At 72.3% G+C, this 56,970-nt stretch carries 50 protein-coding genes and 1 tRNA gene (2 of these 51 cut by a window edge); 26 read left to right on the forward strand and 25 right to left on the reverse strand.

All coding sequences use genetic code 11. The annotated features are described in order from the left end of the window. From nuoI to IEZ24_RS08140, 7 genes are all read left to right on the forward strand, one after another. Positions 1–258, forward strand: the final stretch of a protein-coding gene (nuoI, locus tag IEZ24_RS08110; protein ID WP_129456151.1) for an NADH-quinone oxidoreductase subunit NuoI. The gene continues 303 nt to the left of window position 1, outside the view; 258 of the gene's 561 nt are visible here — the last part of the coding sequence; the start codon falls outside the window, past its left edge; the stop codon is at positions 256–258. After that, positions 255–1,112, forward strand: coding sequence for an NADH-quinone oxidoreductase subunit J (locus tag IEZ24_RS08115; protein WP_129456152.1), 858 nt, complete (start codon positions 255–257; stop codon positions 1,110–1,112). Before nuoI ends, IEZ24_RS08115 begins: the two co-directional genes overlap by 4 nt. After that, positions 1,109–1,402: an NADH-quinone oxidoreductase subunit NuoK gene (gene nuoK, locus IEZ24_RS08120; protein WP_129456153.1), complete on the forward strand. Its 294-nt coding sequence runs from the start codon at positions 1,109–1,111 to the stop codon at positions 1,400–1,402. Before IEZ24_RS08115 ends, nuoK begins: the two co-directional genes overlap by 4 nt. A 94-nt stretch (positions 1,403–1,496) precedes the next feature. Continuing rightward, entirely contained in the window at positions 1,497–3,407 is a 1,911-nt protein-coding gene (gene nuoL / locus IEZ24_RS08125; RefSeq protein ID WP_129456216.1) for an NADH-quinone oxidoreductase subunit L, read from the forward strand. After that, a complete protein-coding gene (locus IEZ24_RS08130) occupies positions 3,404–4,891 on the forward strand; it encodes an NADH-quinone oxidoreductase subunit M (protein WP_129456154.1) in 1,488 nt (495 codons plus the stop codon). The genes nuoL and IEZ24_RS08130 overlap by 4 nt, the downstream gene beginning before the upstream one ends. Next, positions 4,888–6,480: an NADH-quinone oxidoreductase subunit NuoN gene (nuoN, locus tag IEZ24_RS08135; RefSeq protein ID WP_129456155.1), complete on the forward strand. Its 1,593-nt coding sequence runs from the start codon at positions 4,888–4,890 to the stop codon at positions 6,478–6,480. The genes IEZ24_RS08130 and nuoN overlap by 4 nt, the downstream gene beginning before the upstream one ends. Beyond that, positions 6,477–7,475, forward strand: a complete 999-nt coding sequence (locus tag IEZ24_RS08140; RefSeq protein ID WP_129456156.1) for a polyprenyl synthetase family protein — start codon at positions 6,477–6,479, stop codon at positions 7,473–7,475. The genes nuoN and IEZ24_RS08140 overlap by 4 nt, the downstream gene beginning before the upstream one ends. A 24-nt stretch (positions 7,476–7,499) precedes the next feature. Here IEZ24_RS08140 and IEZ24_RS08145 read toward each other — a convergent pair whose 3' ends face one another. Continuing rightward, the gene (locus IEZ24_RS08145; RefSeq protein WP_129456157.1) at positions 7,500–8,822 is read right to left on the reverse strand and encodes a phospholipase D-like domain-containing protein; all 1,323 of its coding nucleotides are present in this window, start codon (positions 8,820–8,822) and stop codon (positions 7,500–7,502) included. Between the two features lie 257 nt (positions 8,823–9,079). Between IEZ24_RS08145 and IEZ24_RS08150 the strand changes: the two genes are divergently transcribed. Then, positions 9,080–9,859 carry a hypothetical protein gene (locus IEZ24_RS08150; RefSeq protein ID WP_129456158.1) on the forward strand — a complete coding sequence of 260 codons (780 nt, stop codon included), beginning with the start codon at positions 9,080–9,082 and terminating at the stop codon, positions 9,857–9,859. Positions 9,860–10,011: 152 nt separating this feature from the next. Here IEZ24_RS08150 and IEZ24_RS08155 read toward each other — a convergent pair whose 3' ends face one another. From IEZ24_RS08155 to rarD, 3 genes are all read right to left on the reverse strand, one after another. After that, positions 10,012–11,475, reverse strand: a complete 1,464-nt coding sequence (locus IEZ24_RS08155) for an HNH endonuclease signature motif containing protein (protein WP_129456159.1) — start codon at positions 11,473–11,475, stop codon at positions 10,012–10,014. Positions 11,476–11,616: 141 nt separating this feature from the next. Continuing rightward, positions 11,617–12,138 carry a hypothetical protein gene (locus IEZ24_RS08160; protein WP_129456160.1) on the reverse strand — a complete coding sequence of 174 codons (522 nt, stop codon included), beginning with the start codon at positions 12,136–12,138 and terminating at the stop codon, positions 11,617–11,619. Positions 12,139–12,187: 49 nt separating this feature from the next. Further along, a complete protein-coding gene (gene rarD / locus IEZ24_RS08165; RefSeq protein WP_191192832.1) occupies positions 12,188–13,096 on the reverse strand; it encodes an EamA family transporter RarD in 909 nt (302 codons plus the stop codon). Between the two features lie 98 nt (positions 13,097–13,194). Between rarD and IEZ24_RS08170 the strand changes: the two genes are divergently transcribed. Then, the gene (locus IEZ24_RS08170) at positions 13,195–13,605 is read left to right on the forward strand and encodes a hypothetical protein (protein ID WP_129456161.1); all 411 of its coding nucleotides are present in this window, start codon (positions 13,195–13,197) and stop codon (positions 13,603–13,605) included. A gap of 52 nt (positions 13,606–13,657) precedes the next feature. Here IEZ24_RS08170 and IEZ24_RS08175 read toward each other — a convergent pair whose 3' ends face one another. Next, positions 13,658–14,770 (reverse strand): 2-oxoacid:ferredoxin oxidoreductase subunit beta, encoded by a 1,113-nt coding sequence (locus IEZ24_RS08175; RefSeq protein ID WP_129456162.1) that lies wholly within the window; start codon positions 14,768–14,770, stop codon positions 13,658–13,660. Next, positions 14,770–16,695, reverse strand: a complete 1,926-nt coding sequence (locus IEZ24_RS08180) for a 2-oxoacid:acceptor oxidoreductase subunit alpha (protein ID WP_129456163.1) — start codon at positions 16,693–16,695, stop codon at positions 14,770–14,772. The genes IEZ24_RS08175 and IEZ24_RS08180 overlap by 1 nt, the downstream gene beginning before the upstream one ends. A 231-nt stretch (positions 16,696–16,926) precedes the next feature. Here IEZ24_RS08180 and IEZ24_RS08185 point away from each other — a divergent pair, with 231 nt between their 5' ends. From IEZ24_RS08185 to IEZ24_RS08205, 5 genes are all read left to right on the forward strand, one after another. After that, a complete protein-coding gene (locus IEZ24_RS08185; RefSeq protein ID WP_129456164.1) occupies positions 16,927–17,964 on the forward strand; it encodes a sulfate ABC transporter substrate-binding protein in 1,038 nt (345 codons plus the stop codon). A 13-nt stretch (positions 17,965–17,977) separates the two neighbouring features. Further along, the gene (gene cysT, locus IEZ24_RS08190; protein ID WP_129456165.1) at positions 17,978–18,826 is read left to right on the forward strand and encodes a sulfate ABC transporter permease subunit CysT; all 849 of its coding nucleotides are present in this window, start codon (positions 17,978–17,980) and stop codon (positions 18,824–18,826) included. Beyond that, the gene (locus tag IEZ24_RS08195; protein ID WP_242498558.1) at positions 18,819–19,691 is read left to right on the forward strand and encodes a sulfate ABC transporter permease; all 873 of its coding nucleotides are present in this window, start codon (positions 18,819–18,821) and stop codon (positions 19,689–19,691) included. The genes cysT and IEZ24_RS08195 overlap by 8 nt, the downstream gene beginning before the upstream one ends. 10 nt (positions 19,692–19,701) lie before the next feature. Further along, entirely contained in the window at positions 19,702–20,679 is a 978-nt protein-coding gene (locus tag IEZ24_RS08200; RefSeq protein ID WP_129456166.1) for a sulfate/molybdate ABC transporter ATP-binding protein, read from the forward strand. A gap of 73 nt (positions 20,680–20,752) precedes the next feature. After that, positions 20,753–21,397: a cobalamin B12-binding domain-containing protein gene (locus tag IEZ24_RS08205; protein ID WP_165356143.1), complete on the forward strand. Its 645-nt coding sequence runs from the start codon at positions 20,753–20,755 to the stop codon at positions 21,395–21,397. Between the two features lie 212 nt (positions 21,398–21,609). Here IEZ24_RS08205 and IEZ24_RS08210 read toward each other — a convergent pair whose 3' ends face one another. After that, a complete protein-coding gene (locus IEZ24_RS08210; RefSeq protein WP_129456168.1) occupies positions 21,610–22,101 on the reverse strand; it encodes a YajQ family cyclic di-GMP-binding protein in 492 nt (163 codons plus the stop codon). A gap of 95 nt (positions 22,102–22,196) precedes the next feature. On the opposite strand from IEZ24_RS08210, the gene IEZ24_RS08215 reads away from it, so the two are divergent. The 4 genes from IEZ24_RS08215 to IEZ24_RS08230 all read left to right on the forward strand — a co-directional run bounded on the left by IEZ24_RS08215 (position 22,197) and on the right by IEZ24_RS08230 (position 26,161). Next, positions 22,197–22,278 (forward strand) — tRNA-Tyr (locus tag IEZ24_RS08215). Positions 22,279–22,343: 65 nt separating this feature from the next. Then, on the forward strand, positions 22,344–23,588 hold the full coding sequence (locus IEZ24_RS08220; RefSeq protein ID WP_129456169.1) for an AGE family epimerase/isomerase: 1,245 nt from the start codon (positions 22,344–22,346) through the stop codon (positions 23,586–23,588). An 8-nt stretch (positions 23,589–23,596) separates the two neighbouring features. Further along, positions 23,597–24,532: a carbohydrate kinase family protein gene (locus IEZ24_RS08225; protein ID WP_129456170.1), complete on the forward strand. Its 936-nt coding sequence runs from the start codon at positions 23,597–23,599 to the stop codon at positions 24,530–24,532. A 72-nt stretch (positions 24,533–24,604) separates the two neighbouring features. After that, positions 24,605–26,161 carry a hypothetical protein gene (locus IEZ24_RS08230; RefSeq protein WP_165356144.1) on the forward strand — a complete coding sequence of 519 codons (1,557 nt, stop codon included), beginning with the start codon at positions 24,605–24,607 and terminating at the stop codon, positions 26,159–26,161. Here the strand turns inward: IEZ24_RS08230 and IEZ24_RS08235 are convergent, their stop codons facing one another. From IEZ24_RS08235 to IEZ24_RS08290, 12 genes are all read right to left on the reverse strand, one after another. Then, positions 26,162–27,292, reverse strand: a complete 1,131-nt coding sequence (locus IEZ24_RS08235) for a BTAD domain-containing putative transcriptional regulator (protein WP_129456171.1) — start codon at positions 27,290–27,292, stop codon at positions 26,162–26,164. A gap of 11 nt (positions 27,293–27,303) precedes the next feature. Then, positions 27,304–29,685 carry an FHA domain-containing protein gene (locus tag IEZ24_RS08240; protein ID WP_129456172.1) on the reverse strand — a complete coding sequence of 794 codons (2,382 nt, stop codon included), beginning with the start codon at positions 29,683–29,685 and terminating at the stop codon, positions 27,304–27,306. Positions 29,686–29,721: 36 nt separating this feature from the next. After that, positions 29,722–33,804, reverse strand: coding sequence for an FtsK/SpoIIIE domain-containing protein (locus tag IEZ24_RS08245; RefSeq protein ID WP_129456173.1), 4,083 nt, complete (start codon positions 33,802–33,804; stop codon positions 29,722–29,724). After that, the gene (locus IEZ24_RS08250) at positions 33,801–34,484 is read right to left on the reverse strand and encodes a vWA domain-containing protein (protein WP_129456174.1); all 684 of its coding nucleotides are present in this window, start codon (positions 34,482–34,484) and stop codon (positions 33,801–33,803) included. Before IEZ24_RS08250 ends, IEZ24_RS08245 begins: the two co-directional genes overlap by 4 nt. Continuing rightward, the gene (locus tag IEZ24_RS08255) at positions 34,481–35,122 is read right to left on the reverse strand and encodes a hypothetical protein (protein ID WP_129456175.1); all 642 of its coding nucleotides are present in this window, start codon (positions 35,120–35,122) and stop codon (positions 34,481–34,483) included. The genes IEZ24_RS08250 and IEZ24_RS08255 overlap by 4 nt, the downstream gene beginning before the upstream one ends. A gap of 12 nt (positions 35,123–35,134) precedes the next feature. Further along, positions 35,135–35,860, reverse strand: a complete 726-nt coding sequence (locus IEZ24_RS08260; RefSeq protein ID WP_129456176.1) for a hypothetical protein — start codon at positions 35,858–35,860, stop codon at positions 35,135–35,137. Between the two features lie 12 nt (positions 35,861–35,872). Further along, positions 35,873–36,640, reverse strand: coding sequence for a hypothetical protein (locus tag IEZ24_RS08265; RefSeq protein WP_129456177.1), 768 nt, complete (start codon positions 36,638–36,640; stop codon positions 35,873–35,875). Then, a complete protein-coding gene (locus tag IEZ24_RS08270; protein ID WP_129456178.1) occupies positions 36,637–37,683 on the reverse strand; it encodes a hypothetical protein in 1,047 nt (348 codons plus the stop codon). Before IEZ24_RS08270 ends, IEZ24_RS08265 begins: the two co-directional genes overlap by 4 nt. Position 37,684: 1 nt before the next feature. Next, positions 37,685–37,984, reverse strand: coding sequence for a hypothetical protein (locus tag IEZ24_RS08275; protein WP_129456179.1), 300 nt, complete (start codon positions 37,982–37,984; stop codon positions 37,685–37,687). A gap of 1 nt (position 37,985) precedes the next feature. Continuing rightward, on the reverse strand, positions 37,986–38,249 hold the full coding sequence (locus IEZ24_RS08280) for a WXG100 family type VII secretion target (protein WP_129456180.1): 264 nt from the start codon (positions 38,247–38,249) through the stop codon (positions 37,986–37,988). 105 nt (positions 38,250–38,354) lie between these two features. Next, positions 38,355–39,563, reverse strand: a complete 1,209-nt coding sequence (locus IEZ24_RS08285; protein ID WP_129456181.1) for a protein phosphatase 2C domain-containing protein — start codon at positions 39,561–39,563, stop codon at positions 38,355–38,357. After that, entirely contained in the window at positions 39,560–40,237 is a 678-nt protein-coding gene (locus IEZ24_RS08290) for a vWA domain-containing protein (protein WP_129456182.1), read from the reverse strand. Before IEZ24_RS08290 ends, IEZ24_RS08285 begins: the two co-directional genes overlap by 4 nt. Positions 40,238–40,320: 83 nt before the next feature. Here IEZ24_RS08290 and IEZ24_RS08295 point away from each other — a divergent pair, with 83 nt between their 5' ends. Beyond that, positions 40,321–41,616, forward strand: a complete 1,296-nt coding sequence (locus tag IEZ24_RS08295; RefSeq protein WP_129456183.1) for a protein kinase domain-containing protein — start codon at positions 40,321–40,323, stop codon at positions 41,614–41,616. A gap of 5 nt (positions 41,617–41,621) precedes the next feature. Here IEZ24_RS08295 and IEZ24_RS08300 read toward each other — a convergent pair whose 3' ends face one another. Continuing rightward, positions 41,622–42,593: a hypothetical protein gene (locus tag IEZ24_RS08300; protein WP_129456184.1), complete on the reverse strand. Its 972-nt coding sequence runs from the start codon at positions 42,591–42,593 to the stop codon at positions 41,622–41,624. A gap of 125 nt (positions 42,594–42,718) precedes the next feature. On the opposite strand from IEZ24_RS08300, the gene IEZ24_RS08305 reads away from it, so the two are divergent. Genes IEZ24_RS08305 through IEZ24_RS08315 form a run of 3 tightly spaced genes read left to right on the forward strand, consistent with a single transcriptional unit; the run spans position 42,719 to position 46,600 of the window. Then, on the forward strand, positions 42,719–44,248 hold the full coding sequence (locus IEZ24_RS08305) for a hypothetical protein (RefSeq protein ID WP_129456185.1): 1,530 nt from the start codon (positions 42,719–42,721) through the stop codon (positions 44,246–44,248). A 20-nt stretch (positions 44,249–44,268) separates the two neighbouring features. Further along, complete coding sequence (locus tag IEZ24_RS08310) at positions 44,269–45,609, forward strand: MFS transporter (RefSeq protein ID WP_129456186.1); 1,341 nt, start codon at positions 44,269–44,271, stop codon at positions 45,607–45,609. A 52-nt stretch (positions 45,610–45,661) separates the two neighbouring features. Then, the gene (locus tag IEZ24_RS08315; RefSeq protein ID WP_129456187.1) at positions 45,662–46,600 is read left to right on the forward strand and encodes a hypothetical protein; all 939 of its coding nucleotides are present in this window, start codon (positions 45,662–45,664) and stop codon (positions 46,598–46,600) included. A gap of 3 nt (positions 46,601–46,603) precedes the next feature. Here the strand turns inward: IEZ24_RS08315 and IEZ24_RS08320 are convergent, their stop codons facing one another. From IEZ24_RS08320 to IEZ24_RS08340, 5 genes are all read right to left on the reverse strand, one after another. Then, positions 46,604–47,284: a histidine phosphatase family protein gene (locus IEZ24_RS08320; RefSeq protein ID WP_129456188.1), complete on the reverse strand. Its 681-nt coding sequence runs from the start codon at positions 47,282–47,284 to the stop codon at positions 46,604–46,606. A 27-nt stretch (positions 47,285–47,311) separates the two neighbouring features. Beyond that, positions 47,312–48,220, reverse strand: coding sequence for a phosphodiesterase (locus tag IEZ24_RS08325; protein ID WP_129456189.1), 909 nt, complete (start codon positions 48,218–48,220; stop codon positions 47,312–47,314). Positions 48,221–48,284: 64 nt separating this feature from the next. Then, complete coding sequence (locus IEZ24_RS08330; protein ID WP_165356145.1) at positions 48,285–49,424, reverse strand: glycosyltransferase; 1,140 nt, start codon at positions 49,422–49,424, stop codon at positions 48,285–48,287. Positions 49,425–49,487: 63 nt separating this feature from the next. Beyond that, positions 49,488–50,729, reverse strand: a complete 1,242-nt coding sequence (gene fahA, locus IEZ24_RS08335; protein WP_129456190.1) for a fumarylacetoacetase — start codon at positions 50,727–50,729, stop codon at positions 49,488–49,490. After that, complete coding sequence (locus IEZ24_RS08340; RefSeq protein WP_129456191.1) at positions 50,726–51,610, reverse strand: hypothetical protein; 885 nt, start codon at positions 51,608–51,610, stop codon at positions 50,726–50,728. Before IEZ24_RS08340 ends, fahA begins: the two co-directional genes overlap by 4 nt. 64 nt (positions 51,611–51,674) lie before the next feature. Between IEZ24_RS08340 and IEZ24_RS08345 the strand changes: the two genes are divergently transcribed. The 4 genes in view from IEZ24_RS08345 to IEZ24_RS08360 are tightly spaced (at most 52 nt apart) and all read left to right on the forward strand, a layout consistent with a single transcriptional unit that may run on beyond the window. After that, positions 51,675–52,907, forward strand: a complete 1,233-nt coding sequence (locus IEZ24_RS08345; RefSeq protein WP_129456192.1) for a homogentisate 1,2-dioxygenase — start codon at positions 51,675–51,677, stop codon at positions 52,905–52,907. Positions 52,908–52,959: 52 nt separating this feature from the next. Next, positions 52,960–54,399, forward strand: coding sequence for a glucose-6-phosphate dehydrogenase (zwf, locus tag IEZ24_RS08350; RefSeq protein WP_129456193.1), 1,440 nt, complete (start codon positions 52,960–52,962; stop codon positions 54,397–54,399). Beyond that, on the forward strand, positions 54,389–56,224 hold the full coding sequence (locus IEZ24_RS08355; protein WP_129456194.1) for a glycoside hydrolase family 15 protein: 1,836 nt from the start codon (positions 54,389–54,391) through the stop codon (positions 56,222–56,224). The genes zwf and IEZ24_RS08355 overlap by 11 nt, the downstream gene beginning before the upstream one ends. Beyond that, positions 56,221–56,970, forward strand: the 5' portion of a protein-coding gene (locus IEZ24_RS08360; protein WP_129456195.1) for a multidrug effflux MFS transporter. 477 nt of this gene lie beyond the right edge of the window; the window shows 750 of its 1,227 coding nt (coding positions 1–750); it begins with the start codon at positions 56,221–56,223; its stop codon lies off the right edge, out of view. Before IEZ24_RS08355 ends, IEZ24_RS08360 begins: the two co-directional genes overlap by 4 nt.

Raw genomic sequence — 56,970 nt, forward strand, 5'->3', positions numbered from 1 at the left:
AGCCCCGGTGAGCGCTACGGCCGCGTCTACCAGATCAACTACCTGCGCTGCATCCTGTGCGGGCTGTGCATCGAGGCGTGCCCGACGCGCGCGCTGACGATGACCAACGAGTACGAGCTGGCCGACAACAACCGGGCCGACCTGATCTACGAGAAGTCCGACCTGCTGGCCCCGCTGCTGCCCGGCATGGAGCAGCCGCCGCACCCGATGCGCCTCGGCGACGACGAGGGCGACTACTACAGGGGGACCACGCGATGACGTTCTGGATCCTCGCCCCGATCATGGTCGCCGCCGCTCTCGGCATCCTGTTCGTCCGCAAGGCCGTGCACGCCGCGCTGCTGCTGGCCGTGGTGATGATCAGCCTGGCGTTCCTCTACGCCGTGCTCGACGCGCCGTTCCTGTTCGCGGTGCAGATCATCGTCTACACCGGCGCCATCCTCATGTTGTTCCTGTTCGTGATGATGCTGATCGGCGTCGACGCCGCCGACTCGGTCGTGGAGACCATCCGCGGCCAGCGGGTGATGGCGGTCGTCCTCGGCCTGGCCTTCGGCACCGTGCTGGTGCTCGGCATCAGCCAGGTGACCTTCGGGGTCGTCGTCGGCCTCGACGAGGCCAACGCCGGCGGCAACGTGCCGGCCATCGCCAACATCCTGTTCTCCCGCTACGTCTTCGCCTTCGAGGCCACCAGCGCCCTGCTCATCACCGCCGCGCTGGGCGCGATGGTGCTGGCGCACCGCGAGCGCCTCACGCCGAAGGCCGGCCAGGCCGAGCTCGCCGCGCAGCGGATGCGCGACTACGCCGAGCACGGCAAGCACCTCGGGCCGCTGCCCTCGCCGGGCGTCTACGCCCGGCACAACGCGGTCGACACCCCGGCGCTCCTGCCGGACGGCACCGCTGCCGAGTCCTCGGTGTCCCGAGTGCTCGCCGCCCGCGGCACCGTCCGGTCCGCTCCCGCGCTCGCCGACGACATCGACGACGTACGCCGCCAGCTGGCCGGCCTCGAGGGGCACAGCGACCCGGCCGCGATGCCCGAGACCTCCGGCAAGGCCGGCGCGCCCGCCAGCACCGAAGAGGACGTGGACAAGCACGTGGACAAGGACGTGGACAAGTGACCCAGTACATCGTCCTGTCGGCGATCCTCTTCACGATCGGCTGCGTGGGTGTCCTCACCCGCCGCAACGCGATCGTGGTGTTCATGTGCGTCGAGCTGATGCTCAACGCCTGCAACCTGGCGTTCGTCGCCTTCGCCCGCCAGCACGGCAACCTCGACGGCCAGATCACCGCGTTCTTCGTGATGGTGGTCGCCGCCGCGGAGGTCGTGATCGGGCTCGCGATCATCATGACCATCTTCCGCACCCGACGCTCGGCCTCGGTCGACGACGCCAGCCTGCTGAAGTACTGAGGGAGCGCTCGTGAACCTGTTGTCCCACTCGGCGCTGCTCGTCGGCCTGCCCATGGCCGAGGAAGGAGCCCACGCGCCCGTGGTCGCGCCCGACATGGGTGCCGGCGGCGTGTTCGACCTGCTGTGGCTGGTCATCGCGCTGCCCGTGCTCGGCGCTGTCCTGCTGCTCGGCGTGGCTCCGTTCCTCCCGCCGTCGCTGAGGGCGACCGTCGACAAGCACGGCCACCTGCTCGGCACGGCGATGGCCGCGCTCTCCTTCGTGCTCAGCCTGGTGCTGTTCGTGACGCTGCTCGGCCGCGACGCGGAGGAGCGTCAGATCGGCCAGCAGCTGTGGACCTGGTTCGAGACCGGGTCGCTCACCGTCGGCATGGACCTGCTCTACGACCCGCTGGCCGCGCTGTTCCTGCTCCTCATCACCGGCGTCGGCTCGCTGATCCACGTCTACGCCATCGGCTACATGGAGCACGACCCGCGCCGCCGCCGGTTCTTCGGCTACCTCAACCTCTTCGTCGCCGCGATGCTCACGCTGGTCCTCTCGGCGAACTTCGTGGGCCTGTTCCTGGGCTGGGAGGGCGTCGGCCTGGCGTCCTACCTCCTCATCGGGTTCTGGCAGCACAAGCCGTCCGCGGCCGCCGCGGCCAAGAAGGCCTTCGTCATCAACCGCGTCGGTGACATCGGCCTGTCGCTGGCGATCGCGCTGATGTTCGCGACGTTCGGCACCACCGACTTCGGCGCGGTCAGCGAGCTGGCCGGCGAGGCCGACCAGGGCACGCTCAACGCCCTCGGCCTGCTGCTCCTGCTCGGCGCCTGCGGCAAGTCCGCGCAGGTCCCGCTCCAGGCCTGGCTGCTCGACGCGATGGAGGGCCCGACCCCGGTCTCCGCCCTCATCCACGCCGCGACCATGGTCACCGCCGGCGTCTACCTCGTGGTCCGCGCCAACTTCATCTACGAGCTCACCCCCGTGGCGCAGACCGCGGTCGTGGTCGTCGCGACGGTCACGCTCCTGTGGGGTGCGATCCTCGGCTGCGCCAAGGACGACATCAAGAAGGCGCTGGCCGGCTCGACCATGAGCCAGATCGGCTACATGATGCTCGCCGCGGGCCTCGGCCCGGCCGGCTACCCCTACGCGATCTTCCACCTGCTCACCCACGGCTTCTTCAAGGCCAACATGTTCCTGGGAGCCGGCTCGGTGATGCACGGGATGAACGACGACGTCGACATGCGTCACTACGGCGCGCTCCGCAAGGCGATGCCGGTCACGTTCCTGACCTTCGCCATGGGCTACCTCGCGATCATCGGCTTCCCCGGCTTCTCCGGCTTCTGGTCCAAGGACCGGATCATCGAGACCGCGCTCGCCGAGAACCTGCTCGTCGGGATCCTCGCGCTGCTGGGCGCCGGCATCACCGCGTTCTACATGACCCGGCTGATGCTGATGACCTTCTTCACCAGCAAGCGCTGGGAGGAGGACGTCCACCCGCACGAGTCGCCCCGGGTCATGACGGTGCCGCTCATCGTGCTGGCCGCGCTCTCGGTCCTCGGCGGCGTGCTGCTGCTCGGCGACTGGATCAAGACCTGGCTCGAGCCGGTCACCGGCACCGTGGAGCACCACGAGCCCCCGCTGCCGGCGATCGTGATCACCCTGATCATCACCGCGGTCGTCGCGATCGGCGTCGCCGCCGCCTGGTTCCTCGTGGGCAGGCGCGAGATCCCGCGCGAGGCCCCGCGCGACGTGTCCTTCGCGACCCGTGCGGCGCGCGCCGACCTCTACGGCGACGCGATCAACGACGCGGTCGTCGTACGCCCCGGTGCCGGGCTCGTCGGCGGGCTCACCGCCTTCGACCGCCACGGTGTCGACGGTGCCGTCGAGGGTGGCTCGCTCGCCGTCGGCGGCCTGTCCTCCACGCTGCGGCGTGTGCAGAACGGCTTCGTACGCTCCTACGCCCTGTCCCTCCTCGGTGGCGCCCTGCTGGTCGTCCTGGCTCTCCTGGCGGTGAACCTCCGATGATCCTCACCATCCTGATCCTGCTGCCGCTGCTCGGCGCGGTCGTCACGGCCCTCGTGCCCGGCGCGCTCGCGCGGCTGGTCGGCCTCGGCTTCTCCGCGGCGACCCTGGTCGTCGGCGTCGTCGTCGCCACCCGGTACTCCCTGGGCGGGGGCATGCAGCTCACCGAGACCCGTACGTGGATCGAGTCGCTCGGGGTCCACTACGCCCTCGGCGTCGACGGCCTCGGCCTGCTCATGGTGCTGCTCACCGTCGTCCTCGTGCCGATCGTGCTGCTCGCCGGCTGGAACGAGTCCGAGGCCGAGGGCAACAACGGCGCCCGGTCGTTCTTCGCCTGGACTCTCGCGCTCGAGGCCATGTCGCTGGCGGTGTTCACCGCCACCGACGTGCTCCTCTTCTACGTCGTGTTCGAGGCCACGCTCATCCCGGCCTACTTCCTCATCGGCGGCTTCGGCCGGGCCGGTCGGGGACGTGCCGCGACCAAGTTCCTCATCTACCAGCTCGCCGGCGGGCTCATCATGCTCGCCTCGGTGATCGGGCTCTACGTGGTCTCGGCCGACGCCGGCAACCCGAGCTTCCTGATCAGCGACCTCGCGGCGCTCGACATCGACGAGACCACCCAGCGCTGGCTGTTCGTCGGCTTCTTCATCGCCTTCGCGATCAAGGCGCCGATGTTCCCGGTGCACACCTGGCTGGCCGACACCACCGAGAAGGCGACCACCGGCACCTCGGTGCTCCTGGTCTGCATCCTCGACAAGATCGGCACCTTCGGCATGCTGCGGTTCTGCCTCGGCCTGCTGCCGGACGCCTCGCAGTGGGCGACGCCGGTCGTGGTGGTGCTCGCGCTCATCTCGATCATCTACGGCGCGCTCGTGGCCATCGGCCAGGACGACGTGCTGCGCCTGATCGGTCTGACGTCGCTCTCGCACTTCGGCTTCATCGTGCTGGGCATCTTCGTGTTCAGCCCGACGGGCGGCACCGGCGCGATCCTCTACATGGTCAACCACGGCATCGCGACCGCCCTGATGTTCCTGGTGGCGGGTTTCCTGATCCACCGGACGGGGACGGCGTCGATCCGCGAGATGGCCGGCGTGGAGAAGAGCGCCCCGGTGCTGGCGGGCTTCTTCCTGGTCGGCGGCCTCGCGGCGGCCGGCCTGCCCGGCCTGTCGCCGTTCGTCTCGGAGATGCTGGTCATCGTCGCCGCGTTCGACCACCACTGGCTGGTCGGCTCGGTCGCGGTGCTGGCCATCGTGCTGGCGGCGTTCTACGCGCTCTGGATGTACCAGCGCACCATGACCGGCCCGGACCGCCCAGGCGTCGCCCCGGTGGTCGACCTCGACCGGCGTGAGGTCGGCATCCTCGCGCCGCTGCTGCTCGCGCTCGTGCTGTTCGGCTTCTACCCGATGCCGCTGCTCGACGTCATCAACCCGTTCGTCCACGACTCGCTCGCGGCGGTGGGCATCGGCCAGGAGGGTGGTCCCCAGTGACCGAGTTCGTGAAGCCCAGCATCGAGTACTTCGAGCTCTGGCCGCTGCTGGTCGTCTTCGGTGTCGCCTGCCTCGGCGTCGTCGTGGAGGCGTTCCTGCCGCGCACGCTGCGCTACCCCGTCCAGGTGGTCCTCGCCCTCGGCGGCCTCGCCCTCGCGCTCGTCGGCGTGGTGCTGGTCGCGCAGGACGTGCAGACGTACGAGGACGGCGCCGCGCGCGGCATCCTCGCGGTCGGCGGCACGATCGCCGTCGACGGGCCGAGCCTGTTCATCTGGGGCCTGGTCCTCGCGCTGTCCATCGCCGGGGTCCTGCTCTTCGCCGAGCGTCACCTCGACGGCGGGGTCTCGGCCTTCGCCGGCCAGGCCGCCGCGGTGCCCGGCACCGACGCGGAGACCGCGTCCATCGCGGCCAACCGCGAGCACACCGAGGTCTACCCCCTCATGGTGTTCGCGGTCTTCGGCATGATGCTGTTCCCGGCCGCCAACGACCTGCTCACCATGTTCGTCGGCCTCGAGATCCTGTCGCTGCCGCTCTACCTGCTCAGCGGCCTCGCGCGGCGTCGTCGCCTGCTCAGCCAGGAGGCCGCGCTCAAGTACTTCCTGCTCGGCGCGTTCTCGTCCGGTTTCTTCCTCTACGGCGCGGCCCTGCTCTACGGCTTCGCCGGCTCCATGGACTTCGCCGCGATCAACGAGGCCGTGCGCAACGACGTCGGCAGCTCGAGCCTGCTGCTGATCGGCACCGGCCTGATGTCGGTCGGCCTGCTCTTCAAGGTCGGCGCGGTGCCGTTCCAGGCGTGGACCCCCGACGTCTACCAGGGGGCGCCGACCCCGGTCACGGCCTTCATGGCCGCCGGCACGAAGGTCGCCGCCTTCGGCGCGATCATGCGCCTCTACTACGTCGCGCTCGGCGCGGACCGCTGGTCCTGGCAGCCGATGCTGTGGATCATCGCGATCCTGTCGATGTTCGTCGGCGCCGCGCTCGCCATCACCCAGAGCGACATCAAGCGCCTGCTGGCCTACTCCTCGGTGGCGCACACCGGCTTCATCCTCACCGGCGTGCTGGGCGTGCAGGCCTCCGGGCAGCTCGCGACCGGCGAGATCAGCTCGGTGCAGGCGGTGCTGTTCTACCTCGCGACCTACGGCTTCGCGACGATCGGCGCCTTCGCGGTCGTCGGCCTCGTGCGCGACGGCGGTGGCGAGACCACCGCGATCGACCGCTGGGCCGGCCTCGGCAAGGAGTCGCCCGTGGTGGCGGGCGTGTTCGCCTTCTTCCTGCTGGCGATGGCGGGCATCCCGCTCACGTCCGGGTTCGTCGGCAAGCTCGCGGTGTTCTCCGTGGCCCTCGCCGCCGGTGCCTGGCCCGTGGTGGTGGCGGCCGTGCTCGCCAGCATCATCGCCGCGTTCCTCTACATCCGGGTCATCAAGGTCATGTACTTCGACGAGCCCGTCGGGGCCGGCCCGAGCGTGGCGTACCCGTCCGTGCTGACCGCGACGACCATCGCCGTCGGCGTGGCCGTGACCCTCGTCCTCGGCGTGCTGCCGGGGCCGGTGCTCGACCTGGCGGCGGTTGCGGGAGAATTCATCAGGTGACCGACTCTCCCCTCGCACTGCCTGTCGTCGACGCCGCTCTCGAGCAGCGGCTGGTCGAGCGGCTGGCGCGCATCGAGGAGCTGCTCGCCGAGCACTGCCGGGGGCGTGCGGACTTCGTCTCCGAGGCCGCGACCCACCTGATGATGGCCGGCGGCAAGCGGTTCCGGCCGCTGCTGGTGCTGCTGGCCGCCGAGACCGGGCCCGACCCTGACGCCGACGAGGTGCACACCGCTGCCTGCGTCGTCGAGCTCACCCACGTCGCCTCGCTCTACCACGACGACGTCATGGACGAGGCCGACCTGCGGCGCGGTGCGGCCACGGGCAACGCCCGCTGGGGCAACAACGTCGCGATCCTCACCGGCGACTTCCTCTTCGGCCGGTCGTCGGAGCTCACCGCCGACCTCGGCCCGGAGGCCGTACGGATCCAGGCGCAGACCTTCACCCGCCTCGTCGAGGGCCAGATCATGGAGACGGTCCCGCCCGGTCCCGGCGAGGACCCGCTCGCGCACTACCTCGACGTCGTCGCCGGCAAGACCGGCTCGCTGATCGCGACCTCGGCGCGCTACGGCGCGATGTTCAGCGGGGCGCGGCCCGAGGTCGTCGAGGCGCTCAGCGCCTACGGCGAGATCGTCGGGTCGGCGTTCCAGCTCACCGACGACATCCTCGACATCGCATCGGAGTCCGACGCCTCCGGCAAGACGCCCGGCACGGACCTCCGCGAAGGCGTGCCGACCCTCCCGGTCCTGATGGCGCAGGCCTCGACCGACCCGGCCGACGCCCGCCTGCTGTCGCTGCTCGGTCGCCCGCTCACCGACGACGCCGAGCACGCCGAGGCACTCGAGCTGATGCGCGCGCACCCCGCGATGGACCAGGCCCGCGACCACGTGCTCGCCGAGGCCGCTCGCGCCAAGAAGCTCCTCGAGGCCCTCGACCCCGGTCCCGTCCGCGAGGCGCTGGAGTCCTTCGCCGACATCGTGGCCACGCGCACGTCCTGACGCGGGCTCGCCCGCGACGCTGTCTCACACCTGCTCCTGCTGGGGCGCCGGTGCCAGCTCCCTCGAGTGCCGGTCCCAGATGGTGTCGAAGTGCGCGACGTACGCGTCGTGGATCCGGGGCCGCGGGATCATGACCACCAGCTCGTCGTTGAGCAGGGAGACGTCGGACCAGTTCTCGGAGCCCGTCCACACCGCTCGGGTCGCCGAGCCGTCCCAGGTGCCGTCGACCGACATCCACTTCTCGTGGACGAAGTGCTCCCAGCCGGAGTCCTCGAACCCGGTGGCGACGTCTCCGTCGACGTCGAGGGAGGCGCTCCGGATGCGAACGCCGGCGCGGACCAGCGTCTCCACGACGTCCGGCCCGGCGGCGCTCACCAGCGCCTGGACCCGGCATCCGGCGCCGCTCAGCCGGGCGACCCGCCGGGCCAGGTCGAGGCCACGCTGACCGCGCCAGCCGTACATGCTGATGCGGACGACGGTCCGGCCCGCCTCCCCGGTTCCCGGCGGCGCGTCACATGTGACGCCGGTGAGGCGCTCGGCGACGGCATCGGCACCGGGGCTCGCTGACGGTCCCGCCCCGACGCTCGTCGTGACGTCACCGTGCGTCACCCGCACCTCGGGTGCCTCGACGTGGCGGTCCGCGGCGAGCTCGTCGAAGACCCGGCCGTAGTCGACGTACAGCTGCTCGCTGCCGGTGAAGGTGACGAGGTCGTTCCAGTGGACCCCGGCGGCGTAGCCGGTCAGGTTGGCGGACCCCAGCATCACCACGTGCGGCTGACCGCCGGTCGCGGAGAACAGGTAGACCTTCATGTGCTGGTTCCCGCGGTCGCCGAGCCGGCAGCTGGCGTGGCAGACCTTGACGAAGCTCGGCGCCGCTCCCGCTCCGGCCTCGCTGCCGGGGTCGCAGGCGCCGCGGCTCGACAGCGCGTCCGTACCCAGGAGCCGCCGCAGGTCACGGGACGACTCGGAGACGAAGTTGTCGTTGAGGACGACCTGGACGGTGACGTGGCGCTGGGTGCACGCCCGGGCGAGCGCCTCGGCGATGTCAGGCCGGTCGAAGCTGTAGGCCGCCATCCGGATCGTGCCGTGGTGCGGGGTGGCGTCGATGGCTCGGCGGATGTGGTCGGCGATCCGGTTCTGCGCGGCCTTGTCACCGGTCGGGTCGTTGAAGACGACTGCAGCGCTCGGAGGCGTCGCAGTCGGTGCTGCCGGCACGGGCGCGACGCCGCGTGCGGGCAGCGGCGACGAGGCGGCCGGGTCGCCCCCGAGTGCTGCACCCAGCGCGGGCGTTGCCAGCGCCGTCGCCAGCCCCACAGCGATCGCTGCCGCCAGGAGTGAGGTCCGCATCTCGATCACCCGATCCCGTACGGCGGGAACCTCCCGCCTCCTGGATCGACCGTCGCTCCGCCGTGTGTCCCTGCGCCCGAGCCCGGGATCTCAGCCGCTCCGGGAATCGTCGGACAGGCCCGGGAGCGCAGCCTCAGCCAGCGGCCGCCGGCGGGTCGTGCGGGCGCTCGGGTCCTGACGGTCCCGGTCGCGCGTGGGACTGCGGACCCATGTCGCGGTTCGTAGGCGGCGCGAACCGTGTGTGGTCCCCTTGGACGATGGACGACGAGGACTATGCCCGGCAGCTGCATGCGATCCTCACCGCGCCGCCCGATCCGCGGATCTCGCCGGGACACCTCGGCGACGACTGGATCGACCGCGGCGACGGATTCGGCACTGACGTGAAGGTGACGGCGATCGCCGTGGTCCCTGGGGAACATGGCAACCAGCTCGACATCTCCTACGTGCTCGACCTTCCAGACGATGTGGTCGTTCCCCGGGAGGGTTCCCTGCTGCTCCCCCTCGACGCTGAGTGGCGAGAGGTGAGCGGCTACACCGAGCCCGAGGACTACGCGCCTCGCATCGCATCGCGGCTGGTGCGCCACATCCCTGAGCACGTCAGGGCACACGAGCAGTCCCGGGACGACGACCGTGACTTGCCCGCGCGTGCCGAGCAGCACGCCATGCTCCTGGAGGTGCTCGCCCACGAGGGTCAGGTCGATCAGCAGGCCCCGAACCGCTACGTCGTAAGGCGCGAAGGGCGGCAAGATCTCACTGTTCTCGTGACGCCCGACCAGTGGGAACGGGTGATCCGGAGACACGGGCTGCGGCGCACGTGGCTCCTCGAGCACTTCGACGAGTTGTTCGCCTCAACTCCTCCGGAGGAGCGCTTCCTCGTCTTCTGGGAGGGTGACGTCACGACCTCGACGCGGGAGAAGCTGCCTCCCGCCAAGAGGCCGTTCCCCCCGCTGAGCGAGACCCGGCGCCGACTGGCCGAGGCGCGGGCGAGTGGTCGGGACATCGGCTGGTTCGCCTACACGCCCGGGTCGCGCGACTGACCTCCCGCGCGTGCTGGCTCCCCTCGTGTGGACGCGGTGGCAGGAGGGGGGCACCCCCTGGCAGCCGGCGACGCACCTGGTCAGAGCGGCGAGTGGGGCTTGGCGTGCCTGTGACCCCGACCAGTCGGTCTCTGGCGGGGTGTGGGGCGGGGTCATCGTCGGCGTGGTCGCTGGATGCCGGGTGGTGCGGGTGGGTCGAGTGCGGTGGTGCCTGATCTGTCGCGGCGGTAGCGGTGGCCGTGGGGGCTGGTCCACTCGAACACCCCGGGCGCGGTCATCCGGTAGTTCCAGGCCGAATGCGTCTTGAGCCGGTGGTGGAACCGGCACAGGCAGGCGAGGTTGTCCGTGATCGTCGACCCGGGTTGGGGTCTGCCCTCGGCCTCGGCGTGATGGTCGTACGCGGTGATGTGGTCGATGTCGCAGCCGCGGGCCGGTCTCGTGCACCACGGGAACACGCAGGTGCGGTCGCGGAGAATGATTTGCTCACGGATCCGGTCCGGGATCTCGTAGCCCTGGGCGGTGAGCTGGGCGTTGAGGTCGATCACGGGCTTGATCGTCACCGTTGTGCGGCTGTCGGCGCACCACGACCGGACCTGGTCCAGCAGCACGAGACGCTGCCCGTTCTCCATCCGACCCGTGGAGCCGAACACGGTCTGCTCGCCGACCACGGAGGCGTCGAAGTGGGCGTGGATGACGACCTCACGCGCCGCCGGCAGGTCCGGCCGGTCGTCGGTGGAGTCCGCCCGGTCCTGTCTCCGGGTCTCCGGGTGCGGCCCGCTGGCGCGGTCCGTGCCCGGGCCCCCGGTCAGGAGGTCGAGCGCGGTCTGGGTGCGGGCGAGGTCCCCGAGGGCCTTGGCCCGCCGCACGTCGAGCGATTCGGTGGAGCCGAGGGCCTTCCGGACTGCTGCGTGGTGCGCGACGGCGCGGTCGAGGTCGAGGGCGTCGGCGATGTCGAGGTCGGCCTCGAGGTGCAGGGTGCCGGCGTAGTGCACGTCGTCGGTGTCCACGGTGACGTGACGGGGGTCGACGTGCTGCCATCCGTCCTCGGGGTCGGCGGTGGGGTCGGCGGTGGCGAGGTCGTAGCGCTTGATCGTCTCCGCGACGAGCCGGTCGAGCTGCGCAGGACCGATCCGCCCGGCCACGGCGGCGACCTGGGAGTCGACGAACCCCGCCGCCTCAGCCGTCAGCGAAGGAGTCGAGTGGATCGTCGTCTCCGCAACCGCACGGGCCCGCCACGCCGGGACCCGGCCGGCGTGGACTTGCGCCCACAACCGCGGCAGGCGGTGGCGCAGCTCGAGGGCGTGGCCGATGAGCTTCTTCGCCGCCGTCGGGGAGATGCCGAGCACGGTGCCGAGCTCGGCGACACAGAACTCCGCCACCAAGGGAGTCCCTTCGCCGGCGATGGGCTCCTCGTGCTCACACCCCGGCACCGTGAAGGACGCGGCGTCGTGGATCGACTCCGGCGGGTGCAGGTCCGCCCACGCCGCGGCGAGACCGAGCTGGCGGGCGGCCTCGGCGTGCTCGAGGTCGCGGGAGGCCTTGATCGAGGCGAGCAGCTCGGAGGCCGAGAGGTCGTCTGCGACCCCTCTTGCCTGGACTGCCAGTTGCTCGATCATGCGTTCGATTGTAGGGATGGCCACCGACACTGGCCTCGAACGGCGGCGGTCTCGACACACCCGCTCGTCCCTCGCGGGCTACGCGACCCGCGATATGGGTGAGCGGGGCGGCGCTCGCCACTCGATCACCTACGCGGTGCGTCAGCCCCGCGCGACGTACCGGGACCATGGCCAGCCACCGGTCCTGCTCTCAGGGGTGAGGTCGGCGTCGCTCCCGATCTCGGTGATCACCCGTACGCGGACAGCGCCGTAGTCGCCGGCTCGGAAGCAGGCGGCCGGCAACCGAACGGACGCGGTCTCGGCATCGCTGTCCCAGTCGACCCGCAGTCCCGAGCAGTCCTGCCGCCCGCCCTCGGCGAGCAGGCCCGCCCGGTCGCCCGCGGCGCGGTGTGTACCGAAGACCACGACCTGGTCGCGAGCCTGTGTGCCACGAGCCTGGATGCGGACGCCAAGATCGCCCACTGCGACGCGGACGAACGAGACGTCCACGCGGATCGCGCCCTTGCCGTTGGCCACCGTCACCCCGGTGATGTCGAGCCGCCGTCCCTTCAGGCCATCGCCTGCGGGGTCGGACAGGTGGTGGGTGTCGGAGCTGGCAGGCGACGCCGGGAGGAGCAGGGCTGCCGACGCGACGGCCGCGGCGAGGCGCGAGGTGGGACGCATGCCGCGAAGGCTACGGCTGCGACGACCCTGGCGGAGGAGAAGCGGTGGATCAGATCGCGCTGGCCTGCGCGACCAGCCGCAGCTGGCGGCGTCGGTGGTTGACCGCCTCGACGGTGAAGATCACGAGCGCGACCCACACCAGGCCGAAGCCGATCCAGCGGCTCGCGGGCATGTCCTCGCGAAAGACGAGCAGGCCGAGGGCGAACTGGATGGTCGGGGCGAGATACTGCAGGAGGCCCAGGGAGACCATCGACACCCGGATGGCGGCGGCGCCGAAGAGCATCAGGGGCACCGCGGTGATGATGCCGGTCGTGGTGAGCAGCAGCGCGTGCCCGAGACCGTGCGTACCGAAGTTGGACTGGCCCGCCGCCACCAGCCAGCCGATGTACGCCGCGGCGAACGGCGCGATGACCATCGTCTCCAGGGTGATGCTCTCGACCGCACCGACGCCGGCCTGCTTCTTGAGCAGCCCGTAGGTGCCGAACGAGAACGCGAGGACCAACGCCACCCACGGCGGCCGGCCGTAGTCGACGGTGAGCACGACGACCGCGACGAACGCGATGGCCATGGCGATCCACTGCAGGCGCCTCAGCCGCTCGCCGAGGACGAGGACGCCCATGAGCACGGTGACGAGCGGGTTGATGAAGTAGCCCAGCGACGTCTCGACGACGCGGCCGTTGTTGACGCCCCAGATGTAGCCGCCCCAGTTGACCGTGATCACGACGGCCGCGCAGCCGATCAGGAGCAGCCGGCGACGGTCGCGAACCAGCGCGCGGAAGTGGTGCACCCGCCGGGCGAGCACGAGGATCACCGCCATCGTCAGCACCGACCAGACGATGCGGTGCGCGAGGATCTCGATCGCGCCGCCGGGCTCGAGCAGCGTCCAGTAGAGCGGGAAGGTGCCCCACAGGGTGTACGCCGACGCGCCGAAGATCAGTCCACGACGGCTATCTGGCACTCACGGAGTGTAGTTGCGGCTCGTCGCCTACGATGGTGCGGTCTCGGGGTGGGGTACCCCGACGGTCAGACGCCATCGTTCTCGAGGGGGAATCAACCATGCGGACACTCCGCACCGTCCTGGCGGCACTGCTCGCCGCACTGCTCGTCGCCGGCGTGCTCAGCGCGAGCGCGAGCGCCGGGTCGCAGCCCAAGCGGATCATCGACGAGATCCCGCCGGACACCAAGCAGGTCTCCTACAACGCCTTCAAGCTCAAGGGCACCGTCATGGAGCCGCAGCTCGACGGCACGCTGCTGCCCTACGCCAACCAGCAGGTGAAGATCCTCAAGAAGAAGTGCGGCACCTGCAAGTGGAAGACCGTCAAGAAGATCAAGACCAACGACAGCGGCGTCTTCAAGACCCGCATCTACGCCCCCGAGAGGGGTCGCTGGAAGTGGCGCTCGAAGGTCGACCACTCCAACGGCTACGGCAACACCAAGGGCGAGGTCTGGACGCTCTACTTCGACTGACCCACAGCCGGAGCCGACACCTGGACGAGCAGCTGGACGACCAGGCAGACGATCAGATGATCGTCCAGGTGTCGCCACCGCCGATCAGCGCCGCCAGTCGTGCGGCGCGGTCGGCGGTGTCGTCATTTCCGGAGGCGTCGGGAGTGGCCGCGGCCACCTGCTCGCGCGCCTGGTCGTCGTACGTCGGGCGCTCGACCTGGCGGAAGATGCCGATGGGCGAGGTGTTGAGGTAGCCCGAGTCGGTCAGCCGCGAGATGCCGAAGGCGACGGTGGGGTCCTCGTTGTGGGCGTCGTGGACGAGGATGTCCGCGGCTGCCACGTCGGCGGTCGCGACGACCTTCACGCCGCCGGTCTGCTCGTCGCGCACCAGGGCCTTCGCGCCCTCGGCGCCGAAGGTGACCGGCTGGCCGTGCACGAGCGGGATGATCGCGTCGGCCTTGGTGTCGGGCGACTTGATCGCGTCGAAGGCGCCGTCGTTGAAGATCGGGCAGTTCTGGTAGATCTCGACCAGCGACGTGCCCCGGTGGGCGGCGGCCGCAGCGAGCACGGACGTGAGGTGCTTGCGGTCGGAGTCGATCGTGCGCGCCACGAACGACGCCTCGGCACCGAGCGCGAGGGACACCGGGTTGAACGGGTGGTCGAGCGAGCCCATCGGGGTCGACTTGGTGATCTTGCCGGTCTCCGACGTGGGGGAGTACTGGCCCTTGGTGAGCCCGTAGATGCGGTTGTTGAAGAGCAGGATCGTCATGTTGACGTTGCGGCGCAGGGCGTGGATGAGGTGGTTGCCGCCGATCGACAGCGCGTCGCCGTCGCCGGTGACGACCCACACCGACAGGTCCTCGCGGGCCGTGGCGATGCCGGTCGCGATGGACGGCGCGCGACCGTGGATCGAGTGCATGCCGTAGGTGTCGAGGTAGTAGGGGAACCGCGACGAGCAACCGATGCCGGAGACGAAGACGATGTTCTCGCGGCGCAGGCCGAGGTCCGGCAGGAACGACTGCACGGCCTTGAGCACGGCGTAGTCGCCGCACCCGGGGCACCAGCGGACCTCCTGGTCGGAGGTGAAGTCCTTGCCGGTCTGCGGCTGGGCGCCCTCGGGCAGGGTCGGGACGCCCTCGGTGCCGGAACGCAGGCCCGGGAGGCCCAGGTCAGCAGGAATGCTCATCAGATGTGCTCCTTCTGGGTGGGCTCGCCCCACACGCCGAGGTCGATGTCGATCCCCTCGGCCTGTCCGACCAGCTCGCCGATGGCGTGGGCGAGCTCGGTGGCCTTGAGGGGCAGTCCGCGGACGTGGTTGTAGCCGACCGCGTCGACGAGGTACTTCGCGCGCAGCAGCAGGGAGAGCTGGCCGAGGTTCATCTCGGGCACGAGCACCTTGTCGTAGCCCTTGAGGACCTCACCGAGGTTGCTCGGGAACGGGTTGAGGTGGCGCAGGTGCGCCTGCGCGACGTGGTAGCCGGCCTTGCGCACGCGGCGTACGCCGGCGCCGATCGGGCCGTAGGTCGACCCCCAGCCCAGCACGAGGACCTTCGCCTCGCCGGACGGGTCGTCGACCTCCACCAGCGGGATCGAGTCGGCGATCCGGTCGACCTTGGCCTGGCGGGTGCGGACCATGAAGTCGTGGTTGGCCGGGTCGTAGGAGATGTTGCCGTGCCCGTCGCCCTTCTCGAGCCCGCCGATGCGGTGCTCGAGGCCGGGGGTGCCCGGGATCGCCCACGGGCGCGCGAGGGTCTCGTCGTCGCGGAGGTAGGGCCAGAACTCGGCCTCCTCGCCTGAGCCGTGGTTCTTCTCGGTGGCGAAGGCCGGGTCGATGACCGGCAGCTCGTCGACGGTCGGCACCCGCCACGGCTCGGAGCCGTTGGCGAGGTAGCCGTCGGAGAGCAGAAGCACGGGGGTCCGGTAGGTGACCGCGATCCGGGTGGCCTCGACGGCCGCCGCGAAGCAGTCGCCGGGGGACTGGGGCGCGACGATCGGCACCGGCGCCTCGCCGTTGCGGCCGAACATCGCCTGCAGCAGGTCGGCCTGCTCGGTCTTGGTGGGCAGGCCGGTGGAGGGGCCGCCGCGCTGGACGTCGATGACCACGAGCGGGAGCTCGGTCATCACCGCGAGGCCGATCGCCTCGGACTTGAGCGCCACGCCCGGGCCGGAGGTGGACGTCACGCCGAGGTGCCCGGCGTACGACGCGCCGATCGCGGCACCCACGCCGGCGATCTCGTCCTCGGCCTGGAAGGTCGTCACGCCGAAGGACTTGTGCTTCGACAGCTCGTGGAGGATGTCGGAGGCCGGGGTGATCGGGTAGGTCCCGAGGAACACCGGCAGGCCGGACTGCACGCCACCGGCGACGAGGCCGTACGCCAGCGCGAGGTTGCCGGTGATGTTGCGGTAGGTGCCGGGCGGCATGACGGCCGGCTTGATCTCGTACTGGACCGCGAAGGCCTCGGTGGTCTCACCGAAGTTCCAGCCGGCCTTGAAGGCCGTCACGTTGGCGTCGCGGATGTCGGGCACCTTGGCGAAGCGCTTGGCGAGGAACGACGTCGTCGGCTCGGTCGGGCGCCCGTACATCCAGGACAGCAGGCCGAGCGCGAACATGTTCTTGGCGCGGGACGCGTCCTTGCGGGAGAGGCCGAACTCCTTGACCGCCTCGACCGTCATGCCCGTGAGGTCCACGGTGTGGAGGGCGTACTCGGCGAGGGTGTCGTTGTCGAGGGGGTTCTCGGTGTAGCCGGCCTTCGTCAGGTTGCGCGCGGTGAAGTCGTGCGTGTCGACGATGATCGTGGCGCCCTTGTGGAGGTCGCCGAGGTTGGCACGCAACGCGGCCGGGTTCATCGCGACGAGCACGTCGGGGGCGTCGCCCGCGGTGAGGATGTCGTGGTCGGCGAAGTGCACCTGGAACGACGAGACGCCGGGGAGCGTGCCCTGGGGCGCGCGGATCTCGGCGGGGAAGTTGGGCAGGGTCACCAGGTCGTTGCCGAACGCGGCGGTCTCCTGGGTGAACCGGTCACCGGTGAGCTGCATGCCGTCGCCGGAGTCGCCCGCGAACCGGATGATGACGCGGTCGAGCTGCTTGACCTGCTTGGCGGGTTGGGTCACCTCTTGCCCCTGCTTCCTACGTGTCTCGAGAGTCCTCTCCCAACCCCCAACAGTAGCCGCGGGACGGGCGATGCGATCCCGCTCCCCACGTGATGGACGCCTCCTGAGCAGCGTCCACGCGCAGGGCGTGACCCACGACACGCGGGCACTCGACGACCAATGTCACCGAGGTCAATAAAGTCATGTATGTTACTCGACATTGCTCACCGATCGAGAAAGCCGAGATCCCCCATGCAGATCCGTTCACGTGCCGCCCTCGCGGCAGCGCTCGTCTCCGGGCTGGCCCTCACCGCCTGCGCGTCCGGCGGCGCCGCCAGCGGCGACTCCGGCGCGGCCGACACCATCCACATCGTCGGCTTCGCGGTCCCCGAGGCCGCCAACAAGAACATCGCCTCCGAGTTCGTCAAGACGCCCGAGGGCGAGGGGGTGGAGTTCCAGACCTCGTACGGCCCGTCGGGCGACCAGAGCCGCGCGGTCGCCGCCGGCCTCGAGGCCGACTACGTCCACTTCTCCGTGCCGACCGACGTGACCCGGCTGGTCGACGAGGGCCTCGTCGCCGAGGACTGGGACCAGGGCGAGAACAAGGGCGTCGTGTCGCACTCGGTCGTCGTGTTCGGCGTCCGCGACGGCAACCCCAAGAACATCAAGACCTGGGCCGACCTGGTGAAGCCGGGCGTCGAGATCGTCACGCCCAACCCGGCCTCGTCGGGTGCAGCCCGCTGGAACGCGTTGGCCGCCTACGGCCAGGTCATCAGCGACGGTGGCACCGAGGAGGAGGCCACCGACTACGTCGACAAGTTCTTCGAGAACGTGGTCTCCCTGCCGAGCAGCGGTCGTGACGCCACCACCGCGTTCCTCGGCGGCACCGGCGACGTGCTGATGGCGTACGAGAACGAGGCCATCCTCGCCGCGCAGAACGACGAGGGCTTCGAGTACGTCCTCCCGGACACCACGCTGCTCATCGAGAACGCGGGCGCGATCCTCGAGGACGCCTCCGAGCCGTCGCAGGCCTGGCTCGACTTCGTCCTCTCCGACGAGGGCCAGACGCAGTTCGCCCTGACCGGCTTCCGCCCGATCCGCGACGACGTCGACTTCGGCGGCACCGTCGAGGGCGCCGCCGACCCGAGCAACCCGTTCCCGCCGGTCGAGACGCTGCTCACCGTCGACGACGACTTCGGCGGCTGGGACGAGGTCTCGACGAAGTTCTTCGACGAGGACAACGGCCTCATCTTCGAGGCCATCCTCGGCGCCGGTCTCTCCCTCGAGTGAGCTGCCCTCGTCCATGACCTCCACCGAGATCGCAGCGGTCCGACCGGCGAGGGCTCCTCGCCGGTCGGGTCCGCGCTCCACGCTCACGCGGTCGTCGGGGCTCGGGCTCGGCATCGCCATGATCTGGTTCAGCGCGCTGGTCCTGATCCCCCTCATGGCAGTCGTCGTCACGGCCGTCGAGGGCGGCTGGGACGTCTTCTGGGCGACCATCACCAACGGCCAGACCTCCGCCGCCATCCGGCTCACCGTCCTCACCGCCCTCGGCGTCACGGCCGTCAACGTCGTGATGGGCCCGCTCATCGCCTGGGTGCTGGTCCGCGACCGGTTCTGGGGCAAGTCGGTGCTCGAGGTGATGATCGACATCCCCTTCGCGCTGCCGACGATCGTCGCCGGCCTGGTGCTGCTCTCGCTCTACGGCAACGACAGCCCGGTGGGCGTCGACATCGCCAACGAGCGACCGGCGGTCTTCCTCGCGTTCCTGTTCGTCACGCTGCCGTTCGTCGTGCGGATGGTGCAGCCGGTGCTCGAGGAGCTCGACCGCGACGTCGAGGAGGCGGCCGCCTCGCTGGGCGCGAGCCGGATCACCACGTTCCGACGCATCATCCTGCCCAGCCTCGCGCCGGCCATCGCCGCCGGCGCCGCCCTGTCCTTCGCCCGCGGCGTCAGCGAGTACGGCTCGCTGGTGCTGCTGTCGGGCAACCTCCCGTTCAAGACCGAGGTCACCTCCGTGCGCATCCTCAGCAGCATCGAGAACGACAACGTCCCGGCGGCCGCCGCCGTCGCGACGGTGCTGCTGGCCATCTCGCTCGCGGTGATCGTGCTCCTGGACCTGATCCAGAGGCGGGTGGCCGCACGTGGCTGACACGCTGGTGCCCGAGATCGTCGATGCGCCGCCCGCCGAGGAGCGTCGACGCCCGCCGCGGGTCCGCAAGACGCCGGTGACCTACCTGATGCGGTTCGTCGTCACCGCCTACCTGTTCTTCCTGGTCGCGTGGCCGGTATCGCTGGTCGCGACCAACACCTTCGCCAACGGCTTCGACTCGATCCGCTCGCTCGTCGAGGACCCCGACATGGTCGTCGCGCTGCAGCTGAGCGCGTACGTCGCGGTGTGGTCGGTCGTGATCAACACGCTGTTCGGCGTGGGGATCTCGCTGCTGCTCGTGCGCCACGAGTTCCCGGGGAAGCGGCTGCTCAACGCGCTGCTCGACATCCCGCTGTCGGTGTCGCCGATCGTCGTGGGCCTCGCGCTGGTGCTGGTCTACGGCGGCCGCAACGGCTGGTTCGGCCCGTTCCTGCTCGACGCGGGCTTCCAGGTCATCTTCTCCACCCCGGGCATCATCATGGCCACGACGTTCGTGGCGCTGCCGTTGATGATCCGCGAGATCGTGCCGGTGCTCGAGGAGATCGGCACCGAGCAGGAGCAGGCCGCCGAGAGCCTCGGGGCGAGCGGCCTGCAGCGCTTCTGGCGGATCACCCTGCCGTCGATCAAGTGGGGCATCACCTACGGCGTCGTGCTGACGCTGGCGCGATCGCTCGGCGAGTTCGGCGCGGTCAAGGTCGTCTCGGGCAACGTCCTCGGGCAGACGCGTACGGCCACCCTCGCCGTCGAGGAGAAGTACCTCAACTTCGACCAGCAGGGCGCCTACGCGACCGCGTTCCTGCTGGCCATGGTGTCGGTCGCCTGCATCGTCGTCGTCGCCATCATCCGTCCCAAGAACCACCCCTGAGAGGTCAGTCATGAGCATCGAGGTCCGAGGCCTGAACAAGAACTTCGGTGATTTCGTCGCACTCGACGACGTCGACGTCACCATCCCCACCGGCCAGCTGACGGCCCTGCTGGGGCCGAGTGGCGGCGGCAAGTCGACCCTGCTGCGGATCATCGCCGGGCTGGAGAAGGCCGACACCGGCTCGGTCAGCATCGAGGGTGTCGAGGCCACCCACCTGCCCGCGCAGAAGCGCAACGTCGGTTTCGTGTTCCAGCACTACGCGGTCTTCAAGCACATGACCGTCGCCAAGAACGTCGCCTTCGGCCTGGAGATCCGCAAGCGGCCCAAGGACGAGATTGAGCACCGGGTCCGCGAGCTGCTCGAGCTCGTGCACCTCTCGCAGTTCGCCCACCGGCTCCCGTCCCAGCTCTCCGGCGGCCAGCGCCAGCGCATGGCGCTGGCCCGTGCCCTCGCGGTGGAGCCGAGCGTGCTGCTCCTCGACGAGCCGTTCGGCGCCCTCGACGCCAAGGTGCGCAAGGAGCTGCGCGACTGGCTGCGGCGACTGCACGACGACGTGCACGTCACGACGGTCTTCGTCACCCACGACCAGGAGGAGGCCCTCGAGGTCGCCGACGAGATCGTCGTCATCAACGAGGGGCGCGTGGAGCAGGTCGGGACGCCCGACCAGCTCTACGACGAGCCCGCCAACGACTTCGTGATGTCGTTCCTCGGCGAGGTCACCCATCTCGGGGGGCTGGCGCTCCGTCCGCACGACATCGAGCTCGAGTCCTCTCCGTCGCTCGCGGGCAGCGTGGAGGGCACGATCTCCCGCCTGGTCCGGATCGGCTTCGAGGTCCGGCTGACGGTGCTCACCGTCGACGGCGAGGAGGTGTCCGTGGTGGTCACCCGCGCCCACGCCCGCGCCCAGCGGCTCGAGGAGGGCAGGACCGTCTGGCTGACCCCGGCCCCCGGCGCGGCCGTGGTGCCCCGGATGGCGGCGGCCGTCTGAGGCCCCACCCGGCGGGGCGGGAGCAGCGGCCGAATCCTCCCGGGCGGGCCCGCGGGGCACTAGCGTGCGAGGTGTGACCATCACGACCACCACCGACGAGCTGTGGGCAGCCGTCGAGACCTTCGACGCCGAGGCGGCGGAGATCGCCATCGCCCGGCTCCTGTGGGACGTACCCCTCTCCGGGGCGGTCACCGGTGTCGTCCTGCCCTTCCTCCAGGAGGTCGGCGACCGCTGGGAGTCCGGCACGCTCTCGGTCGCGCACGAGCACTTCGTGAGCGACATGCTCCGGCGCAAGCTCACCGCGCTCGCGGCCGTGCCGCCGCACGCCGTGGACGGCGCGGCCACCGCCCCAGTCGTCCTGCTCGCGTGCCCGCCGGGGGAGCGCCACGACATGGTGCTGCTCTGCGTGGCGCTGATGCTGCGCGAGCGCGGCGTACGGGTGCGCTTCCTGGGCGCGGACACCCCGGTCCCCGCGATCCTCACCGCAGCGCGTGGCACCGCCGCCGACGCGGTGGTCCTCGCGGCCACGAGGCCGACGATGTTCACCGCCAACGCCTCGGCGCTGCGCAAGCTCGCCGCCGACCACGCCCTGTACGCGGCCGGGCGGGGCGCCGACGACCAGACCGTCGCCGAGATCGGGGCACGGGCGCTGCCCGCCGACCCGGTCCGCGCGGTCGTGGTGCTCGTGGGCGAGCTCGCGGAGGTCAGGCGCTGGTGATCACCGGTCGCTGGTGAGGCGCTGGACCCACGGCGGGCATGCGGCCCGAGCGGCAGGGTGGGAAGCGGCACAGCAGTCCCGATGTGCGTCGACGCGGCAGGACCGGGGAATCCGAGCTCGCCCAGGGCAAGCCATGACTCCCCGGTCCGCTGTCCACCATCCTTGGATGAACCCGCCGACTGCTCGCCGTCCCACGCTCAGAGGCGCGCGGCTCAGCGGTAGTTGGTGAACTGCACCGCGAAGTCGTAGTCCTGCGCCTTCACCAGCTGCTGCACGGCCTGGAGGTCGTCGCGCTTCTTCGACGACACCCGCAGCTCCTCGCCCTGCACTTGCGCCTTGACGCCCTTGGGGCCCTCGTCGCGGATCAGCTTGGAGATCTTCTTGGCGTCCTCGGAGGTGATGCCCTCCTTGAGCGCGATGTCGATCTTGGCGACCTGCCCGGACTGGCGCGGCTCGGAGGCGTCGAGGATCTTGAGGCTCTGGTTGCGCTTGATCAGCTTGTCCTGGAAGACGCTGAGCACGGCGCTGGCGCGGTCCTCGGCGGAAGCGGTGATCTCGATCGCCTTCTCGCCCTTCCACTCGATCGACGCGCCCGTGCCCTTGAAGTCGAAGCGGGTGGCGATCTCGCGGGCCGCCTGGCTGAGCGCGTTGTCGACCTCCTGGCGGTCCAGCTTGCTCACGATGTCGAAGCTCGAGTCAGCCATGGTGTGCCTCCTTGGGGGCTTGCTTGTGGGGTCCTTCTGGGGTGCCCCGGCGATTCGTGGAGAAGTCCGTGCCTTGCTATTGTTCCGCACGGCCCGGCAGGTTGCCCGAGCGGCCAAAGGGAGCTGACTGTAAATCAGCCGGCATTGCCTACAGAGGTTCGAATCCTCTACCTGCCACTGGACGCAGTCCAGTCGCAAGACCCCCGTCGACAGGCGGGGGTCTCGTGCATTTGACTCACGGTGTGAGCGACCAGGGCTTGTCCGGCACCCCTCCCGACGATGCGTGGCTCGACGCGGAGTGCCGTCGTCTGCTCGACTTCGGTCGCCGCGTCGCCCACCCGCTCGGTGGCGCGGCCTGGCTCGACGACGAGGGCGCACCCGACCTGTCGCGTCCGGTCCACACGTGGATCACCAGCCGCATGGTCCACGTGCACGGGCTCGGCGCGCTGCTCGGCGTCGAGGGCTGTACGCCGATCGCGACCGCCGCGCTCGACGGTCTGCGTACGACGCTCCGGGACGCCGAGCACGGCGGCTGGTTCGGCGCGATCGGTTCCGACGGGGAGCCGGAGGGCACAGCGAAGTCCTGCTACGACCACGCCTTCGTGATGCTCGCCGCCTCGACCGCGACCGTCGCCGGGCTGCCCGGCGCGGACGACCTCCTGGCGGAGGCGACGCAGGTCTTCGAGCGACGCTTCTGGGACGAGGACCTCGGCCGGGTCTTCGACGAGTGGGACCGCACCTGGAGCGAGGCCGCGCCCTACCGCGGGCTCAACTCCACGATGCACTCGCTGGAGGCGATGCTCGCCGTCGGCGACGCGACGGGCGACACGAGCTGGCACCGGCGGGCCGGCCGCCTGGCGGGCCTGGTGGTCGACCTCGCGCCGGCGTACGACGGGCGGCTGCCCGAGCACTTCGGGCCGGACTGGTCGGTCGACCTCGAGCTCAACCGCGACCGCCCCGACGACCCGTTCAAGCCCTACGGCGCGACCGTCGGCCACGGCCTGGAGTGGTCACGGCTCCTGCTCCACGTCGAGGCGGCGCTCGCAGCAGAGGCGCCCCCCGGGCTGCTCGAGACCTCGCGGCTGCTGTTCGACCGGGCCGTCGCCGACGGCTGGCACGCCGACGGCGCTCCCGGCTTCGTCTACACCACCGACTGGTCGGGCACGCCCGTCGTGCGCCAGCGCATGCACTGGGTCGCGGCCGAGGGGATCGCGGCCGCCGCGGCGCTGCACCGGCGTACGGGTGAGGAGGCCTACGCACGTCGCTACGCCGAGTGGTGGGCGTACGCCGCCGAGCACCTCCTCGACCGCGAGCGCGGGTCGTGGCACCACGAGCTCGACCCCGCCAACCGTCCGCACGCGAGCGTGTGGCCGGGCAAGCCGGACCTCTACCACGCAGTGCAGGCGACGCTCCTCCCGCGACTGCCGCTGGCTCCCGGTCTCGCCCGCGCCCTGGCCCTGTCGCAGGGTCGGTCCGCCCCGGCATGATGGAGCCCATGACCCCCACGCAGCCCCGGGTCCTCGTGGTCGGCGAGGCGCTCGTCGACGTCGTCCCCGGCCCGGACGGGCAGCCCCTGGACTACCCGGGCGGCAGCCCCGCCAACGTCGCCATCGCCCTCGGCCGGCTCGAGCGCGACGTGCGCCTGGTGACCCTCCTCGGCGACGACGCGCGTGGCTCGGCCGTGCGCGCCTGGCTCGAGTCGAGCAACGTGGTCGTGCTGGCCGGGCCCACCGGGTCGGGCCGCACGTCCAGCGCGGTCGTGACCCTCGACGACGCCGGCGCCGCGAGCTATGTCTTCGACCTCGACTGGGACCTGCCCGCCGTGCCCGACGAGGAGTGCGAGGTGCTCCACGTCGGCTCGATCGCCACGGTGCTCCACCCGGGGGCCGACGCGGTCCTGGCGGCGTTCGAGGCGCGCAAGGGCCGCGCGCTGCTCTCGCTCGACCCCAACGCCCGACCTGCCATCACCCCCGACCGGACCGGCCCGGTCGCCCGCGTCGAGGAGCTCGTCGCCCTCGCCGACGTGGTCAAGGTGAGCGACGAGGACCTCGCGTGGCTGCACCCCGACGACGACCCCGTCGCGACCGCCACCCGCTGGGCAGCGGCCGGCCCCGGGCTCGTCGTGGTGACGCGCGGCGGTGCCGGCGCCGTCGCCGTACGACCCGGCGGCACCACCCTCGAGGTCCCCGGCGTGCCCGTCGAGGTCGCCGACACCGTGGGCGCGGGCGACACCTTCAGCGGCGTGCTGGTCGACGCGCTCATCGCCCTCGGGGCACACGGGGCGGCGGCGTCCGACGCGCTGCGCGCGCTGTCGGACCGCGACGTGCTCGGTGCGGTGACGACCGCGGCCATCGGCGCCGCGATCAACGTCTCGCGACCGGGCGCCGACCCGCCGTCGCGCGCCGAGCTGAGCGCCGCGCTCGGCGGCTGAGGACCCTCAGCGCGACCTCAGCGCGTCGTGGTCATCTGCACCACGACGGGGTGACGTGCGTGAGGAGGGGCCGTGACAGGCAGGTCCGACGAAGCAGTGGCGCGGGCGCTGGGCGAGGTGCTCCGCGACCACGGGTGGGACGTCGCCGCGAGTGCGCGGCGGCTCCGGGGCAGCCTCAACGACGTCCTGGGAGCGGAGGCCGACGAGCACCGTGCCGCCGTCGACGCGGTCGTGCTCGCCGTCGAGGAGGGGATCGTCCCCGACCTGCTCGAGGCGGGACGGGAGAACCTCGAGGACGCCCTCCCCGCGCTCACGGCCCGGCTCGCGGAGTGGGGCCTGGCCCCGGCGCCGGCAGCCTGGGCGGTCAGGACGTGGGCCGCCCATCTCCCCGCCACCACGATCCAGCCGCCCGCCACCCGGCCCCCGGCTCAGGAACCGACCACGCTCCCGCCGGCGGCGACGGCGCCCGAGGCCGACGTCACGCTGGCGCCGCCCGGTCCCGCGAAGGACGCCACGGTCCTCCCGCCGACCGGGACCCCCAACCCCGTACGCCCGCCCCGGCCGGCCCGTCGCCGCCCCTCCGGACGCGCCGTGGCCGTGGCTGGAGCCGTGCTGGTGCTGATGGCCGGCGGCGTGGCCACCGCCGTCGCGCTCAACGGCGGCGACACGGAGGAGCCGGGACGGGGCGACGCCGGATCCGCGACCGGTGCGCCCGACGAGACCGTGGAGACCGAGGCTGCTCCTCCTCCTCCGCCCGCCGAGCCGGGCGTCGTCCTGGCAGCGCCCGGCGTCCGGGCGCCGCGCGTCGAGGGCCCCCTGGCGATGGCCGGACGCAGCGGAGGCGTACGCATCGCCCAGCTCGGCGAGGTCGACAGCGTCGCCGTGGAGGACGTCGAGCGGTCCGCGCCCGAGGGCGGCCGCCTCGTGGCGTTCCGGCTGGCGACGTGGGCATGCGGCTCGGAGTCGTGCCGTCCCTGGCGCGAGCTCGGTCTCAAGGTGGCCGTCGACGGCGAGCGGCAGGCCCTCCCGGCCGCCAGGAGCACCGACACGTACGTCGTGGCTGTGCCCGCCGACGCGCGGAAGGCGGACCTCGTCCTGCGCGCGGACGGGCTCACCCAGACGCTCTCGCTGCTCGACGCCGAGCCCGGCAAGGACAACATCGCCGTGCTGGCGCGCAGCGGCCGGGTGGACCGCGTGGGCGAGCGCTTCACCTTGACGGAGCGGACGAGCACCCCGTTCAACTACGACGGCGTCGACCGCCTGAGCGTGCCGCGCGACGTCACGGTGTCCCGCGCCGAGCTGACCTGGTTCGCCGGCGGCGTCCACCCGAGCTCGCCCCGCAAGGCCTTCCTCAAGGTGAGCTCGCACTACACGATCCCGCTGGGCTCCTACGCCGGCAGCGAGTACGCCTTCGAGCCGAGGGAGATGGTCTTCGTCGTGGCCGACGGCACGACGTACGAGGCCCGCGACCTCGACGACGGGGCGGGTGTCAACGCGGTCTTCGAGGTGCCGGCCGGGCTGAAGGGCGGGCGGCTCGTGCTCGGTGGCGACAGCTACGCCGCCCTGAGCGGCAGCACGCAGTTCACGCGGACCCTGACGAGGAAGGCGATCCCGCTGCGGTTCGGCTGATCAGCCTGCGCCGATGAATCGCACCACGGTGTCACCGACCAGGATCCGGTCGCCGGGCTTCAGCGAGGCCGGCCCGGCGATGGGCTGGCCGTTGAGCAGCGTCCCGTTGGTCGAGCCGAGGTCGACCAGGACGAAGCCGTGGGGACCGGGCTCCACCTGGGCGTGACGGCGGGAGGCCTGGTCGTCCTGGAGGACCAGGTCGCAGTCGGCCTGCCGTCCGAGCACCACGGGGGACCCGGCGAGCACGATCCGCTGCCCTCCGTGTGCCACGAGGGTCGGCGGCGCGTCCTGGGGCTCGGACGTGGCGAGTCGCGTCGGGACCACCGTGTGGCCGGCGCCACCGCCGGTCGGCTCGGCCCGCTCCGGCCACAGCCACGACTCCTGGCGCAGCACCGCCTCGTGGATCCGGTTCAGCCGCGCCGACGGCTGCACGCCGAGCTCGTCGTCGAGCACCTTCCGGGCAGTGCGGTAGGACGACAGCGCCGCGTCCTGGCGACCGGTGCGGTAGAGCGCCACCATGAGCTGCTCCCACAGGCGTTCGCGGGTGGGGTTCTCGGCGATCAGGTCCTGCAACGGGGCGATGAGGTCCTCGGAACGACCGAGGGCGAGCTCAGCGTCCGACCACGCCTCGGCACAGGTCAGCCGGCAGCTCTCGAGCGCCACGGCCCGTCCCTCGGCGAACGGGAACTGCCACAGGTCTGCGAGTGCGTTGCCGCGCCACAACGACAGTGCGGCGGCGTACTGCTCGGCGGCCGTGGTGTGGTCGCCCAGCGCGGCGCCACGCGAGCCGGCCGCGATGTGCGCCTTGAACTCCGCGACGTCGGTGTCCGCACTCAGGCTGTAGCCGGGGTCGCGGGTGGTGAGGCAGCCCGCGGCGCCCTGGGCCGCGAGCGTCTTGCGGAGCACCCCCACGTGGTACTGCAGCGTGTTGCGCGCGGTCGCGGGCAGGTCCTCGCCCCACACGGCGGCGAGGAGCTCGTCGACGCTCACCACCCGGCCGCCGGCCAGCCCGAGCACGGCGGCGATCGCACGCAGCTTCGGACCGCCGGCGGCGACGAGGCGACCGTCGACCGTCACCTGCAACGGCCCGAGCAGCTCGACCCTGACCCGACCTTCCCCCTCGTTGCTCATGGCGGCCCCAGTCACTCGATGGTGAAGTCGGTCATGTCGACGACGACCCGCAGGTCGCCACCGACCCCGATCCGCAACCGGTAGGTGCCGGGATCGACGTCCTCGCTGAAGGTGAGCGACATGCAGCCCTTGGGTGGCAGCCTGGTCGGGTAGAGGGCGAAGCTCCAGGCCACCGGGGTCCAGTCGACGCCGTCGGAGACGCTGAGCGTGGCCATCACGTCGGTGTGCCTCTTGCCGCGCGGGAATCCTTCGTAGTCCACGTTGATGGTGGTCGGGGAGACCCCGGGGCCGGAGGACCGGCAGTCGTCACCGACGACGCCGCGGGTCCCGGGAGCGCCGTAGTTCCAGAACGGGATCTTCGCCGATCGGGGTCCGCGCTCGACCCACGGCGAGCGGTACTTCTCCCCGGCCAGGGCGGCCTCGATCACCGGCTTCGCGAGGTTGATGGGGCGGACCCGGGAGAAGGCCGTCTCGCCGCGGTCGTTGAAGGTGCGCCAGGTGGCGATCCCGACGACGTGACCCGTCTCGTCCACCGCCGGTCCCCCCGAGTTGCCCGGTGAGATCTCGGCGTCGGTGTTGATGACGGCCCTGAACTCGTCGAGCCGCTCGTCCTGGACCGGGCCCGACACCACCCCGGTGGTGTAGGTCGGAGCGGCCGAGTCGCTCGCCTCCGGATACCCGTAGAAGGAGATCTTGTCGGACGTGCCGAGCCCGTCGGAGTCGCCGAGCGGGACATCCGTGAGCTGGTCGAGGTCGTCCTCGTCGGCAGGGGCTCCGGAGAGCTTGCTGCGGATCCGGATCACTGCGACGTCGAGGTAGCCGTCGACCGTGACGAGCTCGGCCCAGAAGCGCGGTTCGGCGGACTCGTCGAGGCCGTCCGAGACGTCGACGCGGATCTCGTCGGGGTTGGGGTCCTGGTCGTCGGCGAACTCGTTGAGGAACACTCCGAGACCCGGCGCGGACGGGGCTGCCACGTGTGCGTTGGTGAGGATCAGTCCCTTCTCGCTGTCGATCACCACTCCCGAGCCGCGGCGGCTCCCGGCGGTCAGCTGGACCGTCGCGCGAGCGATGTCGTCGGGCGACACGGTCGTCACGGTCTCGGGCTCGGGGCCGTCCTCCGGCGGGGGGTCGCGGAGCACCCACGACAGGCCGAACCCACCGGCGATCACCACGAGCACGAGCGCGACGACACCCGCGACCGCGAGTCCGCGCCGTTCGCCGGCTGCGCGGCCCGGCGTGCGACCGGTGGGACGTACGCCGCCCTTCGGACGGTCCCCAGCGGTCTCGGTGACCAGACGGTCTCCCTCGGCGACGTCGCCGAGCACGAACTCCTGTCGACCGGACAGGGTCGCGGGCGCGGTGAGCCGGGTGCCGTCCAGCCAGGTGCCGGACGTCGAGCCGAGGTCGTCGAGGCGCCACCCGCCGGCGGTGTGCTCGATGCGGGCGTGGTGCCGGGACACGGTCGTCTGGCGGGCGACGAGGTCGTTGTCGTCCTCGCGGCCGATCGTGAGGCTGCTGCCCGGACGCAGGGTGCGGGTCGTGCCGTCGAGCGTGACCGACAGCGGCGGGCCCGCGGGCGCTCCGCCGCCGAGCTGGGTGGCGGGTGCGCCCCCGGCCAGGGCACCGCCGGGTCGTGCGCCGGGGATCTCGGTGGCCTGTGCGGGCCGGGGTCGCTGCGGGGCCCGGGTCATCGCCTCGCCGAACGGGGCGAACCGGACGACCACGGCGTGCTCGCCCTGGCCGAGGGTCACCGTGGTGTCGCCGCGCAGCGCGGTCGTGGTCACCGCGACGCCGTTGACGAAGCTGCCCTGGGTCGAGCCCTCGTCGCGGAGCTCCCACCCACCGGGACCGTACGACACCCGGGCGTGCAGCCGGCTCACGGCCGGGCTGTCCACGGTGATCGTGCAGTCGGGGTCGCGCCCGATGGTCACCATCGTGCCGGCCGGCGCGACGTGCCGCCGCTCGCCCACCCGGACCACCAGGTCGTTCGACCCGGGCCCCCCGCCCGGGGCGCCCGTCACCGGCGGGGCGCCGGCCCCTGACGGTGCGGAGGGGACGGTCACCATGCCGAGCGCGGCGGCGATCGACTCCACCGCCCAGATGGCGTCGGCAGGCTGCACCGAGCTGCTGCGGTGGAGGTCCTGGGCCACGGCGTCGATCGCCGCCGCCGGTCCGCGGGGATCCCGCTCGGCCTCACGCAGGCGGGTCGGCACGCCCGAGGCGAGGGCCAGCGCGATGAGGTTGGCCTCGGCGGTGGCGCCGGCCACGGCGTCGGCGAGCATGGCGCGCACGCGCCTGCTGTCGTCGAGCAGTCCGGGGCCCTGGCTACGCACCAGCTCGATGAGCTGGCGACGAACCGCCGCCGCGTGCGGGGACTCCGGAACCTGACCCATGAGGGCACTCCTCCCACCTGGTCGGGGGCTGGGTGGCTAGGTCCCGAGTGCACCCACTGCTGCCGAGGGTCCCTCCCGGTCGTTCGCGCCGTCGTCATCAAATTGGGCTACTTGGACCAGCTCGGTCACGCCGTGCTGCACGAGATACCCCCTCCCGGGTGGGCCGAGCCGTTCCAGTGGGGTGCGGAGCCGTACGCCCACGAGGTCGCCGTCGAGCTCGACCTCGGGCGCGAGGAGCACGCCCAGCTTGGACTTCCTGACCTCGGGCACCACGCCGCCGTACGCCCTCGCTGCCCAGCGGTTGTCGGCGGCGACGACCACGCGCACGAGCTCGTCCCGACCGCGACGCGCCAGGTCAGCGAGGGCGGACGACGTGCTGTCGGGCAGGGCGTCGGCGTCGTCCACGAGGCAGAGCACCGGCCGGCCCTGGGACACGAGGGCGGAGATCGTCGCGAGGGCCCGGGTGACCTCGGCGCCGTCGTGGCCGTCCACGGGTCCCACGTCCCAGGCCAGGGGCTCGGGCTCGTGGCGGCGTCGCGCCGTGATGCGGGCGAGGGCGACCGGGGAGGTGGCTCGTCGGGCCGCGACGGCGAGTCCGTCCAGCACGGTCGTACGTCCGCTGCGGGGCGGACCGGCGACCAGCGCGTGCGCGTCGGACAGGTCGAGGGCGACGGGGGCGACCTCGGTGTCCCCGACGGCGAACGGCAGCACCCACGGCGTGACGGGGTCGGGCAGCTCGCGGGCGCCGACGCTGGGTGGCATCGCGGCGAGCAGCGGCGTCCGGTCCGGCCACCGCGAGCGGGCGCGTTCCGCGACGGCGAGGAGCGCCCGGTGCTCGTCGTCCGCGTCGCCCGTGGCGAGCACCGCGACCTGCACCTCGGTGGAACCTTGGATGAAGCCACGGCCCGGCGCCAGCCGTACGGCGCGGACGGCGGAGCTGTCCAGGCCGAGCAGGGCGTACTCCTCCCGCTCCGCCATCCGGAGGACGAGCCGGGTGGTGATCACGCTGACGAGGGCGCTGGGCACGGCCGCGCGGCGGTCCGCGGTGATGAGGAAGTGCACGCCCACCGACGGTCCGTCGGAGACGAGTCGCTCGAGCTTCGTCATCAGGCGCCCGCCGGCGAGGCGCTCGAGGGCGGCCGCGGCTCCGCCGTACCCGTCGAGCAGCACGACCACCCGGGGGACCGGCGTCGGCGACACCCGTTCGAGGTCGTCGAACCCGGTGAGCCCGGCCGACGCCATGGCCCGCTTGCGCTCGTCGACCAGTCGACCGAGCCGGTTGAGCAGGCGATCCACCCGTCCCGGGTCGTCCGGGCCCACCACGCCGCCGCAGTGGGGTGCGCCCTCCAGCACGTGGAGGCCGTGCCCGGCGAAGTCGAGGCCGTAGAGCTGGAGCCGGTCGGGGCCCGCGCCCTCCATCAGTCCGGCCGCCAGCGTCCGCAACGCCGTCGTCTTGCCACTGCGGGAGGTGCCGAAGACGAGGAGCCCCTGGTGCCTGGCGAGGTCGAAGGTGACGACCGGCTGCGACTGCCGCCTGGGCAGGTCCGCCAGTCCCAGCACGGCGCTGAGGGGAGCCGTCGGCGCCCGGGCGCTGAGGGTCGCGGCCGGAACGGCTGCGGGCAGGGCGGGGAGCCACGGGACGTGCGGGGCACGCCACCGGCCGAGCCGGGCGACCTTCGACGTGGCGTCGACCACGGCCTCGAGGACGGTCGTGCCGCCTTCGTCGCGGCCGGCCGGGACGAAGGCAGTCGGGTCGAGGTCGTGCACCTGGATGGCCGCCGTGACGCCAGTCGTGGCCGCGCCGCCCACGTACGCGCTCTGGAGCTCGGTGACGTGGCGGTGCACCTTGAGGTAGGCACGGCCGGGGAGGGTGCGTGGCACGTGGGCCGCCTCGGGCTGGCCGATGACGTCGTGGCTGTCGGCCTCGTCGTTGAGGCGCAGTGCCACTCGCACGCCGACGTTGGCGCGGATGCGGTCGTTGATGACCCCGGCCGGACGCTGCGTGGCCAGGACCAGCCGGAGACCGAGCGAGCGTCCGCGGGCCGCGATGTCGACCACGCCCTCGACGAACTCGGGGATCTCCTTGGCGAGAGTGGCGAACTCGTCGACCACGATGAGCAGGTCCTCCGGGGCCTCCTCGCCGATGCGTGAGCGCAGCTCGGTGAGGTCGCGGGCGCCGGCACCGGCGAGCAGCTCCTCACGGCGACGGATCTCGGCGTCCAGGGCCTGGAGGACCCGTCGGGTCAGGTGCTCGTCGAGGTCGGTGACGACGCCGACGCAGTGCGGCAGCCGCTGCGCGTCCTTGAAGGCGGCGCCGCCCTTGTAGTCGACCAGGAGGAAGCCGACGCGGCTCGGCGGGTACTCCGCCGCCAGGGACGCCACCATCGTCTGCAGCAGCTCGCTCTTGCCGGCACCGGTGGTGCCCCCCACCAGCGCGTGCGATCCCTCGGGGCCGAGGTCGAGCTCCACCGGCCCGTCGGTCGAGACCCCGATCCGGGCCACCAGCCGGTTGACGGGCGCCGACTCCCACCGGCGGCGAACGGCGGCGGGTGACGCCAGGTCGGGGACCAGGTCCTCGAGTGACAGGCGCTCGGGCAGTGACCGCGCCTGCCGGGCATCGGCGGCGTCGCGCAACGGTGCGAGGGAGGCCGAGAGGTCGAGGGCGGTGCTGTGTCCGATCCGGTCCGGCGCGACGTCGAGCCGGTGGCCGCCGTCGTGGTCCACGAGCTCGGCGTGCGTACCGTCCTTCCCGACGGCCAGCACGAAGGGGGCGCTGGTCGGCACCGAGCGGGCGTCCCGTCCCAGCCACACCACGCAGATCCCCTCGTCCACGTGGTCGCACACCGCCCGCAGCAGGGACGGGTCGGGGCCGAGCCGGTCGTCGACCACCACGACGAGCGTCGCACCGGACCCGGTCGTACGGCGCCGGGAGTCGCGCGCCGCCCGCCGGGCGGCGCCGAGGTCGGCGACGGCCTCGAGGAGGGCATCGGCTGCGCGCCGGTCCGCCGCCAGCGGCGGGCACGGCAGCAGGTCCGTGGCCAGGTGGGGCAGCCAGTGCCACCACTCCCGCGCCGGCTCCTCCGCCAGCACGCCGGCGATCACGACGTCGGCGGGACTGTGCAGGGTGACGAGCTGCGCGACGAGCCAGTCGGCGACCCGGTCGATGTCGCCGTCCGGACCCCGCACGGCGAGCTGGCCGGCCGCGCGGAGGTCGACGTGCACCGGCGCGTCGTCCACGAGGGCAGCCGACTCGTAGTCGGGCCGGTCCGGGCTCGGCGCCGCTCCCGCCAGGTCCTCGCGCATCGTGACCGGGGCACGCAGGGTGGCCTGTCCGAGGCGCAGGTGCAGGAAGTCGGGGTCGCCGGGCACGCGCTCCCACAGGCGGGGGCCGACGGTGCGTCCGATCTCCACCACCTCGGCCGGGGGCGGGTGGTGCCGGTGCGTCCAGTCGGCCCACGCGCGCGCCGCTTCCCGGACCCGGTCGAACGTCGCCGCCACGGCGTTGTCGTAGGAGCGGCCGAACTCCGCGACCTCGTCCTGGTGCGCGCGCTTCTCCTCCACGTGGTTCCACAGCACCATCACGGGAGAGAACAGCGAGAAGAGGGCGAACTCCCACTTTCGCATCACCACCCCGAGAACCAGGCCCATCAGCAGCGGCACGAGCATCGCGCCGAGCGGGAACCGGCGTGGCCGGCGCACCCGGTTGCGGGCCGGGACGGGCAGGCTGGTGGCGGGTTCGGGAGGTGCCGTGCGTGGCGGGCGGTTGACGGCGACGCGGCCGTCGGTGGCCGCTGTCGTGTCCGTACGCCAGTCGGACCAACGGGTCAGCGGCCGAGGCGACTCGGCGGGGGCCAACCCCACCACGAGGCTGAGCCGCTCCCCCCGCAGCAGTCCGGTCGCACCGACCGGGGAGGACCGGTCGAGCCAGGCCCCGCTGATGAGGGACCGCGCCTGGACGGCCCCGGCGGCACCCACCAGGCCGAGGTGGGCGCCGAGCACGTCGAGCACGGTGCCGGTGGACGCGGCAGTGGGCGCGGTGACGGCGATGCGACGCGCCGGCACCCCGGGTCGCGAGGCTTCGACCTCGACCCGCAGCCGGGGCGCGCCCTCGCCGCTCACCACACCAGCAGGCTTCCGTCGGCGGCGACGGGCACGTCGGGTGTGGGGACCACGCGCGACGACTCGGCCCCTGCGGGCGAGGACGCCAGCTGGGAGGCCGCCGTGGACACGAACCTGACGAGGTAGGCCAGCTGCTCGGGGTCGTTGGCCGTGAAGGGCGGGATGTCGGGGTCCCCGATGAAGCGGCTCAGCACGTCGAGGTCGGCGTCCGACCCGATCGCGATGGCCAACCGCACGGCGCGCCGTCCCCACGGCTCCGCCATCAGGCGCTCGAGCCCCGCCTCGAAGTCGTCGGTGGGTCGTCCGTCGGAGACGACCACCAGGACGGGAGGGAACGCCCGCGCCTCCATCGGGGGAACAGTCAGCACCTCTGCGACCTTCACCAGGGCTGCGCCGAGGTCGGTGTAGCCGCCGGCGACGACGGGCGGCCAGGAGACGTCGTGGACCGGTGACGGGTCCCCGATGTGCCAGCGCGCCCCGTCGGAGAACGCCACCGCCCGGACGAGGATCTCGACGAACGGGTTCTGCGACGCGAGGTCGCGCAGGTGGGGGAGGGCGTCGCGGATCGCCTGGTTGAGGGCGTCGATCTTCCCGTCGACCGCCATCGACCCCGACGCGTCGAGCAGGAAGATGAAGTGCAGCGGCCGGCCGGCCAGGCGGGCTCCGGGGCGGAAGGTCATGAGCGCCTCCCCTGCGTCGAGTTCGGAGCGAGGTAGACGTCGTTCATGTAGCCCTCGCGTCCGTACCTGTCCACGTAGCGCCCGCCCTCGGTCGGAGTGAGCCCGTAGGGAGCGACCGCCGTGCCCGGGTCCATGGCATGGGTGAGGAAGGGGGCGAACTGGCTCTGCATCTCCAGGCGCGGATCGGGTCGCGAGCCGACCGTGACCGGGGTGTACGTGGAGATGACGAGCGGTCCGGGATCGACGAACGTGACCGCGGTGTCCCAGGGGCGCGTGCCGACCACGACGGGGGCGTTGCTCCCCACCACGAGCGGGCCCGGGTCGGGGGAGGCGACCACGTCGCCCAGCGATGGCGCATCAAGAGCGGGCACCGCGGTCGCCAGCGACTGGTCTGCCTGGATCTGCTGGGCGCGGAGGGCAGTGTCCAGCGCGGCGACGACGTAGAGAACCTCCGCCAGGCGGGCGTGGACGGCGATGTCGTGCAGCTCGTCGGCGAGCCAGCCGGACAGGGAGGGTGGCACCTCGGCGGCGCACGCGCTCTCGAGGTCTCCGATCGCGGTGTCGACCTCGCGCGCGTGCTCGCCGATGGCGACTGCGACGGCGCCCATCGCCACCGGGTCGAGGTAGATCGTGCTCATCTGCCACCCGCCTCAGTCGACCAGGTACTCGCCGGCGCGGTCGGGGTTGCGGTACACGTCCGTGATGGAGCCGATGTTGCCGTCGTTGCCCCTGTAGAGACCGTCCCCGATGTAGGACGCCCCTGGCCGCGAGTTGATCCACGTGCTGCCCATCTCCGCGTTGCTCGTGAACAGGGAGGAGTGCAACCCCATCAGCTGGGCAGCCGCCGCGGGATTGGTCGCCTGCAGGTTGCTGGCGGCGCCGAGCAAGGGGTTGTTGGCCAGGAACGCGTCCGTCGAGAGACCCGGCATGCTCACGCCCGTGCCGGAGCTCGCTCCGAGGAAGAAGCCGCCGACGGTGCTGACACCGGGCCCCACGAAGTCGTTGACGAAGGCGGGACCTGTGCCACCCACGACCGTCGCGCCCGCGAGGACCGCGCCGAGGTCGTACGTCGAGGTGACGTCAGCCGCCGGGGTGCCCAAGGGGGGCCAGGCCGTCGCCAGCGACTGGTCGGTCTGGATCTGCTGGGCTCGGAGGGCGGTGTCGAGCGCTGCGACGACGTAGAGCAGCTCCGCCAGGCGGGCGTGGACGGTGATGTCGCGCAGCTCCTCGGCGAGCCAGCCGGCCAGGGACGGGGGCACGTCGGCGGAGCAGGTGGTCTCCAGGTCGCCGATGGCGGCGCCGACCTCCTTGGCGTGCTCCCCGATGGCGCCTGCGGTCGCGTCCATGGCGAACGGGTCGAGGTAGATGGTGCTCATGACGTCTCCTGTTCACACGCCGACGCGGTACTCGCCCGCGCCGCCGGGCACTCGATAGATCTGGTCGTCGATGCGGCCATTGCCGGCGAACAGGCCGTTGCCGATCGCGGTCGCCCCGCTCACCGAGTTGATGAAGCGACCGCCGAGGTTCATCGTGCTCTCCTGCACGCCCATGAGCTGCTGTGCGAGCCCGGGGTCGGTGGTCATCGCGTTGCCAGCCATCACCAGATGAGGGTGCGCCGCGGCCCAGGCTGCCTGGCTCTTCGGCAGGAACGCCGTCGCGAGGCCGTCGTAGGTCGCGATGCTGGGCGCCTGCCCCAACACGAAGCCGGGGGTGCCCGTGCCGTAGGTCAGCGGCCCGTACGAGGACGTGTCGACCTGTCCCAGGACGAACCCGTTGCCGCTCCCGGCCGAGGTGTACGACGTGTCCGCCGGTTGAGCCTGCCCGAGCACCAGGCCACCGACGAGAGGGGCTCCGGCGAAGGCGGGCGTGACGTCACCGAGGGGCGCGAACGCGGTCGCGAGCGACTGGTTGGTCCGGATCGCCTCTGCGCGCGTGATGGTGTCCATCGCTGCGACGAGGTAGAGGACGGCGGTCACCCGGATCGTGGTGGCGATGTCGGCGAGCTCCTTCTCGAGCCAGCCGGCGAGCGAGGGGGGCACCGCACCGGCCCCGAGTCCCTCCAGGCCCCGGGCGGCCGCCTCGACCTCGGCCGCGTGGGCACTGATGGCATTGGCGGTCGCGTCCATCTGGTCCGGGTCGAGGAAGACGGCATTCACGGCGCACCGCCCACGTGGGTCTGGGTAACCAGACGGCCGAGCGCCTCACGTACGCCCTCGGGTGCGTCGTCCCCGTGCCACGAGGTTTCGTCACCGACGACATGGCCGTCGGCCCGGTATACCGCGGACGCGCTCACCTCGGCGTCCTGGGCGGTGCTCGCGAGGACGAGGTCGGCCAAGTCGGCGGTGGGGTGCGTGGTCAACGTGATGCGGCCGGCGCCCGAGGGGCGGAGCCGGACCATGCGGTCTGGGCGGGCCGCGAACCACTGCGTGCTCGACTCCTCGCCACGGCGCCCGGTGACCATCACGATGAGGTCGTGGCTGGCGGCCAGCTCGAGCGCCTCCCCGAGGTCGGTCCCGTCCGCGGCTCCCCGCGCTTCGAGGCTCCGCCAGGCCACCGCGGCCGCGAGGTCGCGCTGGGCCATGTCGAGCTGGTCCCACAGGCTTGTGTCGGCCCCGGGGAGCATCGCGACACCGAAGTGCTTCGCGGCGCCGAACGACTCCTCGGTCGTGATCACGTGCTCCTCGCGGGGCTCGGGCCGAGTGCCCTCACGCCAGGCGCGAGCGACCTCGCTGAGGTCCACCCTTCCGGGACGGAGGGGCAGCTGGTCCTCGGGCATGTGCACCGGCTCGCTGACGCGGATCGATGCCACGACTCCCGCGGCTGCGCCGGCGAGGGTGGGATCGTCGACCGGGGTCACGGTGGTGACGACCACCAGGCGACCCCGGTCGAGGGCGTAGTCGACGACGGCCTGCAACCGACCGTCCTCGTCGGACCAGGTGACCGTCCGGCGGCGGCCGTCGGCCGAGCCGAGCACCTCGTGCGGCTCGGTTCCCGAGTCGGTCCCACCCTCCACCGCGATCCTGACCCCGTGCTGCGCCGCCAGCGAGTCGATGTCGGCGTCCGGGGGGACGCGGTAGCGCTCCACCCGTACGACGGCCCGACCGCTCGCGTGCGGGACCTCGAGCTGCTCCACCGGAGCCCAGCCTGACGGTCCGGACACCGAGATCCGCGACGTCGTGGTCCAGATGTGCTCGTCCATGTCAGTACATCCCTTGGTCTGCTTGGAGCCGGGCGGCCTGGAGGAGCTGCTGCTCCTCCACCACGGCCGCCTGGCGGGTGAGGGTGTCGGCGACGTTGACCATCCGTGCCGACATCGAGTGCAGGCTGGAGCTGCTGGTGGCGATCGCCTCCCGGAAGCGGTCCGCGGCCGGGCCCACGTAGGTGAGCGCGGCCACGTCGCAGTCGACGTTGCTCGCGACCCGGCCCAGCGTCTCCGCGCGGAGGCGGAGCTGGGCGGCGGCCGCCCGCATGCTCGCGGGGTCACCGGGCGCGAGGTACATGTCAGCTGCCTGCCTGCATCAGAGCCTCGCGGCGGCGCGAGACCTCCATCGCGGCGTCCTGGAGGGCCGTGCGGAGCTTGGAGAGGCTCGGCTCGAACTCGCCGTCCCACATCTGGCGGAAGCGGTCCGCGGCCGGGCCCTCCCACGTCGTCGAGGCCAGCTGGCCCCTGATGCTGCGCGTCAGCTCGTCGACCGATCCTGCTTCGCGGTCGAAGACGCCGCGCAGGGTGACCAGTTGCTCGAGCTCTCCACCGATGCGTGCCATGGTTCCTACCTCCGTGTGTGATGTGCCTGGTTGGTCCGCCGGAGCCGGCGGTGGGACGACTGTGTCGTGGGGCGCTGAGGCGTCGCTGAGGTGCGGGCGGGCCCGTCATTCCTGGCCGGACAGGGGCTTCGCAGGTCCGCCGTCGTCCTTGCCGTCGCCGCCCTGTCCGCCCTCCTTCTTCTTCGGCTTGCCGGGAGACGTGCCCTCGGTGTCGCCACGGTCGGACTTCTTCGTCCCCTCGCTCGTGGGCGTCCCGTCCCGCGGCTGGGTGGGCGTCAGCGAGGTGGTCGGGTCCGTGGGCTCGACGGGCGGTGCCTCCGACCGCCCGGGGCCGAGCAGGAAGAGCGTGGCCACGACGCCCAGCACCGCGGCCGCCGCGGCGATGACGGCGACGAGCCCTGCGCGTCGCGGCGGGCCGCCCGTCGCAGCGCCGGCAACCGCTGGTTCCTCGGACGTCTCGGCCAGCTCACGGGTGCGTGGCGGGGTCAGCACGCGGTCGTCGGCGAGCGAGTCACGCACCAGCAGCACTGCCGACACGTCGTCCCCGCCCACGCGTGCGGACTCCTCGAGCCACCCGGGCAGCTCGTCGGCGACGCGGTCGAAGCCGGAGCGCACCACGAACGTGGCGAGGTCGTCGACGAGGCCGTGCCACCAGTCGGCCTGGGCGAAGGAGTTCCCGTAGCCGTCGGTGGTGAGCAGCACCAGGTCGGGCTCCGCGCTGTCGGGCACCACGGCGTACCGGAAGTCGTCGACCGCGGAGTCCAGGCACAGGCTCGTGGTCTCGCCGGCGACGAGCCGGTCGTCACCGGGGACCGGCCGGGTGGCGAAGCCGTGGCTGCGCACGAGGGCATCGCCGTCGCCCACCTGCGCGACCGCCACCCCGTGCCCGCCGACGACGGCGACGAGCAGGGTGGCGCCGTACGCCGTGGCGCTGCCGTCACTGCCGCGAGCGCGCTCGTCCTCGGTGAACGGGTGCTCGCGGGCATCGGCGGCGACGTGCGCGCGCCACTCCTCGACGATGCGCGGCACGACCTCGCGCAGGACGGCGGCCGGGTCGTCCCGGTCGGGGAGCGCGTCGGCCACCGCCCGGACCGCGACGTCGACGGCCGTCCGGGCACCGACGTCGGAGCGTACGTAACGGGCGCCGCCGTGGCCGTCGGCGACGGCGACGATCCAGACGTCACCGCGCGTGCCAGCCACGCGCCGGACCTGGACGGCGTCCTGGTTGGGCACGCCCTCGCCGTGCGCGGACCCGCGCCGCGAGGCGCTGACGGCTCGCCAGGCGCTGGTCCCCGTGGTCGTCGCGCCGCTCACCAGACCGTCTCCTCACCGGAGTCGGCCGACCACGCGGTGACGTGGACGGGTGGAGGGGCAGCGGGTGCCAGCGACGAGGCGGCACGGGCGACGTGGACCGTGGCCCAGCGCAGCGCCATCATCAGCTGCTCGGGGTTCGAGGCGGTGACCGGCTCCAGCGCGGGGTCGGCGATGAAGGCGGCCAGCGTCTCGTAGTCGGCGTCCTGTCCGATCGCGACCGCCATCCGCACGGCCCGTGCCCCCCACGGCAGCGCCAGCAGGCGCGCCATCGCCACCTCGAAGTCGTCCGTCGGCATCCCGTCGGAGACCAGGACGACGGCGGGTGGCAGGGCGCGGTCCTCCATGGGGGGAACGGTGAGGGCGGTCCCGAGCAGGTCGATCGCCGCGCCGAGATCGGTGTAGCCCCCGGCCTCCAGGTCCCGCCACACCAGCTCGTCGGGGTGCGTCGGCGCCTCGACGTGCCAGTGGGCGCCGGTCGAGAACGCCACCACCCGCACCGACACCTCGGCGTGCGGGTTGCCGTACGACGTCTCCGCCAGGTGCGGCAGCACCTCCCGCACCGCCGTGTTGAGCGCCGTCATCTTCCCGCGCGAGGCCATCGAGCCCGAGCAGTCGAGCAGGAGGAAGAAGTGCAGGGGGCGGCGGGCCAGCCGGGCGCCGGGTCGCTCCGTCATCGTCGACCTCCTCGTGCGCCGGATCCTGTGGTGCAACCGACTGCCCTGGGTGATGATGTGCGCCTGGGCGTCGAGAGGGGGTGGTGGGCGTGCTGTCCGTCGGCACCGAGCTCGACCTCCCGCGGCACGGCAGTCGCTGGCGCGTGGGCTCGTTGCTCGGCGAGGGCGGCCAGGGGGCCGTGTTCTCCCTCGACCCGGTCGACGGCGACGGCCCGAGCCTGGCGCTGAAGTGGTACCGCGCCGAGGCCGCCCACCCCGAGCAGCACGCGGCGCTCGTACGCCTCGCGCAGCTGCCGGCCCCGTCCGCGGCGTTCCTGTGGCCGGTCGAGGTGGTCGCCGGACCGGACGGCGGGTTCGGCTACGTGATGCCGCTGCGCCCCGACGGGCACGTCCCTGTGGCCGAGCTGCTGACCGGACGTGTCGACGCGCCGTTCTCGACGGTCACCCGTCTGTGCATGGGCCTGGCCGACAGCTTCCTCCAGCTGCACGCCCAGGGCCTGTGCTACCGCGACATCAGCCTGGGCAACGTGTTCTTCGACCCCGTCTCGGGCGACCCGCTCGTCTGCGACAACGACAACGTCGGCATCGACGGCCGCGACCCGGCGCGGGTGCTGGGCACGTCGCGCTTCATGGCGCCGGAGGTCGTGGTCGGCGACGCCCTTCCCTCGACGGGCACCGACCTCTACTCGCTGTCCGTGCTGATCTTCTACCTCCTGATGTTCCACCACCCGCTGCAGGGCCGGCGCGAGCTGGACCACGCGTGCTTCGACCGCGACGTGGAGCGACAGCTCTTCGGCACCGAGCCGCTGTTCGTGTTCGACCCCGACGACGACTCGAACGCGCCCGACCCGGTCGTCCACGGCGCGGTCCTCCAGTACTGGCCGCTCTACCCGCGCTACCTGCGCGACGACTTCACCCGTGCCTTCACCGTCGGCCTCCGCGAGCCCTCGCGCCGGGTCCGCGAGGGGGTGTGGCGCTCCCACCTCTCGCGCCTGCTCGACGGGATCGTCGTGTGTGCGTGCGGGCGCGAGAACCTCACCGACGACGGAGTCCCCCTGGGGTCCTGCTGGTCGTGCGGTGCGACCCTGCCGCCGCCCGTCCGGCTCCGGTTCGGTCCGCGGGTGCTCGTCCTCAACGCGGGGACCCGCGTCACGGGCCACCACCTGCGCCGCGACTACGCCTACGACGACACGGTCGCCGAGGTCGTCGTCCACCCCACGCGGCCGGACCTCTGGGGCCTGCGCAACCACACCTCCGCCACGTGGCGCGTCGCCGGGCCCGACGGGAGCGAGCAGGAGGTCGGCCCCGGTCGCAGCATCGGGCTCCTGCCCGGGGCGACGCTGCAGATCGGCGGAGTGACCGCGACGATCGAGACCTGAGCCGCTCATCGCCGGCTCCCCGCCCGTGCTGCCGCGGCGGCGACGAACGCGCGGTTGCGCGGGCCCACCTGGACCCGCCGGCCGGCCAGCCTCAGCACGCTGACCCGGCCCTGCTCGACCGCGACCTGCGACCACACCGCGCCGAAGGACTGGTCGGGCTTCGGCTTGCGCAGGGACGTGTCGTACGGCGTGAACTCCAGGCCGTTCGCCGACGCCACCAGGGCGCCGCGTCGCAGGCCCGCGACGAGGAGCTTGCCGCCGCCGATCGCGACGATCGACAGCATGCCGCCGGCCGGACCGATGAAGAGGATGGGCAGGCACAGCACGACCGTCAACGCGACACCGAGCGCCAGGCAGAGCGGCAGGCTCATCCCGGCGTACGCGAGGGTGACGCCCAGCGCGGGCTCGCCGGCCAGGTTGGCCGTGTGACGGGCGAGGTTCTTCGGCAGCGGCGGCCACGCGGGCGCCGCCTCGTGCGGCCGGGGGCCGGGGCCCGGCGGTGGACCTGGCCGACGGGCGGCGGCAGGACGCGCGGCAGGACGAGCCTCGGGGAGGAGCGTCGCCGAGAGGGGGAGCGGTGTCGCCACCGGCGCCGATCCCTGTGGTCGGGTCGGGGACCCGTCGCGCGGCCACGATGCGGAGGCCAGGTCACCGAACCCCAGGGCGGACGCCCACAGCTGCGTGGTCCGCTGGGCCGCCTCCGGGGTCCACCCGCGGGCGGCGGCCAGGTCCTGGCTGAGGCGCTGGAGCGACTGCGCGGTCAGCGGGGTGATGCGGCGCAGGTCGTGCGGCAGGTTCTCCTCGGACGCTGCGACGACCTGGTGGGCGAGCCGGCGCAGGCGCACGCTGTCGTCCGGACCGAGCGCCTCGTCGAGGCGTTGCCGCAGGCGGCCCGGCCGGTCGGCGTCGGCAGGCGTGGCCACGGCGACCCGCAACGCGGCCAGCATGGTCCTGAAGTCCTCGGAGACGTCCTGCACGCGGACACCTTCGGCCAGCGCGCTGAGGCCGCGCTGAGGCGCTGCTGAGGTCGGACCTCAGCGGGACCTCAGCGGGTGTTCCTAGCGTCTGCGAGACGCACGCCCGACGACTGACGGAGATCCCCATGCGCAGGACAGTGATCGCAGCGCTGGCAACGATGGTGCTCGGCATCGGACTGTTGTCGCCACCTGCCGCGCACGCCGCCGCGAACTCGTACGTCGTGTCGGGCCACCCGATCACCTCGGCACCCGGCATGGCGCTGCTCGGCGACTCGTGCAGCACCAGCGGAGCGACGCCGCCCACGGTCAACACGTTCGAGCGCGATGGGGGGACTCTCGGGTCTTCGGCGTTGGGATGGTCGATCACCCAGGCGGACTTCGAAGCCGGTCCGGTGGCCACGCTGGCAGGCAATCCCGACAGCCTCAACGCGTACCACGTCGACGTGCTCGCCCCGGCCGGCACGAGCGGACACGCCTACGCGCGCATCAACTGGGATGCCGACACCTGGTACATCGGCTGGGCGTCGGTCGACGTGCCGGCCTCCGGCTGGCAGGTCCTGGACCTGGTGAACCGTTCCTACACCTGGACTCTGTACGACGCGGGCACGACAACCACCTACGAGTCCCCACTCACGGTGCAGGCGTTCGTGACAGGACCGGGGTTCCAAGCGATCAGCCTCGGAGTTCTTCTCGGCTGTGGAGGGGAGCAGTTCTTCGTTGATCGGATGGTTCTCGGCAATGCCGAGAACTCCTCGTCGTACGACTTCGAGAAGAAGCCCCCTCCGCCTCCCCCGGATACCGGTCACCTCATGGCGCACATGGAGTGGTCGACGAACGGCAAGGACGTCGAGGTCGGTGAAGGCCTGACCATCCGATACGGACAGCGTGTCTGGCTGCTCGGCCACGGCCACCTCCACTTCGCCAACGGCACCAACGAGTGGTACTCGGGTCAGGGGACGCTCCACAAGCAACCCGCTACCGGTGACCGGACCGCTGCGGCCAGCGGGACCTTCAACGCCACCCAGTACGCGGGATTCCCCGTTGCTCCGAAGACGAACACGATCTACCAGTTCACCGTCGCCGGGCACCAAGGGCGTCCAACTGCAGAGTCCAAGAGGGTCACCGTCTGGGTGCAGCCGAAGGTGAAGGCGAAGATCCGTGACAAGAACCTGGTCCAGGGCCAGACACTCGCGGTCAGGGGCCGGATTCTGCCGGCGGCCAAGCGGGTCAAGGTGACCCTGCAGCGGAAGGTCGGCAAGAAGTGGACCAAGCTGTCGACGTCGAGGACCAAGAAGCGTGGACGGTTCGACCTCGCGACGACGGTGCGCCAGACCGGAAGCTGGAAGGTGAGAGTCACCGTGGCAGCGACGCTCGACAATGCCGGCACCACGACGGGTCAACGGAAGGTCACGGTGAAGAGGTACGTGCCTCCGAAGAAGAACCCGGGCCCGCCGAAGCCCCCGCCGCCGGACCCGACCCCAGAGGTGGGTGGGGTGTCCACGCCCCCGCCTCCTCCTGCTCCTCCGGAGGACGCCCCGAAGCCCCCGCCGCGGCCGACCAACACGGGGCGCATCGCCGCCGACGCCGACGCGGGCGGGGTGGCGGGTCGAGTGCGAGCCGGCGCGGTCGAGGGGGAGTCGGGAGCCAAGCCCTGAGGGCCTGACATGCTGGCGCGGTGACGGCCGAGCAGATCCACGACATCGGTCGTCGCCGCGCCTGGGTCATCTGGCTCGTCGCGCTCGCGGTCTACGTCTTGGCCGTCTTCCACCGCAGCTCGCTCGGGGTCGCGGGCATCATCGCCTCCGACCGGTTCGACATCAGCGCCACCAGCCTGGCGACCTTCACCGTGCTCCAGCTCGTCGTGTACGCCGGGATGCAGGTGCCGGTCGGCGTCCTGCTCGACCGCTACGGCTCGCGCACCATGCTCCTGGTCGGCTTGGTGCTGATGACCGCCGGTCAGCTCGCCTTCGCGTTCTCCTCCTCCTTCGCCGGCGCCGTGGCCGCGCGGGCGGTCGTCGGCGCGGGCGACGCGATGGTCTTCGTCAGCGTGATCCGGCTCGTCACGATCTGGTTCCTGGTGCGGCAGGCGCCGCTGGTCACCCAGCTGACCGGCCTGACCGGCCAGCTCGGCGCGATCGTCGCGGCCGGCCCGCTGGCGTTCCTGCTCCACGAGCTCGGCTGGACACGCACCTTCGCGCTGACCTCCAGCGTCGGCGTCGTGCTGCTCGTCGGGGTGGTCGCGCTGGTGAAGGACTCGCCGTACGCCCGCGCCGACGTCGTGGCCGTCAAGCTGCGCGCGCTGGCGCAGTCGGTCCGTACGGTGTGGGGCAACCCCGGCACCCGGCTGGGGATGTGGTCGCACTTCTCCTCGCAGTTCTCCGCCACGGTCTTCGCGCTGCTGTGGGGCTATCCGTTCCTCGTGCAGGGGCTCGGCTGGTCGACGCGAGGGGCCAGCACGCTGCTGATGGCGATGACCGCGTGGGCCGTGGTGAGCGGCCTCGTCCTCGCCCGCCTGGTGGCGCGACTGCCCTACTACCGCTCGTGGATCGTGGTGGGCGTCGTCGTCGCGATGGTGGTGCCGTGGACCGGGGTGCTGCTGTGGCCTGGCGTGGCACCGACCTGGCTGGTGGTCGTGATGGCGTTCGCGACGGCGAGCGGCGGACCGGCGTCGATGGTGGGCTTCGACCTGGCGCGCTCGTTCACGCCGCCGCACGAGACCGGTCGCGCCAACGGCCTGGTCAACATCGGCGGCTTCACCGCCTCGCTGCTGACGATGGCGCTGATCGGCGTCGTGCTCGACCTGTCGGCGAGCGGCGGGATGGAGTCCTACACGCTCGGCGACTTCAAGCTCGCGATGGCCGTGCAGTACCTCTTCTGGACCCTCGGGGTCGTCCAGACCCTGCGCTACCGCCGCCGCGGCCTCGCCCACCTCGCGCGGGTGCACCCCGGCTCCGTCGAGCAGATGCGGGCGGGGAAGCCGTTCGTCCACCCGGGCATCGGCACCGAGGGCGTGTAGTCAGCCGGGCGATCCCGGGGACACCCGCGCCGTGGTGGTGAAGGATGCCCGCATGGGCATGTTCTGGAAGTCACGGGGGCGGGACCAGGGTCCCGCGGACGACGCGCTGACCTTCTTCTCGCGCGACCAGGCCGACGAGTTCCGGGCGCTGGTCGGGGCGACCCTCGGCGAGCGCGGGCTCGAGGTGCAGATGAGGCCCGACCACGCGGTGGACGCCGCCGGTCGGCAGTTCGGGCTGTGGAACCTCGCCGCCCAGTGCGTCGAGGCCCGCCGCCGTGAGTGGCCGCGACTCGCTGCCGAGCACGTCGACCGGGTGCTCGCGAGCCTCGATGCGCCCGACCCGTTCGAGGACCTGTCCCCGGACGAGGCAGCGCTGCACACCTACGCGCGGCTCTACGACGAGAGCGCGATGCCGTCGCTCGACGGCTTCCCCCACCGCGAGTTCGTGCCCGGCGTGCTGGAGCTGCTCGCCCTCGACCTGCCGGAGACGGTGGCGATCTACAACCGCGAGCACGCGTCGCGGCTGGGCGGCTGGGAGCAGCTGCGTGAGCACGGTGTCCGCAACCTGCGCGCGCTCCCCGTCGAGCACCTCGAGCAGGTCGACGTCCCGGGTGGCGGGTCCTTCCACGCGCTGCTCGGCGACTCCGTGCACACGGCGAGCCGCGCCCTGCTGATGCCCGAGCTCGCCTCGACGCTGGCCGGTCACGAGGACCTCGGTCACGGCTGGCTGATGAGCATCCCCAACAGGCACCAGGTGACGTGGCACATGATCCGCGACGCCTCCGTCATCCCGGCCGTCTCGGCGATGGCCCACTTCGCCGCACTCGGGTACGCCGACGTGCCGAGCCCGCTGAGCCCGCACGTCTACTGGTGGGACGGGACGGGCTACCAGCAGCTGACCCGGATCGACGCCGACGGGACGAAGTCCGTCCACGCAGGTCCCGAGTTCACCGAGATGCTCAACGAGGTCGTCGGCGACGACCAGCCCTGAGCTTCAGCCGATCTCGCCGTGCCCGTCGGGGTCGAGGTCGCCGGTCGGGTCCTCGGCGGTCGGGTCCTCGAGGAAGTCGCCGCCCACCGGGTGGCCCTGCCACGACACCATCTCCCAGCCGGACTCCACGTCGCCCTCGAGCACGATGAGCGCGGTGTTGTGCAGCGGCTGCGTGGCGGGCGGCGCGTCGGGGTGCGGCGTCATCCGGGTGGAGACCCACGTACGCAGCGCGGCGCCGTGGCTGACCACGAGCGCGGCGTCGTGCCCGGCCTCGACGATCGTGCGGACGGCGGCGTCGTAGCGGGCCAGGAACTCCTCGCCGGTCTCGGCGCCGGGCATCCGGTGGGTGAGGTCCCCCTCGAGCCAGGTCGCCACGGAGCCGATGTAGGCGGCGACGGCGTCGTGGTCGCTGCGCATCTCGAAGTGGCCGGCCGCGATCTCCTCCAGTCCGTCGAGCTGGGTCGGGGTGAGCCCGCGGTCCTCGGCGGTCGGCGCGGCCGTCTGGTGGGTGCGCACGCGGCTCGAGACGTAGATCGCGTCGAGGCGCTCCTCGGCGAGGGCCTTCGCGGCGGCCGCGGCCTGGGCGCGGCCCAGGTCGGTCAGGTCGAGCCCGGGGTGGGCGGTGTCGAGCTCGCCCGAGACGTTGGCGTGGGTCTGGCCGTGGCGCATGAGCAGCAGTCGCAAGGGAGTGGTCCTCGGCAGGGTCGGTGGCTAGCTGTTGAACTGGGAGGTCTTGCTGGAGGCGAGCTCGCGCGCCTGCTCCAGCGGCACCGTCTCGAGCGCCTCGGCGACGTCGGAGCCGATGTGGCTCACCTCGACGCCGCGCTCGAGCGGGACGAGCGTGTGCACCAGGCGGTCGTCGTAGGCGTGGACCATGGTGAACGCCTGGTTGGCGTCCACGCCGGAGACGAAGCGGTCGACGGGAGCCGGGTCGCTCGTGTAGCAGCTGGCCGAGGTGACCGAGACCGGGACGCCGGCGAAGGTCGACCACGTGGACAGGTGGAGGTGACCGGCAAGGATGCCGCGCACGTCGGTGCCGGCGACCACGTCGGCCAGCGCCTGCTGGTCGTGCAGCTCGATCAGCTCGGCGGCGCGCAGCATCGGCAGCGGGAGCGGCGGGTGGTGCATCGCCAGCAGGGTGCCGTGCTCGGCGGGCGTGGCCAGGACGTCGGCCAGCCAGGCCAGCTGGTCGGACGTGAGCTCACCGTGGTGGTGCCCGGGGACGCTGGTGTCGAGCGCGACGATGCGGAGGCCCTCGACCTCGTGCACGCGGTCCTGGGGGCCGGCGTCGTCGGAGTCGAAGAGCCCGCGGGCGAACGGCTCCCGCTCGTCGTGGTTGCCCATCGTCCACACCACGACGGCGCCCATCCCGGCCGCGAACGGCTCGACGATCGAGCGGATCGTGGCATAGGCCTCGGGCTCGCCGCGGTCGGCGATGTCGCCGGTGATCACCAGCGCCTGCGGCGCGGGCCGTACGGCCGCCAGCCGGTCGAGCGTGCGCCGCAGGTGGGCGACGTTGTCGATGACGCCGTAGTGGAGGCCCCCGCCACCGATCAGGTGGGGGTCGCTGAGGTGCGCGACGACGTGCCGCGGGGCGGCGTACTGGCCGAGCTGCTTCACGACGAGCAGCCTAGGACCAGCAGCAAGTCCCGAACGGGGTCGCCGAGCGGCTCCCCGCCGCCGCTCACCCGGCGGTCACGGAGCGGCCGGCCGGTACCGGTACCGGCACCGGCACCGGCACCGAGGAGTGGACCTCCAGCATCGACGCCACCGTCGCCGACCAGGGATAGCGCGCCGCGCGCTCACGGGCCGCGGCGCGCCGGCCCGCCACCGGGCGGGCAGCCACCTCGAGCACCGCATCGGCGAGGGACACCGGGTCGGGGGAGCCCCAGGCGCCCGACGCCTCGTCCACCAGCTCGCGTGCGCCGCCGCGGTCGGCGGTCACCACCGGCGTCCCCGACGCGAGCGCCTCGAGCACCGCGAGGCCGAAGGTCTCGCCCGGGCAGACGCTGAGCGCGACGTCGGCGTGCCCCAGCGCCCGGCTCAGGCGGGCGGGCGAGTCGACGTACCCCCGGAACCGCACGGGCGCGGAGCCGGCCAGCCCGACCAGCTCGTCGCGGTGCGGGCCGACGCCGTAGACGTCCAGCCGGACCGGTACGCCGCGGCGGTGCAGCTCCACCGCCGTGGCGACGGCGAGGTGCGGGCTCTTCTCCCGGGAGAGCCGGCCGGCGTGCACCAGCCGCAGCACCTCGACGGGCCCACGCGGGTGCGGACGGAAGGTCTCGAGGTCCACCCCGAGCGGGACGCGTACGACGGGGCAGCCCGCGGCGCCGGCGACCGTCGCGAACTCGTGGCGGGCGTAGTCGGAGGTGACGACGACGGTGTCGACGCTGCGCACGAGGAGCCGGTTGAGCAGGCCGACCGAGACCTTGGAGGTCGCGTCGAGGCCGGTGCGCAGCGCCAGCATGTCGTCGAGCCGCTCGTGGGACAGCAGCACCGACCCGACCCCGCTGCGGCGCGCCCAGCGGGCGACCGGCAGGAGGGTGAGCTTGTCACTGAGCTCGATCGACGTCGGCCGCCACTGCTCGAGGACGTCGGTCACCCGCCACGGCTCGACGATCAGCCGGTAGCCGCCGCCGACGCGTGGGGCGCGGAGCTGGACGACGTCGCCGAGCGGCGTCGAGGTGCGGGCGTCCTCGGGACCGGGCACCACGAGCAGCCGCTCGCAGCCGGCGGCGACGTACCCCGCACCCAGAGCGCGCAGCGCCGTACGCATCCCTCCCGAGGCAGGTCCGACGAAGTTGGCGAGCTGGGCGATGCGCATGCGCGCACGCTGGCGCAACCAGGTGAACGGACCGGTGAACGGACGCCGACGCCCGAGGAGACGTCAGCGGGCGGGCAGGATGCGCCCCGTGACCTCGCCCAGCGAGATCCGGCCGCCGCCGGTGCCGGGCGCGGTGTAGCGCAGCGTCACCTCGTCGCCGTCCTCGAGGAAGGTGCGTTCGCGCCCGGCGACGGTGAACGGCTCCTTGCCGCCCCACGACAGCTCGAGCAGCGACCCGCGCTGGTCCCGCTCGGGGCCCGACACGGTGCCCGAGCCCCACAGGTCGCCGGTGCGCACGCTCGCGCCGTTGACCGTGGTGTGGGCGAGCATCTGCGCGGGCGACCAGTACATGGTGCGGTAGGGCGGGCGGGCGACCACCTCGCCGTCGAGGACGACCTCCACCTCGATGTCGAGGCCGGCCGGGCCGTCGACGCGGAGGTAGTCGAGGACCTCGGGGTCGTCCTGGCCGGGCAGCTCGGTCCACGCCGCGTCGAGAGCGGCCAGCGGCGTGACCCACGCGCTGATCGAGGTGGCGAACGACTTGCCGAGGAACGGTCCGAGCGGGACGTACTCCCAGGCCTGGATGTCGCGCGCCGACCAGTCGTTGAGGCCGACGACGCCGAAGGTGTGCCGGGCGAAGTCGGACGTCGCGACGCGCTCGCCCATCGCCGACGGCACGCCGACGACGAAGCCGAGCTCGGCCTCGATGTCGAGGCGCTGGGACGGGCCGTACGTCGGCTGGGGCGCACCTCCGTCGGTTGAGCCTGTCGACACCCGCTGCCCGCACGGGCGGACGACGTCGGTGCCCGAGACGACCACCGTGCCGGAGCGGCCGTGGTAGCCGACGGGGAGGTGCTTCCAGTTGGGGAGCAGGGGCTCGGCGTCGGGGCGGAACATCCGGCCGACGTTGGACGCGTGGTGCTCGGAGGCGTAGAAGTCGACGTAGTCGCCGACGGTGAACGGCAGCAGCATCGTCACCGAGTCGAGCGGCGCCAGCGCCGGCTCGACGAGGTCGCGCTCGGTCTGGTCTGTGAGCAGTCCGGTCACCCAGGCCCGGGTCGAGTCCCAGACGGCGGGCCCGGCCGCCATGAACGGGTTGAGGGTGGGCTGGTCGAACAGCTCGTGGGTGTCGACCATGTCGGCGGCCGCGACGACGCTGAGGTCCAGCACCTGGTCGCCGATCCGTACGGCGACCCGCGGTCGCTCGCCGGAGCGCGCGAACACGCCGTAGGGCAGGTGGTCGACGTCGAAGCCGGAGCCGGCGGCTCCCTCGACCCAGCTGCTCGGGGTGGCGGGTGTGCTCATGAGGCGTCCTTCCGGTGGGGCAGCAGCCCGAGGGCGACCAGGTCGTCACGGGGCTCGGTGACCGAGCACGAGCCGAACGAGGTGAACCAGCGGCGGGCGGCGGCGACGCCGCCGTCGGCCAGGCCCGCGGCCAGCGCCGCGCCGTCGCGCTCCTCGAGCACCGCGATCGTGTCGTCGACCGAGCCGCCGTCCCACAACGCCTTCGTCGCGGCGGCCACGTTGAGGAAGCCGTGCATGCCGCCGCCCTCCGGGTCGTGGCGCACGGCGCGGTGCAGGCCGGCGGTGGCCTTGAACCCGGTCTCGCGGTCGAGGGCCGCGTCGATCCATGCCGCCACGGTCGCGGAGTCGGGCACGAGGTCGTGGTCGACGTGGCCGAGTCGCAGCTTGAGCCGGTGGTCGCACGCGGCGACCTCGTCGGCCGCCGCCAGCCACGTGGCGGTCGGCGGCCCCGGGAGCTCGATGAAGAGGGGCACCTCCAGGTCGGCGTCTCGTGCCGCGGCGTCGATGCGGCGGACGTTGCCGACCGGGTCGTCGGTGTCGCGGACGACGATCTCGACCGCCGCGACGTCCAGCCCGAGCCTGGCCGCCGCACCGAGCGGGCCGGCCAGCTGGCCGGCGCCCCCGGTCACGACGACGGAGAGCGGGCCGGCGAAGCCGCGCACCAGCGGCAGGTCGGTGTCGCGGAGCACGAAGCTGCCGACGAGGTCGGCCCACCACTCCTCGCGGCGGGCGGCGTACGCCGCGGTCGCGTCGTGGAGAGGGGCGTCGCCCGGCGGGAAGACGGCTGCGTCGTCGACGAGGCCGCTCCACTCCGCGGGGAAGCCCGAGGGGTCGGCGGGAGGGACGGGTGCGGGGTCGACAGGTGGTGGGGAGGGCGTCACGGGACTACTCTAACCACCAGATAACGGACGTAAGAGTCCGATAATCGGATGATGGGATCGTACGATGGCCTACTACCGAGCACTCGGCCGGCTGCCCCGCCAGCGCCACACCCAGCTGCGCGACGAGGACGGCCACCTGTTCCGCGAGGAGCTGATGGGCGAGGAGGGCTTCTCCTCCGACTCCTCGCTGCTCTACCGCCGTGGCGTCCCGAGCGCGATCACCGACAGCACGGTCTGGGAGCTCGCCGACCAGACGCGCACGCCCAACCACCCGCTCAAGCCGCGCCACCTCAAGCTGCACGACCTGTCGACCGGCCAGTGCCCGGTCGAGGGGCGCCGGCTGGTCCTCGGCAACAACGACGTCCGCATCGCCTACGTCGTGACGGGCACCGAGCCGTCCCCCCTCTACCGCAACGCCATCGGTGACGAGTGCGTCTACGTCGAGTCCGGCAGCGGCACCGTCGAGACGGTCTTCGGCGTGGTGCCCTACCGGTCCGGCGACTACGTCGTGGTCCCGCGGGCGACCGACCACCGCTGGGTGCCGGCCGAGGCCTCGCGCCTCTACGCGATCGAGGCCAACAGCCACATCCACCCGCCCAAGCGCTACCTCTCGCGCTTCGGCCAGCTGCTCGAGCACGCGCCCTACTGCGAGCGCGACCTGCACGGTCCCACTGAGACCTTCCAGGCGGATGGCGCCGACGTCGAGGTGCTGGTCAAGCACCGCACCAGCGCCGGCATCGTGGGGACCCGGCTGACCTACGCCACCCACCCCTTCGACGTGGTCGGCTGGGACGGCTGCCTCTACCCCTACACGTTCAACATCGAGGACTACATGCCGATCACCGGCAAGGTCCACCAGCCGCCGCCGGTGCACCAGGTCTTCGAGGGCTGGAACTTCGTCATCTGCAACTTCCTGCCCCGCAAGGTCGACTACCACGAGCTCGCGATCCCGGTGCCCTACTACCACTCCAACGTCGACTCCGACGAGGTCATGTTCTACGTCGGCGGCGACTACGAGGCGCGCAAGGGCTCGGGCATCGGGATCGGCTCGATCAGCCTGCACCCCGGCGGCCACGCCCACGGCCCGCAGCCGAGCGCGATCGAGGCGTCCCTCGGCGTGCAGTACTTCGAGGAGTCCGCCGTCATGGTCGACACCTTCGCCCCCCTCGAGCTCGGCGAGGGCGGCCTCGCGGTCCAGGACCCGGCGTACGCCTGGACCTGGGCCGGGCGCGGTCCCGGCCCCTCGGGTCCTGCCTCCGGGGACGACGGCGGACCGGCGGTCTTCAGCAACAGCTGAGCGCACCGTCGCCGCGGCCCCCTTCCTTCGGGTGGTCGTTAGCGTGGCCGGCATGACGACCCCCGAGAACGGAAGCGGGGACGCCGACCTCCCGCCCTGCGTCCTGCTCCTCTTCGGCGCCCGCGGCGACCTCGCCGCCCGCAAGCTCTTCCCCGGCCTCTACCGCCTGGCCGCTGCCGGCCGGCTGCCGCGCGACTACGCCGTGATCGGCAGCGGGCGGCACTCGCCGGGCTCCGACGACGACTTCCGCGCGGAGGTGATGGAGGGCCTGCGCGACTCCGTCGACGACCTCGACGAGGAGGTCGCGCGCGAGCTGCTCGGGCGGACCTCCTTCCGCACCTCCGACGCCGACGACGGCAGCGACCTCGCCGCCCGGGTGCGCGAGGTCGAGGAGGACCTCGGCGACGACGTGCTCCGCCTCGTCTACCTCTCCGTCCCGCCGACGGCGATGTCCGGGATGGTGGCGATGCTCGGTCGCGAGGGCCTCGCCGAGCGGGCCCGCCTGGTCATCGAGAAGCCCTTCGGCCTGGACCTGGAGTCCTTCGAGGAGCTCGACGACGACGTGCACGAGGTGTTCGAGGAGGAGCAGGTCTTCCGCATCGACCACTTCCTCGGCAAGGAGGCCGTCCAGAACCTGCTCGCCCTGCGGTTCGCCAACGCGCTGTTCGAGCCGGCGTGGAGCCGCCACAGCATCGCCTCGGTCCAGGTCGACGTCCCCGAGACGCTCGCCATGGAGGGTCGGGGCTCGTTCTACGAGTCGACCGGCGCGCTGCGCGACATGGTCTCCACCCACCTCTTCCAGATCCTCGGCGCCGTCGCGCTCGAGGACCCGGGGGAGTGGTCCGCCACCGCCGTGCGTCGTGCGCGGGCCGCGGTGTTCGCGGACGTACGCCCGCTCGACCCGTCGCGTGTCGTGCTCGGCCAGTACGACGGCTACCGCGACGAGGACGACGTCGACGAGGACTCCGACGTGGAGACCTTCGTGGCGCTCGAGGCCTTCGTCGACAACGACCGGTGGCGCGGCGTGCCCTTCCACCTGCGCACCGGCAAGGCCATGGCGGAGACCCGGCGCACGGTGACGCTGCGCTTCCGCGAGCCGGAGTCGTCGGTGTTCGGCACCGGCCTCGCGCCGGCCGAGCTCGTCCTCGAGCTCACCGACGAGGCGCAGGTGCACGTCGACCTGCTCGGCAAGCGTCCCGGCCCGGAGATGGAGCTGGCCCCGGCCACGATGCGGCTCGACCTGGGCGACGAGCTCCCGCACGACGAGCCGCTCGAGGCCTACGAGCGCCTCCTCCTCGACGTGCTCCACGGCGACCACACGCTGTTCGCCCACGCCGACGAGACCCGCCGGCTCTGGGAGGTCTGCCAGCCCGTCCTCGACGACCGCCCGGACCCCCGCCCGTACGCCTCCGGGTCGTGGGGGCCGCAGGAAGCCGTCGGCCTGCCCGACGGCGGCTGGCGGCTGGGGCGCGGGGACTCCGATGGGTCGTGACAGGGGGAGCGGTCCCGCGGCCCTCCCCATCGCGGAGCACGGCCTCGTCGGTGACCTGCGCACCGCCGCGCTCGTGGCGACCGACGGCACCATCGACTGGTTCTGCCCGGGCCGGTTCGACGCCCCGAGCGTCTTCGCGTCGATCATCGATCCGGGCGCCGGGTCGTGGCGGCTGCGTCCCGAGGACGAGGACGCCCGCAGCCAGCAGTACTACCACCCCGAGACCAACATCCTCATCACCCGCTTCATGACCGAGCGCGGGGTGGTCGAGGTCCACGACTTCATGCCCGTCCTGCGCGCCCACGACCCCGACCACCGGCAGCGCCTCGTACGCCGCGTCGTCGGGCTGCGCGGGTCGGTCGACCTCGCCATGTCGATGGCGCCGCGCCCCGACTACGGCACGACCGAGCCCGGGCTCGACGTCGCGGACGGCGTGGTCCGCTTCGCCGACGGCGACGTCCACCTGGCGCTGTCGAGCACCGTGGACCTCGACGTGGACGACTGCTCCGCCTCGGCCCGGCTGTCCCTGCGCGCGGGCGAGTCCGCCCTGTTCGTGCTCGAGGTCCTCGCCCCCGACGAGCCGGCCAGCGGGTGCGGAGAGGGCGACGTCGACGAGCTGTTCGACGCCACCGCCGCCTTCTGGCGCTCCTGGCTGTCGCAGAGCACCTACACCGGGCGGTGGCGCGAGTGGATCGACCGCTCCGCGCTCACCCTCAAGCTGCTGTGCCACGAGCCCACCGGCGGCATCATCGCCGCCCCGACCACGAGCCTCCCCGAGAGCATCGGCGGCACCCGCAACTGGGACTACCGCTACGTCTGGGTGCGCGACGCCGCGTTCAGCGTGTACGCCCTGCTGCGCCTCGGCTTCACCGACGAGGCGGCGGCCTTCGTGCGGTTCCTCTCCGAGCGGCTGGGCGAGGCGGCCGAGGACGGCGACGACGAGCTCGGCCCGCTGCGGGTCCTCTACGACCTCGACGGCAACCTGCCCCACGAGCGCGAGCTCGACCACCTCGCGGGCCACCGCGGCTCGCGGCCCGTACGCGTCGGCAACGGCGCCGTGGACCAGCTGCAGCTCGACGTCTACGGCGAGCTGATCGACTCGGTCTACCTCTTCGACAAGCACGGGCGCGGCATCAGCCACGACGCGTGGTCGGACCTGCGCCGCATCGTGGCCTGGCTGATGGACAACTGGGAGCGACCCGACGCCGGCATGTGGGAGATCCGCGCCGAGCCGCGCACCCACACCACCTCACTGGTCATGAGCTGGGTCGCGGTCGAGCGGATGATGCGGGTGGCGCGGCGGCGTGGGTTGCCGAGCGACCTGACCGAGCTGGCCGCGACCCGCGACGCGATCTACGAGCGGGTGATGACCGACTGCTGGAACGACGAGCTCGGTGCCTTCACCGCGTTCGCCGGCGGGGACGTGCTCGACGCCGGCGCCCTGCTGATGCCGATGGTCAAGATGCTCGCGCCCGACGACCCGCGGTTCCTGTCCACCCTCGCCAAGGTCGAGGAGCGCCTGGTGTCCGACAGCCTCGTGCTGCGCTACGACCCGGAGGCGTTCGACGACGGTGTCCCGGCCGCCGACGGCGAGGGCACGTTCTCGCTGGCCTCGTTCTGGTACGTCGAGGCCCTCACCCGCGCCGGTCGGCTGGCCGACGCGCGCCTCGCGCTGGAGAAGATGTTCACCTACGCCAACCACCTCGGCCAGTACGCCGAGCAGGTGGGGCTCAACGGCGAGCAGCTCGGCAACTTCCCCCAGGGCTTCACCCACCTGAGCCTGATCAGCGCCGTGATCAACCTGGACCGTAGCCTCGACGCATGACCAGCGCGCCGGGGACCCGTCCGGCCCGCGGCACCCTGGCGCTGATCCCGTTCGTGCTGGCCATGCTGGCGATGCTGGGCCCGTTCAGCATCGACACCCCGTTCCCCGCGTTCTCGCAGATGGGCGACGCCCTCGACGTCTCCGCCGGGGAGCTGCAGCTCGTGGTGACCGCCTACATGCTGGCGTTCGCGGCGATGAGCGTCTTCCACGGACCGCTGTCGGACGCGGTCGGCCGCAAGCCGGTGATCGTGTGGTCCCTCGCGGCGTACGCCGTCGCCTCCGTCGCGTGCGCGTTCGCGCCGACCCTCGAGTGGCTGCTCGCCGGGCGGGTCGTGCAGGGGCTGGCGGCGGGCGGCTCGACGATCGTGAGCCGCACGATCATCCGCGACCTGTTCGACGGCGCCGACGCGCAGCGCCTGATGAGCCAGGTCGCGGTGATCTTCGGACTGGCGCCGGCGATCGCGCCGGTCGTGGGTGGGCTGCTGGTGCAGGTCGGCCCGTGGGAGACGGTGTTCTGGTTCATGGCGGCGTTCGCACTGGTCCTCCTGGTGGGCTCGCTCGCGCTGCTGCCCGAGAGCCACCCGCCCGAGCGCCGGGTCCCGCTGCGCGTCGGCGAGGTCGTCGCGGGACTCGGCGCGGTCCTGGCGGTGCCGGCCTTCCACCGGATGGCGTGGGCGGGCACCCTGGTCTTCGGCGCCCAGTTCCTCTACATCGGCGGCGCCGCGATCTTCGTCGTCGACCTCCTG

Origin of the sequence: Nocardioides ganghwensis, from assembly GCF_014779655.1 — a bacterium.
Classification (GTDB): Bacteria; Actinomycetota; Actinomycetes; order Propionibacteriales; family Nocardioidaceae; genus Nocardioides; species Nocardioides ganghwensis.

What these genes read in the sequence shown, in the direction of transcription:
- IEZ24_RS08115 (WP_129456152.1), top strand. Translation starts at nt 255, where the DNA reads ATGACGTTCTGGATCCTCGCCCCGATCATGGTCGCCGCCGCTCTCGGC.
- nuoL (WP_129456216.1), top strand. Translation starts at nt 1,497, where the DNA reads ATGGGTGCCGGCGGCGTGTTCGACCTGCTGTGGCTGGTCATCGCGCTG.
- IEZ24_RS08130 (WP_129456154.1), top strand. Translation starts at nt 3,404, where the DNA reads ATGATCCTCACCATCCTGATCCTGCTGCCGCTGCTCGGCGCGGTCGTC.
- IEZ24_RS08145 (WP_129456157.1), bottom strand. Translation starts at nt 8,822, where the DNA reads ATGCGGACCTCACTCCTGGCGGCAGCGATCGCTGTGGGGCTGGCGACG.
- IEZ24_RS08150 (WP_129456158.1), top strand. Translation starts at nt 9,080, where the DNA reads ATGGACGACGAGGACTATGCCCGGCAGCTGCATGCGATCCTCACCGCG.
- IEZ24_RS08155 (WP_129456159.1), bottom strand. Translation starts at nt 11,475, where the DNA reads ATGATCGAGCAACTGGCAGTCCAGGCAAGAGGGGTCGCAGACGACCTC.
- IEZ24_RS08160 (WP_129456160.1), bottom strand. Translation starts at nt 12,138, where the DNA reads ATGCGTCCCACCTCGCGCCTCGCCGCGGCCGTCGCGTCGGCAGCCCTG.
- IEZ24_RS08170 (WP_129456161.1), top strand. Translation starts at nt 13,195, where the DNA reads ATGCGGACACTCCGCACCGTCCTGGCGGCACTGCTCGCCGCACTGCTC.
- IEZ24_RS08175 (WP_129456162.1), bottom strand. Translation starts at nt 14,770, where the DNA reads ATGAGCATTCCTGCTGACCTGGGCCTCCCGGGCCTGCGTTCCGGCACC.
- IEZ24_RS08185 (WP_129456164.1), top strand. Translation starts at nt 16,927, where the DNA reads ATGCAGATCCGTTCACGTGCCGCCCTCGCGGCAGCGCTCGTCTCCGGG.
- cysT (WP_129456165.1), top strand. Translation starts at nt 17,978, where the DNA reads ATGACCTCCACCGAGATCGCAGCGGTCCGACCGGCGAGGGCTCCTCGC.
- IEZ24_RS08200 (WP_129456166.1), top strand. Translation starts at nt 19,702, where the DNA reads ATGAGCATCGAGGTCCGAGGCCTGAACAAGAACTTCGGTGATTTCGTC.
- IEZ24_RS08210 (WP_129456168.1), bottom strand. Translation starts at nt 22,101, where the DNA reads ATGGCTGACTCGAGCTTCGACATCGTGAGCAAGCTGGACCGCCAGGAG.
- IEZ24_RS08225 (WP_129456170.1), top strand. Translation starts at nt 23,597, where the DNA reads ATGACCCCCACGCAGCCCCGGGTCCTCGTGGTCGGCGAGGCGCTCGTC.
- IEZ24_RS08235 (WP_129456171.1), bottom strand. Translation starts at nt 27,292, where the DNA reads ATGAGCAACGAGGGGGAAGGTCGGGTCAGGGTCGAGCTGCTCGGGCCG.
- IEZ24_RS08240 (WP_129456172.1), bottom strand. Translation starts at nt 29,685, where the DNA reads ATGGGTCAGGTTCCGGAGTCCCCGCACGCGGCGGCGGTTCGTCGCCAG.
- IEZ24_RS08250 (WP_129456174.1), bottom strand. Translation starts at nt 34,484, where the DNA reads ATGACCTTCCGCCCCGGAGCCCGCCTGGCCGGCCGGCCGCTGCACTTC.
- IEZ24_RS08255 (WP_129456175.1), bottom strand. Translation starts at nt 35,122, where the DNA reads ATGAGCACGATCTACCTCGACCCGGTGGCGATGGGCGCCGTCGCAGTC.
- IEZ24_RS08260 (WP_129456176.1), bottom strand. Translation starts at nt 35,860, where the DNA reads ATGAGCACCATCTACCTCGACCCGTTCGCCATGGACGCGACCGCAGGC.
- IEZ24_RS08270 (WP_129456178.1), bottom strand. Translation starts at nt 37,683, where the DNA reads ATGGACGAGCACATCTGGACCACGACGTCGCGGATCTCGGTGTCCGGA.
- IEZ24_RS08275 (WP_129456179.1), bottom strand. Translation starts at nt 37,984, where the DNA reads ATGTACCTCGCGCCCGGTGACCCCGCGAGCATGCGGGCGGCCGCCGCC.
- IEZ24_RS08280 (WP_129456180.1), bottom strand. Translation starts at nt 38,249, where the DNA reads ATGGCACGCATCGGTGGAGAGCTCGAGCAACTGGTCACCCTGCGCGGC.
- IEZ24_RS08290 (WP_129456182.1), bottom strand. Translation starts at nt 40,237, where the DNA reads ATGACGGAGCGACCCGGCGCCCGGCTGGCCCGCCGCCCCCTGCACTTC.
- IEZ24_RS08305 (WP_129456185.1), top strand. Translation starts at nt 42,719, where the DNA reads ATGCGCAGGACAGTGATCGCAGCGCTGGCAACGATGGTGCTCGGCATC.
- IEZ24_RS08315 (WP_129456187.1), top strand. Translation starts at nt 45,662, where the DNA reads ATGGGCATGTTCTGGAAGTCACGGGGGCGGGACCAGGGTCCCGCGGAC.
- IEZ24_RS08330 (WP_165356145.1), bottom strand. Translation starts at nt 49,424, where the DNA reads ATGCGCATCGCCCAGCTCGCCAACTTCGTCGGACCTGCCTCGGGAGGG.
- fahA (WP_129456190.1), bottom strand. Translation starts at nt 50,729, where the DNA reads ATGAGCACACCCGCCACCCCGAGCAGCTGGGTCGAGGGAGCCGCCGGC.
- IEZ24_RS08345 (WP_129456192.1), top strand. Translation starts at nt 51,675, where the DNA reads ATGGCCTACTACCGAGCACTCGGCCGGCTGCCCCGCCAGCGCCACACC.
- zwf (WP_129456193.1), top strand. Translation starts at nt 52,960, where the DNA reads ATGACGACCCCCGAGAACGGAAGCGGGGACGCCGACCTCCCGCCCTGC.
- IEZ24_RS08355 (WP_129456194.1), top strand. Translation starts at nt 54,389, where the DNA reads ATGGGTCGTGACAGGGGGAGCGGTCCCGCGGCCCTCCCCATCGCGGAG.